The 57,671-nt window shown below is 41.5% G+C and carries 43 protein-coding genes, 3 pseudogenes, 1 riboswitch and 1 other annotated feature (1 of these 48 only partly in view); of the genes and pseudogenes, 31 read left to right on the forward strand and 15 right to left on the reverse strand.

The features are described from left to right. The 7 genes and pseudogenes from OTG27_RS19500 to OTG27_RS19535 all read left to right on the forward strand — a co-directional run. Positions 1-374 carry the 3' portion of a VOC family protein gene (locus OTG27_RS19500; RefSeq protein WP_268937810.1) on the forward strand. Its footprint begins 316 nt before the window's first position, so the window shows 374 of its 690 coding nt (coding positions 317-690); the start codon falls outside the window, past its left edge; its stop codon occupies positions 372-374. A gap of 137 nt (positions 375-511) precedes the next feature. Beyond that, positions 512-1,095 (forward strand): annotated as a pseudogene (gene plsY / locus OTG27_RS19505) (glycerol-3-phosphate 1-O-acyltransferase PlsY). Between the two features lie 258 nt (positions 1,096-1,353). Continuing rightward, positions 1,354-2,456: pseudogene (locus OTG27_RS26765) on the forward strand (family 8 glycosyl hydrolase). A 45-nt stretch (positions 2,457-2,501) separates the two neighbouring features. Then, positions 2,502-2,882, forward strand: a pseudogene (locus OTG27_RS19520) (VOC family protein). 748 nt (positions 2,883-3,630) lie between these two features. Further along, positions 3,631-3,993 (forward strand): thioredoxin family protein, encoded by a 363-nt coding sequence (locus OTG27_RS19525; RefSeq protein ID WP_371748549.1) that lies wholly within the window; start codon positions 3,631-3,633, stop codon positions 3,991-3,993. Positions 3,994-4,161: 168 nt separating this feature from the next. After that, positions 4,162-4,668 carry an Rrf2 family transcriptional regulator gene (locus OTG27_RS19530; RefSeq protein ID WP_063574903.1) on the forward strand — a complete coding sequence of 169 codons (507 nt, stop codon included), beginning with the start codon at positions 4,162-4,164 and terminating at the stop codon, positions 4,666-4,668. Between the two features lie 2 nt (positions 4,669-4,670). Next, positions 4,671-7,520 carry a YhgE/Pip domain-containing protein gene (locus OTG27_RS19535; protein WP_268937846.1) on the forward strand — a complete coding sequence of 950 codons (2,850 nt, stop codon included), beginning with the start codon at positions 4,671-4,673 and terminating at the stop codon, positions 7,518-7,520. 38 nt (positions 7,521-7,558) lie between these two features. Here the strand turns inward: OTG27_RS19535 and OTG27_RS19540 are convergent, their stop codons facing one another. The 4 genes from OTG27_RS19540 to OTG27_RS19555 form a co-directional block, all read right to left on the reverse strand. Then, positions 7,559-7,930, reverse strand: a complete 372-nt coding sequence (locus tag OTG27_RS19540) for an ArsR/SmtB family transcription factor (protein ID WP_063589905.1) — start codon at positions 7,928-7,930, stop codon at positions 7,559-7,561. Then, entirely contained in the window at positions 7,931-8,359 is a 429-nt protein-coding gene (locus OTG27_RS19545; protein WP_106027645.1) for an SRPBCC family protein, read from the reverse strand. It lies immediately after the preceding gene. A 119-nt stretch (positions 8,360-8,478) separates the two neighbouring features. Further along, the gene (locus tag OTG27_RS19550) at positions 8,479-8,922 is read right to left on the reverse strand and encodes a DUF6376 family protein (RefSeq protein ID WP_054399099.1); all 444 of its coding nucleotides are present in this window, start codon (positions 8,920-8,922) and stop codon (positions 8,479-8,481) included. 34 nt (positions 8,923-8,956) lie between these two features. Next, positions 8,957-9,562 carry a protein kinase family protein gene (locus OTG27_RS19555; RefSeq protein WP_063574906.1) on the reverse strand — a complete coding sequence of 202 codons (606 nt, stop codon included), beginning with the start codon at positions 9,560-9,562 and terminating at the stop codon, positions 8,957-8,959. Positions 9,563-10,146: 584 nt separating this feature from the next. Here OTG27_RS19555 and OTG27_RS19560 point away from each other — a divergent pair. Beyond that, the gene (locus tag OTG27_RS19560) at positions 10,147-13,017 is read left to right on the forward strand and encodes an SH3 domain-containing protein (protein WP_268937813.1); all 2,871 of its coding nucleotides are present in this window, start codon (positions 10,147-10,149) and stop codon (positions 13,015-13,017) included. Positions 13,018-13,058: 41 nt separating this feature from the next. Here the strand turns inward: OTG27_RS19560 and OTG27_RS19565 are convergent, their stop codons facing one another. After that, positions 13,059-13,493 (reverse strand): Rrf2 family transcriptional regulator, encoded by a 435-nt coding sequence (locus OTG27_RS19565; protein WP_057279116.1) that lies wholly within the window; start codon positions 13,491-13,493, stop codon positions 13,059-13,061. Positions 13,494-13,806: 313 nt separating this feature from the next. Here OTG27_RS19565 and OTG27_RS19570 point away from each other — a divergent pair, with 313 nt between their 5' ends. From OTG27_RS19570 to galE, 6 genes are all read left to right on the forward strand, one after another. Beyond that, a complete protein-coding gene (locus OTG27_RS19570) occupies positions 13,807-14,499 on the forward strand; it encodes a DsbA family protein (protein WP_268937814.1) in 693 nt (230 codons plus the stop codon). Positions 14,500-14,501: 2 nt separating this feature from the next. Continuing rightward, a complete protein-coding gene (locus tag OTG27_RS19575) occupies positions 14,502-14,912 on the forward strand; it encodes a disulfide oxidoreductase (protein ID WP_063574908.1) in 411 nt (136 codons plus the stop codon). A 659-nt stretch (positions 14,913-15,571) separates the two neighbouring features. After that, positions 15,572-16,213: an NAD(P)-dependent oxidoreductase gene (locus tag OTG27_RS19580; RefSeq protein WP_268937815.1), complete on the forward strand. Its 642-nt coding sequence runs from the start codon at positions 15,572-15,574 to the stop codon at positions 16,211-16,213. 376 nt (positions 16,214-16,589) lie between these two features. Further along, complete coding sequence (galU, locus tag OTG27_RS19585; protein WP_268937816.1) at positions 16,590-17,477, forward strand: UTP--glucose-1-phosphate uridylyltransferase GalU; 888 nt, start codon at positions 16,590-16,592, stop codon at positions 17,475-17,477. Positions 17,478-17,615: 138 nt separating this feature from the next. After that, positions 17,616-21,218, forward strand: coding sequence for a CDP-glycerol glycerophosphotransferase family protein (locus OTG27_RS19590; protein ID WP_268937817.1), 3,603 nt, complete (start codon positions 17,616-17,618; stop codon positions 21,216-21,218). Positions 21,219-21,310: 92 nt separating this feature from the next. Then, positions 21,311-22,282 (forward strand): UDP-glucose 4-epimerase GalE, encoded by a 972-nt coding sequence (gene galE / locus OTG27_RS19595; protein ID WP_098937533.1) that lies wholly within the window; start codon positions 21,311-21,313, stop codon positions 22,280-22,282. A 195-nt stretch (positions 22,283-22,477) separates the two neighbouring features. Here galE and OTG27_RS19600 read toward each other — a convergent pair whose 3' ends face one another. Next, the gene (locus OTG27_RS19600; RefSeq protein WP_268937818.1) at positions 22,478-23,302 is read right to left on the reverse strand and encodes an ATP-grasp domain-containing protein; all 825 of its coding nucleotides are present in this window, start codon (positions 23,300-23,302) and stop codon (positions 22,478-22,480) included. Positions 23,303-23,366: 64 nt separating this feature from the next. Further along, positions 23,367-23,579 (reverse strand) — a binding site (T-box leader). Positions 23,580-23,725: 146 nt separating this feature from the next. Here OTG27_RS19600 and OTG27_RS19605 point away from each other — a divergent pair. Further along, positions 23,726-24,616, forward strand: coding sequence for a PhzF family phenazine biosynthesis protein (locus OTG27_RS19605; RefSeq protein ID WP_268937819.1), 891 nt, complete (start codon positions 23,726-23,728; stop codon positions 24,614-24,616). Between the two features lie 123 nt (positions 24,617-24,739). Here the strand turns inward: OTG27_RS19605 and OTG27_RS19610 are convergent, their stop codons facing one another. Beyond that, the gene (locus OTG27_RS19610; RefSeq protein WP_268937820.1) at positions 24,740-25,459 is read right to left on the reverse strand and encodes a pentapeptide repeat-containing protein; all 720 of its coding nucleotides are present in this window, start codon (positions 25,457-25,459) and stop codon (positions 24,740-24,742) included. A gap of 16 nt (positions 25,460-25,475) precedes the next feature. Next, entirely contained in the window at positions 25,476-25,754 is a 279-nt protein-coding gene (locus OTG27_RS19615; RefSeq protein ID WP_222620182.1) for a PadR family transcriptional regulator, read from the reverse strand. Between the two features lie 267 nt (positions 25,755-26,021). Between OTG27_RS19615 and OTG27_RS19620 the strand changes: the two genes are divergently transcribed. The 3 genes from OTG27_RS19620 (at position 26,022) to OTG27_RS19630 (ending at position 28,856) form a co-directional block, all read left to right on the forward strand. Next, positions 26,022-26,642 carry a class I SAM-dependent methyltransferase gene (locus tag OTG27_RS19620; RefSeq protein WP_268937821.1) on the forward strand — a complete coding sequence of 207 codons (621 nt, stop codon included), beginning with the start codon at positions 26,022-26,024 and terminating at the stop codon, positions 26,640-26,642. Positions 26,643-26,993: 351 nt separating this feature from the next. Then, positions 26,994-27,695 (forward strand): class I SAM-dependent methyltransferase, encoded by a 702-nt coding sequence (locus OTG27_RS19625; RefSeq protein ID WP_063574915.1) that lies wholly within the window; start codon positions 26,994-26,996, stop codon positions 27,693-27,695. 327 nt (positions 27,696-28,022) lie between these two features. Beyond that, positions 28,023-28,856 (forward strand): STAS domain-containing protein, encoded by an 834-nt coding sequence (locus tag OTG27_RS19630; protein ID WP_268937822.1) that lies wholly within the window; start codon positions 28,023-28,025, stop codon positions 28,854-28,856. 120 nt (positions 28,857-28,976) lie between these two features. Here the strand turns inward: OTG27_RS19630 and OTG27_RS19635 are convergent, their stop codons facing one another. Further along, positions 28,977-29,633 carry a potassium channel family protein gene (locus OTG27_RS19635; protein ID WP_268937823.1) on the reverse strand — a complete coding sequence of 219 codons (657 nt, stop codon included), beginning with the start codon at positions 29,631-29,633 and terminating at the stop codon, positions 28,977-28,979. A gap of 23 nt (positions 29,634-29,656) precedes the next feature. Next, positions 29,657-30,982 (reverse strand): TrkH family potassium uptake protein, encoded by a 1,326-nt coding sequence (locus OTG27_RS19640; RefSeq protein WP_268937824.1) that lies wholly within the window; start codon positions 30,980-30,982, stop codon positions 29,657-29,659. Between the two features lie 151 nt (positions 30,983-31,133). Further along, a riboswitch (cyclic di-AMP (ydaO/yuaA leader) is annotated at positions 31,134-31,276 on the reverse strand. 329 nt (positions 31,277-31,605) lie between these two features. Here OTG27_RS19640 and OTG27_RS19645 point away from each other — a divergent pair. Then, positions 31,606-31,797: a hypothetical protein gene (locus OTG27_RS19645; RefSeq protein WP_034310797.1), complete on the forward strand. Its 192-nt coding sequence runs from the start codon at positions 31,606-31,608 to the stop codon at positions 31,795-31,797. A gap of 406 nt (positions 31,798-32,203) precedes the next feature. Here the strand turns inward: OTG27_RS19645 and OTG27_RS19650 are convergent, their stop codons facing one another. Beyond that, entirely contained in the window at positions 32,204-32,803 is a 600-nt protein-coding gene (locus tag OTG27_RS19650; RefSeq protein WP_268937825.1) for a TetR/AcrR family transcriptional regulator, read from the reverse strand. Between the two features lie 118 nt (positions 32,804-32,921). On the opposite strand from OTG27_RS19650, the gene OTG27_RS19655 reads away from it, so the two are divergent. The 5 genes from OTG27_RS19655 to OTG27_RS19675 all read left to right on the forward strand — a co-directional run bounded on the left by OTG27_RS19655 (position 32,922) and on the right by OTG27_RS19675 (position 38,276). Then, positions 32,922-33,647, forward strand: a complete 726-nt coding sequence (locus OTG27_RS19655) for an ABC transporter ATP-binding protein (protein ID WP_057279103.1) — start codon at positions 32,922-32,924, stop codon at positions 33,645-33,647. Next, on the forward strand, positions 33,644-34,660 hold the full coding sequence (locus OTG27_RS19660) for an ABC transporter permease (protein WP_268937826.1): 1,017 nt from the start codon (positions 33,644-33,646) through the stop codon (positions 34,658-34,660). Before OTG27_RS19655 ends, OTG27_RS19660 begins: the two co-directional genes overlap by 4 nt. A 227-nt stretch (positions 34,661-34,887) precedes the next feature. Beyond that, the gene (locus OTG27_RS19665) at positions 34,888-35,496 is read left to right on the forward strand and encodes a VanZ family protein (protein WP_268937827.1); all 609 of its coding nucleotides are present in this window, start codon (positions 34,888-34,890) and stop codon (positions 35,494-35,496) included. Between the two features lie 38 nt (positions 35,497-35,534). Next, entirely contained in the window at positions 35,535-37,001 is a 1,467-nt protein-coding gene (locus OTG27_RS19670) for an aminoacyl-histidine dipeptidase (RefSeq protein ID WP_268937828.1), read from the forward strand. A gap of 576 nt (positions 37,002-37,577) precedes the next feature. Then, positions 37,578-38,276, forward strand: coding sequence for a GntR family transcriptional regulator (locus OTG27_RS19675; protein WP_268937829.1), 699 nt, complete (start codon positions 37,578-37,580; stop codon positions 38,274-38,276). A gap of 76 nt (positions 38,277-38,352) precedes the next feature. Here the strand turns inward: OTG27_RS19675 and OTG27_RS19680 are convergent, their stop codons facing one another. Continuing rightward, a complete protein-coding gene (locus OTG27_RS19680; protein ID WP_063574923.1) occupies positions 38,353-38,940 on the reverse strand; it encodes a TetR/AcrR family transcriptional regulator in 588 nt (195 codons plus the stop codon). Positions 38,941-39,092: 152 nt separating this feature from the next. Between OTG27_RS19680 and OTG27_RS19685 the strand changes: the two genes are divergently transcribed. Both OTG27_RS19685 and OTG27_RS19690 read left to right on the forward strand, forming a co-directional pair. After that, on the forward strand, positions 39,093-40,010 hold the full coding sequence (locus tag OTG27_RS19685; RefSeq protein ID WP_268937830.1) for an ABC transporter ATP-binding protein: 918 nt from the start codon (positions 39,093-39,095) through the stop codon (positions 40,008-40,010). Next, positions 40,010-41,614, forward strand: coding sequence for an ABC transporter permease (locus tag OTG27_RS19690; protein WP_268937831.1), 1,605 nt, complete (start codon positions 40,010-40,012; stop codon positions 41,612-41,614). Before OTG27_RS19685 ends, OTG27_RS19690 begins: the two co-directional genes overlap by 1 nt. A gap of 81 nt (positions 41,615-41,695) precedes the next feature. Here OTG27_RS19690 and OTG27_RS19695 read toward each other — a convergent pair whose 3' ends face one another. Beyond that, on the reverse strand, positions 41,696-42,445 hold the full coding sequence (locus OTG27_RS19695; RefSeq protein WP_268937832.1) for a sulfite exporter TauE/SafE family protein: 750 nt from the start codon (positions 42,443-42,445) through the stop codon (positions 41,696-41,698). Between the two features lie 1,525 nt (positions 42,446-43,970). Continuing rightward, a complete protein-coding gene (locus tag OTG27_RS19700) occupies positions 43,971-44,348 on the reverse strand; it encodes a hypothetical protein (protein WP_268937833.1) in 378 nt (125 codons plus the stop codon). Between the two features lie 636 nt (positions 44,349-44,984). Between OTG27_RS19700 and OTG27_RS19705 the strand changes: the two genes are divergently transcribed. After that, positions 44,985-46,397 (forward strand): glycoside hydrolase family 18 protein, encoded by a 1,413-nt coding sequence (locus OTG27_RS19705; protein WP_268937834.1) that lies wholly within the window; start codon positions 44,985-44,987, stop codon positions 46,395-46,397. A 301-nt stretch (positions 46,398-46,698) separates the two neighbouring features. After that, positions 46,699-47,484, forward strand: coding sequence for a PhzF family phenazine biosynthesis protein (locus tag OTG27_RS19710; RefSeq protein ID WP_268937835.1), 786 nt, complete (start codon positions 46,699-46,701; stop codon positions 47,482-47,484). A gap of 225 nt (positions 47,485-47,709) precedes the next feature. Here OTG27_RS19710 and OTG27_RS19715 read toward each other — a convergent pair whose 3' ends face one another. Beyond that, positions 47,710-48,294 (reverse strand): LysE family transporter, encoded by a 585-nt coding sequence (locus OTG27_RS19715; protein ID WP_268937836.1) that lies wholly within the window; start codon positions 48,292-48,294, stop codon positions 47,710-47,712. Positions 48,295-48,397: 103 nt separating this feature from the next. Between OTG27_RS19715 and OTG27_RS19720 the strand changes: the two genes are divergently transcribed. From OTG27_RS19720 to OTG27_RS19730, 3 genes are all read left to right on the forward strand, one after another. Continuing rightward, positions 48,398-48,952, forward strand: a complete 555-nt coding sequence (locus OTG27_RS19720) for a helix-turn-helix domain-containing protein (RefSeq protein WP_034310827.1) — start codon at positions 48,398-48,400, stop codon at positions 48,950-48,952. 1,336 nt (positions 48,953-50,288) lie between these two features. Next, the gene (locus tag OTG27_RS19725; protein ID WP_268937837.1) at positions 50,289-53,099 is read left to right on the forward strand and encodes a bifunctional metallophosphatase/5'-nucleotidase; all 2,811 of its coding nucleotides are present in this window, start codon (positions 50,289-50,291) and stop codon (positions 53,097-53,099) included. A gap of 56 nt (positions 53,100-53,155) precedes the next feature. Then, on the forward strand, positions 53,156-57,487 hold the full coding sequence (locus OTG27_RS19730; RefSeq protein WP_268937838.1) for an endonuclease: 4,332 nt from the start codon (positions 53,156-53,158) through the stop codon (positions 57,485-57,487). Positions 57,488-57,671: the final 184 nt, after the last annotated feature.

Genomic DNA, 57,671 nt, shown 5'->3' on the forward strand with positions numbered 1-57,671 from the left:
ACCCTTCAGGCAACATTGTCGAGTTCATAGCGAGATATTCCGTATCACCCGAATCAGCGGCTGATTCTTTTTCGGCTCACAACGTCCTGTGCATCAGTGAAATAAACATTACGACAGATGAAGTCAGGGCTTTGGGAAATCAGTTGATCAGCAATGGTGTGCCTGTATGGAATGGTGAAGCGATAAGAGAAGATGGATTGAATTTCATGGGTGAACATGAAGCAGGTTCGTTTTTACTTTTAGGTCCAAGGAAACGGCGTTGGATTTTCTCGGATAAAGAGTCGGAAACCTTTCCGCTTTCACTAGTCATAAATCAGCATCTGGAAATTTCATTGGATGGCGAAGGATTTATGGAAATGAAAAAGGGGGAATGATGTCGATTTATATTTTGGAAATAAAGCAGAAGCAGGGCTGCCTGTCATTGGTGTATATCCTTTGATGGTTTTGTCTTTGGGATTGTAAAAGAATGAATAAAGAATAATCTCCAATTATAACGAGAAGAAGGTAATTTATGCTTAACATGATAATTTTCCTATTAAGTTACTTAATAGGTTCCATCCCATTTGCTTTGGTCATCGGGAAATCGTTTTACAATACCGATATCCGCGGATATGGGAGTGGAAATCTTGGCGCAACTAATAGTTTTAGGATATTGGGCAAAACAGCAGGGACGATTGTAGCATTTGCTGATTTATTGAAAGGCATCATAGCCTGCATACTCCCGGTGGCGTGCATTCGAACGTTTCCCCTGCACTATGCGGCTTACTTGCGATAATTGGCCATGCCTTTCCTGTTTTCGCGGGATTTAAAGGGGGAAAGGCCGTGGCAACATCGGCGGGAGTGTTTTTATTTTTAGCTCCATTAGGTACATTCATTGCTTGCACGGTATTTCTCATTAGTTTGCTATCTTCAAAATATGTATCTCTCAGTTCGATACTGGGGATCATTTCCATATTGATATACAGCTTATTTTTTGAAGGCAGGCTTATCATTGCACTCTCATCATTTATTTGTTTATTCGTCGTCATTTTGCATCGAGAAAATATAAAGAGAATATGGAAGGGCACGGAAGCAAAAGTGGGCAGGACCTTTTGATAGCAGAAATGAATTACATACAAATTTTTATGGTTCGCTCAATATTCTAAGTGAATACTGCACCATAACCCAAGGAGCAAAGCCATGAAAAAAAGAAGTTTATTGATAGCGGTGGGCGTGATCGTTTTTGGGATCATTGCCTCGATAGCATGGGATTCTCAAACCAAAAAGAAAGAGGTCGCCGGTAAGCGGGCATTTCCCCAGCATACAGTCTATCAAGCGGGGACGATAAAACCCGACAATCTGTCCCAGGAGGAAATGGATGCTGCCGTGACGACTTTTTATGAAACCTGGAAAGATGACTATCTTAAGCAGCCTGCCGGTAAAAATGATGAATATTATATTTTTTACAATGATAAAGGATATGCAGAGCCCAAGAATGCAGTGACCGTTTCTGAAGCGCATGGTTATGGGATGATGATAACGGCAATCATGGCAGGCAGCGAGGACAAGAGGTACTTTGATGGGCTTTATCGTTTTTATAAGGCGCATGGAAGTGATCATGACCCTTCATTGATGGCGTGGCAGCAAGTAAAGGATAAATCGGGTAAAATCATCAATACGCCAGGGGATGCCGATTCAGCAACTGATGGCGATATGGATATCGCCTATTCATTATTATTGGCTCACGGCAGTGGGGAAGTGAAGGGGAGATCGACTATCTTGCAAGTGCAAAGGACATCTTGGATGCGATCATGTCGAATGAAATAAATCGGCCGCAGTCCCTTGTTAAACTAGGGGACTGGGCGGAAGATGAAGATGACGTATACGGACAATCGACTCGTTCCTCTGACCTTCTTCTCAATCATTTTAAGACATTTGAGGCGGCGACTGGGAATGAAGAATGGAAAGATGTAAGAGATAAGGCCTATAAGGTCATTCTATCTATTTATAAGGAGAAAAGCGGCAATACTGGCCTCATCCCGGACTTCATTGTACAATCCCAGGGAGAATATCAGCCGGCAGAAGCGGACTTTTTAGAAGGGGAGAATGACGGCAAGTATAGCTGGAACAGCAGCAGGACCCCATGGCGCTATACGCTCGATTACTTACTGACTGGTGATGAAAGAGCGCTGCCGCAATTAAAGAAGATGAATGATTGGATTAAAGCGGAAACGGATGGCAACCCTGAAAATATCCAATCCGGTTATACGCTAAGCGGAAAAGCCGTGGAAGAAGGGAATAGTACAAGCTTCGTCGCTCCATTCATGGTGAGTGCCATGGTGGATTCCTCCAATCAGCAATGGATTAATCGCCTATGGAACCGGACGATACAGGAAAAAGATGATGATGATTATTTTGCCAATACGATAAAATTACAGACAATGATCGTGGCTTCCGGTAACTGGTGGGCGCCATGATTCAATGGAAGAAACCAATTAAAGATGAAAAGGAGTTCGATGAGGATGATGAAGGTCACACCTTTCTTGATGTTCGAAGGTAATGCGGAGGAAGCGATGAATTATTACACATCTTTAATCGAAGGATCAAAAATAAACAGCATTGTCCGGTATGGTGCAAATGAATCAGGTACAGAGGGAGTAGCATGCAGGCTACCTTTAACTTGAAGGATCAGGAATTCATGTGCATCGATAGCAATGTTAAACATCAATTTACATTTACACCATCGTTTTCAATTTTCCTTACATGTGATAGTGAAGAGGAAATTGACAGGCTTTATTCGAGCTTAACTGATGATGCCATTGGGTGACCATTTCTTTAGTAAGAAGTTCGGCTGGGTATCCGATAAGTTTGGTGTTTCCTGGCAGCTTATTCTCCCAATATGAATGAAATGAAAAGGCCACTGGATAGTGGCTTTTTTCAGTTTATTGACCAAAGGGTGTCCGTAAGTGACACCCCGAACCATGAGGAGCGGACGGATCGAAAAAAGTGCGTTAACAACGAAAAAACATAAACAAGACCTGGTTGTAACTATATGATTTCCACTCCAGGCACTCGCTTTCCGCGGGCGGTCCGGGAGCCTCCTCGACGCTCTTTGCGCCTGCGGGGTCTCCCTTGGACACGTTTTTCCCGCAGGAGTCTCGCACCTTCCGTTCCAATCAACTGGAATGTTTTTTTAAGAAAGAACTGTAGGCTGGCCTCATCCTGAACCTTGATTATGTTTTTTTAGTGTTTTATGAATCCACCCGCTAGATTGAAGAAATTTGCGACACTCCTACCGAATAACTGGCTAGCCAAGGCCCCACAGCCGCTTGCGGTGAGGAGGCTTGGCAGACAGTCGGCGGAAAGGGGGCGGATTTCTGAAATCAACTGAATATTTTTTCAGACTGTAGAGGCATCGATTCACATCGTCGAAAAGATTCCTGACAGTGAATTGATCATTTTTGAAAAAAGCTCCCACTATCTTTTCATGATGAAAATAGGGAATTCATTTCGAGGATTTCTTCTTTCATTAAAGAGAGATTTGGACACAAAGAAAACGAGGCATCATATCCGGGCAAGAGTTAGATACTTTTAGGATAAACCGTTTGTGCTGTGAAGGAATTAATTATATATTAATCCTTGAGTACATTAATTCATGGATTAAAGTATGATGATAAGAAAAGCCCGGAGGAGACAATCATGAAAAATATCAATACAGAACAAGAATATCGTGAACAAATCAACCAAGAGGGACTGACGGTCGGGATTTTTACGACTACATGGTGCCCGGACTGCAAACGTTTAGACATGTTCATCGATGAGATCACTCAAGAACATCAAGACAAACAGTGGTTTACGATCGATCGTGACGAGTTCCCTGAGATTTCCGAAGAGCAAACGGTAATGGGAATTCCATCACTTTTAGTATTTAAAAATGGGGAAAAGGTTGCGCACCTGCACAGTGCAAATGCTAAAACTCCAGAAGCGGTCAATGAATTTTTAAAAGACCTATAAAAGAAAAGGTGAACCCCATGGTGCTGTAATGAGGGGTTCATCTTTTTTTTTAGAAATTTTTTCTGGAAATGACTTGATTTCTAAGGTGAAACGGGGTTTAATTATAGATACCAAATATCCATTATGGATATATGATATCCACATACATGCTAAAAGAGGTGAAATGATTTGCAATTAACAAAAGGGGTCGAGCAAGCTATATGCATCATCGTTATACTCTCTACCCAGGATAAAAATGTCCCGCTTTCGTCAAATGAGATCAGCAGGCGATTAGAGGTGTCTCCTTCTTATTTGAAAAAAATCATAAGGAAATTGGTCGTAAAGCAGTTAATCACTTCCGTTCCTGGTAATAACGGCGGCCTTACTCTTGCCAAAAGTGTAGATAAGATTAAAAACCTTGAAATTATTGAGGCGATGGAAGGTCCTATTTCGATGTTTCCGGATACAGGACTTATAGAAAAAGCGTTTAAAGATGGAGAGTATGCAGAGAAGGGAATGGACGTCCTTCGTCGGATGTTTTCTCGGGCGGATCAACTTTTAATAGAGTTCTTTTCCAGCCAAACAGTGGCGGATTTGCTTAAAGAAAGCTTTGGCACCACGGACATACCGACTCTTAATTGGAATACCGCGTCATTGAGTGATGTACTGCGTGAAAAGAAAGGTGAAAAGAAGTGAATATGCTTAAACAAGAATGGAAGCTTTTCCTTACGAATCGAAAATTGGTCGGTGTCGCAATCGTTTTACTGTTCGTCCCGATTATTTATGGGGGGTTATTCCTTAGTTCCGCTTGGAATCCATACGGAAAAACAGGCAAATTGCCCGTTGCAGTCGTGAATAAGGATGTAAAGGCGGAATATGAGGGGAAAACCTTAACAGTCGGTAATGAGCTAGTCGAGCAATTAAAGGACAATGATGATTTGGAATGGCATTTCGTAACGGAAAAAGCGGCGAAAAAAGGGTTCGATGATGGTACATATTATATGGTCGTCACCATTCCGGAGGACTTTTCAAAAAATGCTTCTACCGTCATGGATGATGAGCCTAAAAAAATGAATCTGACGTATGATGTGAATCCTGGACGCAGTTTCGTTTCTGAAACGGTCGGGAAACAGGCAACGAATAATTTGAAAACGGAAATTGCCGAAAGTGTCACAAAAGAATATGCGGAAGCGATCTTCTCCCAACTGGATGAAATCGGAGAAGGATTCGGCGATGCGGCAGATGGGGCATCCAAGCTGGATGACGGTGCAAAAAAACTGCATGATGGAAACAAAGAAGTGACGGAAAATCTGAATAAGTTAGCTTCGAGCACATTAACTTTTAAAGATGGAGCGAATAAACTCCAAGTGGGCGTTGGCGAGTTTTTGGAAGGAGCCAACAAGCTTGAAAGTGGCGCGTCGGAATTGAATAAGGGTATTTCACAATATACCTCCGGTGTCGGTCAGTTGCAAAAGGGTGCGAACGAACTCGCATCAGGCACAGGGGAATTAACTAATAATAGTGAAGCACTTATAGAAGGTTCTTCCCAGCTTTCCACTGGGCTGGCCAAAGTGGTTCCAGGAGCGCAAACTTTGAATACTGGATTGGCACAAGCGCAAACAGGCAGTGCGAATTTGAATGATGGGTTGAATCAATTATCACAAAATGCAAGCCAGCTGACGGATCAATCGACAGGAATTCCAAAATTGGCAGCAGGTCAGCAGAGTTTAAATGATGGAATCAATAAACTGGCAGGAGGAAGCCAGGCGCTAAATGACGGGCTGAAAAAAATGGATGGTCAATTGCCCGGAGAAGAACAGCTGGATCAGCTTAAGCAAGGACTGACAAGCATTCAAAGCGGTGTAAATCAATTGCAAGAAGCGGTTCCAGCAGGAAGCAGTGCGTCCGGTACCGTATCCGGCATTACCGAAGACCTCAATAACAGTCAAGCGGCGTTAACGGAACTTCAATCAACGATTGCGAATAATGGTCAGAGCACGATCAGTGCCGTTCAAAACACGGAAGCCTTCAAAAGCATGACCAGTGAACAGCAATCAGAAGTAATCGGAGCCATTCAAAATGAACTTCAAAGCCAAGCGGAGGCACAAAAACGAATTGCATCGGCTCTTGCGGCAAGTGTATCAGACTTATCAACGCAATTAACGGATAAGGTAATGCCTGTATTGAATGGATTAGGGCAGCTTCCGGAACAAGTGGCCCATTTAAATAATGCGGTGAATAAAGTCAATCCAAACGCCGTTTCAGCGTTAAACGGATATACGTCAATAAGGAACGCACTGGAAGAACAATTGATTCCTGGTGCGACCCAATTAAATGGCGGCTTGAATGAAGCTGTAGAAGGCAGCAATCAATTAACGGCGGCAACGCAAAGTTTAAATGAACGGACACCGGAATTAGTGAAGGGGATCAACCAGTTAGCACAAGGCGGTTCCTCGTTGAATAATGGCCTTTCGAAACTAACTGAGGGATCTGGTCAATTGGTTGATGGAGTTTCACAACTGCAAGCAGGTTCATCCTCCTTTGGGAGTGGTCTTGAGAAGTACGCATTTGGTGTTAGCCAAGTTGGAGAAGGGGCAAGCAAACTGGCTAATGGGGCCAATCAACTGGATGCCAACTCAGCGGCCTTGAACGAGGGCTCATCAGCACTTGTTAAAGGAACTGAACAATTGGCAGGCAATCTGCCTACTTTGAGCAATGGGGTCATCCAGCTTGCTGATGGCGCGGGTAAGATCGATGAAGGTTCATCAGCACTTGCTGAAGGTTCCGGTAAATTGGGTGAGGGAATCTCCTCACTTCAAGATGGAACGGTCGAGCTTTCGGAAAAACTCAGTGATGGTGCAAAAGAAATTAGTGAAAATAAAACAACCGATGATAACTACAGCATGATTGCTGAACCGACACAGGTTAAAGAACAAAAAAGCAGTGACGTGCCGAATTATGGTCATGCACTGGCTCCTTATGTCTTGTCTCTAGGGTTATTTGTTGGAGCCATTGCCTTCAATATGGGATTCCCGACAGGCTTGCCTTCTACTAGGCCAACATCAGGAGTGGCATGGTGGTTCAGTAAATTTACGGTCCTATTCATCCAAGCGACGCTTTCTGCATTAGTGTTGGATGCGATCATGATTTGGGGAATGGATTTACAGGTAGAGAACATGGGGCAATTCATTGGGGTTTCCATACTGACTTCCCTAACGTTCATGTTCATCGTTACCTTCTTGACCGTAGGATTTGGAAATCCAGGTCGTTTATTGGCGATGGTATTCCTTGTATTACAGCTAGGTGCAAGCGGAGGAATGTTCCCTGTGGAACTGACAAATAACTTCTTCAGTCATGTTCACCCGTTCATTCCGATGACATACTCTGTCATGGGCTTCCGCCAGGCGATGAGTACGAGCCTTGGGGCGGATGCATTGACAGCAAGTATAGTGTTCCTTACTGGATGCATCATTGTCTTTAATCTGCTGCTATTGCTAACGATGGTCATCAAGAAGCGCAAAGCACATAATATTGAGATGAATGCATAAACAAAAACCCCCGGTGCAATGCGCCGGGGGTTTTCTCATTATGATGGTTCAGTCGTGTCCTTTTCTTTTTCGATGACTTTCAATCCATTTTCCCCTGAATTTTCAATCACATGTTTAAGAATGGATAATTTGTTATCCCAGAATTGATCGTAAAAAGAAAGCCACTGTTTCAATTCCGCTAAAGGTTCCGGCTGAAGCCGAAAGCGTTTCTCTCTTCCTACCTTCCGGCCACTGACCAATTCAGCTTCAGAAAGGATATGAAGATGCTTGGCAATTGCCGTACGGCTCATGGAAAAGTGAGAAGTGATTTCTGAAATGGGTAAATCCCCTTCAGCAAGCAATTGCAGGACCTTTCGGCGGGTTGGGTCGGCGATAGCCTGAAATACATCATGTTTTTCTGATGCAGACACTTAGCCCTCAACAGCCTTTTTAAGACCTTGATTAACGATCTGTTCCCAGCCATGATTCATTCTATCGCGAATCACTGAGCTTTTTTCGTTCGGTTTCGGAAGAATCGTATCAGGCTCTTTCCAGCCGCCATGAATAAGGGTGAACTCCGTTTTGCCATCCACTTCTTTTAAAAGGAAGGAAATGAACCAACCGTCCGTATCCCAACTGAATGAAAGGCGATGAGGAGCATCTAACTCCGTTACCTTACATGGAGATGGGCCGAAGGGTGATTGCACATGGAACTCATGTCCCACTTTCGGTTGAAAATCATTTGGCATGAACCATGAAGCTATGCCCTCTGCAGTAGAAACTGTATCCCAAACTTTTTGGATAGGTGCTTCAAGAATAACCGTCTTCTTGATATCCTGTAATGTATTTTCCATACTGATTCTCCTTTGTAAGTGAAAATATGAAACCAATTGGTTTTGCTTTGTTGATTATATAAAACCTTTTGGTTTCATGTCAATAATTTGTTTCAAGCGATTCCTTTTTATTCATTGCAGGAGGCTTAATTTCCCAACTCTTCGATTTGTTTTGCCAATCCCGTTATATTATCGATTGATTTCATTATCTCTGAATCTTCCAATGCCTTAGGATCAATTTGGCCCTTTTCAATATTATTCAGATATAATTCAATTCCATCTGACAGCTGTTGATTTGAGCTGACGATCTTCTCATGGATGCCTTCAGCGATTTGGGGTGGTTCAGTTGCATTGAATTCTTCAATCTCCGTTTTCATCAATTCCAGTTCTTTTTCAAGATTTGCTCTTGTTTCGGCATTCGTGATGGCATCCTGTGACATGGCGGGAACCTCATTGGCAAAATCCTGAACGGTATTTACATACTCCGTCGCATCATCTGCATACTCCAATGATGAATTGACTTCTTCTAATGCTGAGCATCCGCTTAATGTAAGGATGGACAGCAGAGCAATGGTCATTATTTTTTTCATATATGCCTCCAATGTGATTTTTTTATAGTAAGGATCAGATGGGCAGAAATCTTTTTTTATAAATTGCTGCAATGGAATTGAGTATGAAGCTGGGAATCTTCTTCGGGAAAAACGACTTCGAATAGAATAGGTGAAAAGCACTTTTCAAGTCGTGCCACTGATTACAGGATTTCACTTGCTTAAACCTTGCAACGTCAATGATCTTCACCTTTTTTTCAGAAGTGATGAAGATGTTTCGTAAGTGGATATCCGAAGGGTTCAATCCCTCTTTCCTTGCCAATTGCAGCGCATGGTCAATCTCCGCAATGTTTTCTTCCGTTATCGGGATTCCCAATGTTAAACATTCAAAAAGAGTGTTGCCTTCAATGTGATCTATAACCAGGTAATTTACCCCCGCATCATATAGGGTTGGATAGTATTCGATGGATTGGACGGTTTTGTATATATCAGCTTCAACTTTAGCTGTATGAGTATGATCCGGGAAAAAGACTTTTAATGCTTTATTGGTGGAATGTATTCGGAAAACATATGCGCTTCGGCCTTTTCCGATCAGTGATAAAGATGGGTCGGCATCGAGCAATACATGCTTTTTATCATCGGAAATCTTAACGCTTTGAGCTAATTCGTTATAGTTCTGCATACTTTTCACCTCTATTGTGCAATTTTTCGAATCAAAAAAGACGGTATAACCGATTATTGGTTATACCGTCTTAAATTAAAAGACCTCACCAAATAATCGGCAAGGTCTTGCAAACAACTAAAATCAGTTGCCAATAAAGCCGAGGATTCAATCCTGTACTGACGACTTTATTGTATAGCTACTCCCCTTAACAGAAGGATTCTTATTAGTTATATACAGTAATTATATAGGTCATTGCCTCGATCCGTCAAATATAAGGATCGTGTGCCTACCCTTTATATATATTCGATTTAGGCAGAAAGATGCTCGTATCATTAGCATTAATTTGAGCGGCAAGTAATTATATCAATATACTTAATAGTCATCATGTGCCTGTCGCATAAGTTTCATTGCAAATGTTTCTATATAATTACTTAAATTTCTAGTAGATTACCATTGTGTTACAATCACTTTTATTTCCCTATAGATCTAAAGGAATATGTTATATTTTAGACAAATAAGCATATTTACCTATATTATCATACTGATTTTAACCGATATTTAAATAAATGTTAAAAATATAATTCTTTAGTAGGGAGAATGGGATGAAGAAATTAATTATACCAACTTTCTGTTTTGCAGTGTTGTCCACAGTTGCTTTCGAAGAAAAAATATCTGCAGCTCCACTACATGCCGAACAGGCCAATATTGAGGACGTCATGTTTGTGCAGGTGAATTCCGGATCGCTCAATATGAGAAAAACCGGGGCGGAAGGTGCCAGCATAGTCGCAAAGCTGGCAAATGGCACACAGGTGACGGTGTATTCGGAATCCAAAGGCTGGGCGAAGGTCAAGTTCAATGGAAAAGAAGGATATGTCAGTACCAAGTATTTATCGGCAACGAAGCCAGGGACTTTAACGAAAACAGCAGTAACCATTAAAACGGCAACTAAATATGTGAATGTGAGCACAGGTTCACTTAATATGCGAAAAAGCGGGAGTGATAGTGCCAGCATAGTCGCAAAGCTGACAAGGGGTATACAGGTGACGGTGTATTCGGAATCCAAAGGCTGGGCGAAGGTCAAGGCCAATGGAAAAGAAGGATATGTCAGTACCAAGTATCTATCGGCAACGAAGCCTGGAGCGGTAAAAAAGGCTGCAACGACCGTTAAAACGACAGCGAAATATGTGAATGTGAGCACGGGATCACTCAATATGCGAAAAAGTGGAAAGGCTACCGCAAGCATAGTTGCCATCCTTTCAAAAGGGACGAAAGTGACGGTGTACTCGGAATCCAATGGGTGGGCGAAAATCAAAGCCAATGGAAAGGATGGATATGTCAACACCAAATATCTGTCTGCTTCTAAGCCGGGATCGGGATCAACGGCAGCCACCACTGTAAAACCGACAACGAAATATGTAAACGTGAGCTCTGGGACGCTCAATATGAGAAAAAGCGGATCGGAAAGCGCTAGCATAGTCGCAAAGCTGTCAAAAGGAACGAAAGTGACGGTGTATTCGGAATCCAAAGGCTGGGCGAAGATCAAAGCCAATGGAAAAGAGGGCCATGTCAGTACCAAATATCTATCTGCTACAAAGCCGGGATCGGGATCAACGGCAGTCACGCCAGAAAAAACGACGACGAAATATGTAAACGTAAGCTCTGGAACGCTCAATATGAGAAAAAGCGGGTCGGAAAGTGCGAGCATAGTCGCAAAGCTGTCAAAAGGAACGAAAGTGACGGTGTATTCGGAATCTAAAGGCTGGGCGAAGATCAAAGCCAATGGAAAAGACGGCCATGTCAGTACCAAATATCTATCGATAACAAAACCAGGAACGGGATCAACGGCAATCACGCCTGAAAAAACGACGAAAAAATATGTAAACGTAAGCTCTGGAACGCTCAATATGAGAAAAAGCGGGTCGGAAAGTGCGAGCATAGTCGCAAAGCTGTCAAAAGGAACGGAAGTGACGGTGTATTCGGAATCCAAAGGCTGGGCGAAAATCAAGGCAAATGGGAAGGATGGGTATGTCAGTACTGACTACCTATCAACAGCAAAGCCTGGAACGGACTCCAAACCATCCATACCTGAAATAACGACAACCAAATATGTAAATGTCAGCTCGGGTTCACTGAATATGCGGAATAAGCCTTCGGATAGTGCTTCCGTCATTGTGAAATTGGCAAGGGGTGTAGAGGTAGAAGTCATCTCGGAATCAAATGGCTGGTCAAAAATTAAAGCGTATGGCGGAGAAGGTTATGTCAGTACGAAATATCTATCAGCAACGAAGCCAGGTTCTGTACCGGGACTGAATCCAGATGGAGAAGCAAACACATTAGTTAAATATGTAAATGTAAGTGATGGCTCGAGTCTGAATATGCGTTCAGCAGCATCGGCTTCCGCTTCAATTATAGCCAAGCTTGTAAATAATACGACCGTAACGGTGTATTCAGAGTCTAATGGATGGTCAAGAGTCACGGCCAATGGAAAAACCGGATATGTCAGTACGCAATATTTAACGGCCAAAGCACCGGAAGGTCCGGGAAACTCGAATGGATCGATAATCAGGATCGATAAAGAGTATAATCTTACGATGGAAAAGATGGTTGAAATTCAAATGGCCGTAAACGGTCAGACGGATAAGAAGTATAAAACCTACATACGCGAAGATGGATTAACTTTAATCAATTCAACAAAAGGTACCGTTAAAGGAACCGGATGGCGTGTCAGGGGCGGAGCTGGATCGAATTATTGGGCAGTCGGACCTGTAAGCAATTATCAATCATTGAACATTAAATCAAAAGTAAGGGGCTCTGACGGATATTATTGGTATGAAGTGGACTATAACAAGACATGGGTAAATGCCAGTCCGGAAGATATAGAATATAATCTTAACCCAAATAATTTCGTGAATGATCCAGTCCATTCATTCCAATTCGTCAAGCTCTCCCAAGTCACCAACATGAACGTTTCTGAAGTAAATGATAGAATCCTTTCAGGGAAAGGGATACTACAAGGCAAAGCGGCAACCTTCACTGCGGCAGGGGAAAAATACGGGGTCAATGAAATCTACCTGATTTCACATGCTTTGCTGGAGACCGGGAATGGCACTTCACCATTAGCGACTGGCGTAAAGGTGAACGGGAAAACGGTCTATAATATGTATGGAGTCGGGGCGTTTGACGGAACGGCGCTAAGCAGCGGCGCTCAATACGCCTATAATGCGGGCTGGTTCACTCCCGAAGCGGCCATCATAGGCGGTGCTGAATTCATCGCCAAAGGATATATCTCTGCTGGACAGGACACGCTTTATAAAATGAGGTGGAATCCTACAGCTGCAGAGAAATATGGATATGCATCACACCAGTATGCAACTGATATTGGCTGGGCAACAAAACAAGTGAAACAGATTTATAATTTATATAGTTTATTAGATTCATATAAATTGACGATTGAGGTTCCTAAGTATAAATAACAGGAAAAAACACATGAGTCCGGCTCATGTGTTTTTTTTTGCTACTCAGTTTTATCCTTTTCCAGAATCCCCTTGACGACATCCTCGATCGTCACCGCTCCCAACGCCTTTTCCAAGGCAAGTTCTGCAACGGAAAAGATGGGTTCTATTGTATCTTGTATATTTCTTCCAACAGTGCATGCCGGATTAGGATTTTCATGAATTCCAAATAATTCTTTATCGGAGACAATGTTGACAGCGTGATAAACATCGAGCAAAGTGATATCAGACAATTCCTTGGCCAATGTCGCTCCGGCGATACCCGGCCGAACATTCACTAAACCTGCATTCTTCAGCATGCCAGTGATTTTTCTGATTAAGGCTGGGTTGGTGTTTACACTTTTTGCAATAAAATCGGAAGTGTTAACGCCTTCTTTGTTTATTTCTAAAAGAGATAATATATGGATTCCTACGGAAAAGCGGGTACTGATGGACATCTCTTTTTTCTCTCCTTTAAAATCTCTATTCCTATATAGTATAAATTATTTAACATGTAATTCAAGTGGTTACAAGTTATAATGGCCTGCAAGAATAATATTTATCCATTAACCGTTTCCTTGTCAAGTCACGCCGTTGCTGCAAAGGCAAAAATAAAAAGTATGTGTAATTGACAAACAAGCATGGTGAAACTTATATTATAACGTGTAAATGAATCAGTTACAGGTGAAATGTGCAGGAAGGGGGAATTGAAATCGGCCGCCATGGCTGGGTAAGGAATATCGACACAACTACAAGTGATGGAGGTATATGATGGCTAATAAAAAAAAGGGTAATCAAAAACAATCTTCTGCATTCACGTTTTGGATCATCGGGTTAATCGCTATAATCATTATTGGCTTTATATTTTTAGCAAATGGGAAAAAAGACGAAGATACAGCCGTTAATGAAATCGATTATAAATCACAACCATATTTGGGAGAAAAATCGGCTCCTGTCCAAATAGTGGAATTTGGGGACTATAAATGTCCGGTCTGTAAGACATTCGAGAAGCAATTCTTCCCTTCTATACAAAGTGAATTGATTGATACAGGAAAAGCGCAATTTTATTTCATGAATTATTCGTTCATTAACGTCGATTCAACCAGATCCGCTAAATTCGCGGAAAGTGTTTATCAGGAATTAGGCAATGAGACCTTTTGGGAATTTCATGAGCTTTTGTTCGATAAGCAGCCAGCTGACTTGAAATATGAAAAGGAAGATGTCTTTACGGACAAATTCTTAGAAGAAACATTGAAAGAAATCGCAAATGACAAAGATGTGAAAAAAGTCGTTACCTCGTTTAAAGCCAAAAAGTCCGAGGACCAATGGAACAAGGATATGGAGTTGGCCGACGAATTGGGCGTTACTGGAACACCTTCCTTATTTGTCAATGGCAAGAAGTTTGAAGGAAATACAATCGATGATTTAGTGAAAATGGTTGATGATGCAGCGAAGGAGAAATAGTGATGAACAAGCCTCTATTATTTTCTTGGATCCTGTCCATCATTGCCACTGCCGGAAGTCTCTACTTTAGTGAGGTTCTCCATTATGTACCCTGCACCTTTTGTTGGTATCAAAGGATTCTGATGTACCCGCTCGTCATCTTATTGGGCCGGGCATTTTATGAACAGGACCTGAAAATCTATCGATACATCCTCCCATTATCGATTTTGGGCATGGCGGTGTCAGGGTATCATTATAGTCTGCAAAAAATTCCAGCACTACAGCATTTCGAAATGTGCCAAAGCGGTGTTCCCTGCTCAGGTGAGTATATAAATTGGCTAGGATTCATCACGATCCCGTTTTTGTCCTTCATCGCCTTTACGCTCATCACAATCTGTATGGCACTGCTAATGAAAAAGAAAATCAGCATGTAATAAAGCGCACCATTCTAAAAGGAATGGTGCGTTTTTATTTATATCGGATGAAAATATCGACGAAAATCAGGATATTTCATCAAAACTCGGACTATATCTCCGAAAATTGCAATATATCAGCGAAAATCGGATTATATCGACGAAAAACAGCAACATATCAGCGAAACCTGGATTATATCAGCGAAACTGCGGATATATCTCCAAAATTGCAATATATCAGCGAAAATCGGATTATATCGACGAAAATTAGCAACATATCAGCGGAACCTGGATTATATCAGCGAAACTGCGGATATATCTCCGAAAATTGCAATATATCAGCGAAAATCGGATTATATCCACGAAAAACAGCAACATATCAGCGAAACCTGGATTATATCCACGAAACTGCGGATATATCTCCGAAAATTGCAATATATCCACGAAACTGCGGATATATCTCCGAAAATTGCAATATATCAGCGAAAATCAGATTATATCGACGAAAAACAGCAATATATCTTCGAAACCTGGATTATATCCACGAAACTGCGGATATATCTCCGAAACATCTCTAAATAATAAAGTTGACAAATTGGTAACCTGTAACTTATATTATTACATGTAAGTAATTTAGTTACAATTGATATTTCAAAAACAATATATAGGAGGAATGTAAAATGAAAATCGGTATTATTGGTGCGAGCGGCAAAGCTGGAAGTCTGATTTTAAAGGAAGCATTGACTAGGGGACATGAAGTTACGGCCATTGTCAGGGATGAAGCTAGAGTCCAAATTCAAGGAGCTTCCGTATTGGAAAAAGACGTATTCGATCTGAAAGCAGAGGATATTAAAGTATTCGATGTTGTAGTGAATGCATTTGGCGCTGCTCCGGGGAAAGAACATCTGCATGTGGACGCAGGAAAAATCTTGATTGAAGCAATGAAAGGCGCTCCACAAACGAAACTGATTGTTGTTGGCGGAGCTGGAAGCCTTTTTGTTGACGAAGCAAAAACGATTCGTGTCCTGGATACGCCTGAGTTTCCTAAAGAATACTTTGCAACAGCGTTTAATCAATCCAAAAACCTTGGAGATCTGCAAAACGCCACTGACATACAATGGACGTTCATCAGCCCTTCCGCCTTCTTTGATCCGCAAGGAAATAGAACAGGCGGGTATAAACTGGGTAAAGACAACCTTCTTGTAAACTCAAAGGGCGAAAGCTATGTAAGTTATGCCGATTTTGCCCTTGCAGTACTTGATGAAATTGAAAATCCGCAGCACATCAACCAGCGCTTTACCGTTGTTGCCGAAGCTGAATAATTTAGTGACGTCTCTCTTCTGGGGTGACGTCTTTTTTTTTCGCTAGTAACTTCTGAAATTGGCGCATACTCGTCAAGGAAGCCGATCAAAGAGCTGACGGTGGGCACCGATAGGGAAGAAGCCAAGCGGAAATTTGAAATGGGTGAGATGATCAATAATTGATAAGTCTTTAGATCTATGAGCTTTAAGTAAGAAAATAAGGCCTTTTCCTTAAAATTGGGGAAAGGCCTTAAATATTTTGGTTGCGTTTACAAATGAAGGAATTTTTTCTGTTAATATATTTACAAAAAGAGAGTCTATGTTACTATAAAAAGGATGATTCAGAAAAAATTGGGGAATTTTGTTGATTTATCCTAATGTGAAGGAGTTACAAAGAATGAAAAAAGTTAAAAAGGCCATTATACCTGCAGCGGGATTGGGAACCAGATTCTTGCCCGCAACGAAGGCTATGCCTAAAGAAATGCTGCCAATAGTCGATAAACCAACTATACAATATATTATAGAAGAAGCCGTGAAAGCGGGAATTGAAGATATAATCATTGTCACAGGAAAGAATAAACGAGCGATAGAGGATCATTTTGATAATGCGTACGAACTAGAGAATAACTTAAGTGAAAAAGGGAAATTCGATTTATTGGAGAAGGTGCGATACCCATCCAATTTGGCTAATATCCATTACATTAGGCAAAAAGAACCGAGAGGCCTCGGACATGCTGTTTGGTGTGCACGTAACTTTATTGGTGATGAGCCATTTGCCGTCCTTTTAGGCGATGATATCGTGGAAAGCGATGTGCCCTCCCTGCGTCAATTGATCAACGAATATGATGCGACAGGTTCGTCCATCATTGGTGTGCAGCCGGTGAATGAGAACGAAACACATAGATATGGCATCATCGACCCGCTTACACAAGATGGCAGGAGATACGAAGTGAAACGTTTCGTCGAAAAACCAAAACAAGGAACGGCACCATCCAACTTAGCCATAATGGGAAGATACATACTGACTCCGGAAATATTCGATTTCCTGGCCAAGCAGGAAACAGGGGCTGGCGGTGAAATCCAGTTAACGGATGCCATCCAAAAACTGAATGAAATCCAAAGTGTCTTCGCTTATGATTTTGAAGGGAAACGCTATGATGTCGGAGTTGTCGATGGCTTTGTGAAAACGACAATTGAATTTGCCCTGCAACGTCCCGATTTAAGAGACGACATTTTAAAAGTAATGGAAAATATCCTCGAAATGCACAAGGCAGTGGATAAGTGATCTTTTTAATTTAATAGAGTAATTAGATTAGAAAAAATCTCCAACTATTGATCATTCATAGTTGTTATTTTTGGTTACTGAAATGCAAACATAATTTTGAATGGTGAATATAAATCCATAAAAGGGGATGCCTATTTAGTGAATAAGAAGGTAATAAAAAGAAAAGTCGATTTCCTTAAACAGCCTATTGTTAATTTCCTATTAAAGGAAAATCATCAGCGTGTAAATAGATATGCAAAGTATTATGAGAAATTAAGCATTCAAAAAAACACCATTCTATATGAGAGCCGTGATGGAAACAGTATGACCGACAGTCCATACGCGATGTTTAAATATATGCTGGAAAATCAGGACTATCAAGATTTTGTGCACATTTGGTCCATCCAGGATTTCAGTGTCCTCTCAGGTGTAATGGCGAAGTATAAGGATATGCCGAATGTTCAATTCGTTCAGCGTAATTCAAAGGAATATTTAAAGTGGTTGGCGACAAGTGAGTATTTAATCAATAATTCCACATTCCAGTCTTTCTTCATCCCTAAAAGCGATCAAATTTACATCAATACCTGGCATGGAACGCCCCTTAAGAATATGGGCTTTGATATACCCGGTAACCCTTCGGTCTCTCAAAACGTGGTCAGGAACTTCTTGAGTGCAGATTTCATTTTGAGCCCTAATGCCCATACTACCAACATATTTACACATAGCTATAAGTTAAATGGATTGTATAAAGGTGAAATAATAGAAGAAGGATATCCGAGGATCGATTTGACGCTGAATACGAATCCGGGGGAGTATAAGGATTATTTAAGGACCCTGGGTTTGAAAATCAGTGATGCCAAGGAAAACATTTTATATGCCCCGACTTGGAAGGGGACGAACCTGGCCAAGGTGGATAATGATCTTCTTCAAATCATTGCTGATATTCATTATTTACAAAGTCAAATCGGTGAACAATATAACTTATTAATTAAGGTGCATCCATTTCTATATAAAGAAGCGGCCAAGCATTCGGAAATCAAGGATCGGCTAATACCAGACCATGTGGATACAAATGAATTGCTTGCTGCAGTCGATTTGCTTATCACGGATTATTCCAGCATTTTCTTTGATTACCTTGTTACCGATAAGCCCATTCTATTTTACACTTGGGATACGGACGTTTATGCAGAGCAAAGGGGACAATATCTCCAAAATGACGAACTTCCGGGACCCATGCTGTTTAACTCAAAAGAATTGGCGCTAGCCATTAAAGATATTAAAGATGTGAAATTGAGATATTCCGATAAATATAAAAAAATGCAGGAAAAGTTCACGAACCATGAAGATGGAAAAGTAACAGAGAGAATAGTCAAAAATATATTCAATAAGTCTACGAAACAACTAAACACAATTACCGGGCTGGATTCTGCAAAGGAAAAGATATTAATTTATCCGGGCGGTTTGAGGGATAACGGGATTACATCCTCTTTCCTTAACTTAATGAATAATATTGATTATGATAAATATGATGTCAGCTGTTTTACGGGCACTCCTCACTCATACGAGGTTTTGAAAAATATGGGCAAGGTTAATAAGAATGTGCGTTTTCTATTCAAACCTGGCTTGCCTGTTTATAACATATTGGAAGTCTATAAAGATAAATTCATCCATAACAGAGGGGAAAGAGGTTTCTTAGGGAAGAAGCTTTACCCGGAAAATGCCTATATTAGAGAGCATGCACGTTTATTCGGCAAAACAAAGTTTGATTTTGTTATCGATTTTAGCGGTTATAGCCATTATTGGGCTAAATATCTGCTTGCGGCGGATGCAAAAAAGAAAGTTTGTTATATGCATAATGATTTGCTTTCTGATAGTGAACGCATCATTAACGGAAAAAGACCGCACCGGATTAATCTAAGGGGGATTTTTTCGGTATACAATCGATTTGATAAACTGGTAAGCGTGTCTGAGGGAACGATGGAATTAAACCGAAAGAATCTATTGGAGTATGCAGACTTCGATAAATTTGATTATGTAATGAATTCCATCAACCCGGATAAAATCCTTCAAATCGAGTCAAATGAGCCTGAAGGTAGCGAAAATGATGAAAAGGCGATGATCACAGAAAACTTCAAAGCGAGGGCGATATTAAAGGATGTCAAGGATCATCCTGTTTGGAATACCCTTCCGGGAATTTCGAATGCCGCTCAATTTCCATTGGAAGAACGATTTGAAGGTGCTGAAATCGTGATTTCGAGGAAAACCCATGCTGATCAAAAGACCTTTTATAAATTCAGTCATGACAATCAAATAATAGGCTGGATTAGTGAAGAAGCTGTGGAGCTTCTGCCAGACAGCATCATTTATGAAAAAGAAGTGGATAAAATAGCAAGGTTAGTAAGACCTCGATCGAACTATATTTGGTCCTTGCCGTATAAAGTTGAAGGAACGTACAAAGTTTCCGGCAGTCATGATTTTAAAGGGATCATTGTAAAAGTCGATAGGGAAGCAAAAACCCAGCATTCGATTTATAGCAGAATATCAGTAAAAGACAAGATCATAGGCTGGATAGATAATTCGGCTTTATCCGTGCTTGAACATTGTACAATCAATGAAGACATGAGCTATAATGACAAGCTGCAAATCATGATGAAAAGAAAATATATAATATCGAGAAACTATAAAAACAATAAAAAGTTCATCGATAAGATCGAGAATAGAACGCTGAAGGAAATAAACACCGGTAATCAGAAGTACGGTAAAATAACCAACCCGGAAGATCATACAATCTGGACGAAGGCATATCCGAACTACAAGGCTAAAAGAGTGAGCAAGGCAATCGATTTTGAAGGGCAAATCGTCAGAATCATCAAGTATAATAGAACCAACAAAGGCGGCTATTACCTTTTCGAGATAGACAATAAGATAATAGGCTGGCTAAATACTGGAGCATTTGAAATGATAGAAGAGCCAATGGTGTTAAAGGAACGGGAAGTGCGCGGCACTGCCGAAATTAAATTAGGCGATTATCATATATGGGATAAGCCTTATGGGCTGCAAGATGCCATGGTCTTGGAGAATGGGCCAACCTTTAATGGCCGGATCGTTGAATTCGATAAAGAAGCGGTTACTCAACTTGGTACGTATGCCCATATATCATTGGATGGGGTATCTATAGGCTGGATCGATAGACAGGCGTTAATCGTACAAGAGGTCCATGGGCTGGAAGTGAATGATCAATTCGTTCCATATCCTGATAAAAATGATTTTAACTTTGTCAATATGGGAAGGTTATCCCCTGAAAAAGGGCAAGATAATTTGATTCGTGCATTCGCAGGCTTTCATGGGAAACACAAAAATAGTAAACTGTATATTTTAGGACAAGGACCTTTAAAGGAAGATTTGCAGGCAATCATTGATGAGCTGGACTTAAATCATTCCATTCATCTTTTGGGTCAGCTTGAAAATCCATTTTCGTTCATGGAAAAATGTGACTGCTTCGTTCTTTCCTCACATTATGAAGGCCAGCCTATGGTATTATTGGAGGCAATGACCTTAGGAATGAAAATCATGGCTACTGATATAGTGGCTAACCGGACCGTTTTGGAAAACGGTAAATATGGTTTGCTTGTCGAAAATAGCATAGATGGACTGGAAAAGGGCTTATCTACCATGGTTAGTGATGATAATCCTGAACTAGCGAAGTTTGATTACACCCAATATAATGGACTGGCCATGGAAACCTTCAATAAATGCTTATAAAACGGGAGAGGTCCTTTAATTAGACCTCCCACTAATGACATATGCGAGATTTAAAGATTCATTCAAGCTTAAAGTAAAAGGGGTAATACTATATGATTTTGGTCGTTGGCGGTGCAGGATATATTGGAAGCCATCTTGTAAAAGAGTTAGTGAAAACTGAAGAGGTTGTCATTCTGGATAATCTCTCAACTGGATTTCGTTCGCTGGTTGATTCGAAGGCCACCTTGGTGGAAGGGAATTTAGGGGACGAAGCGGTCTTGAATGAAATTTTCCTTAAGTATCCGATTAAAGCGGTCATGCACTTTGCCGCTAATAGCTTGGTCGGGGAGTCTGTTCAAGATCCTTATAAATACTATGATAATAATGTAGGTGCAACTCTTACATTATTGAATACCATGCTTAAGCATGATGTTAAGAATTTCATTTTTTCATCAACGGCAGCTACATACGGGATACCAAATGCGGATATGATTGATGAAGGTCAGCCAACGAATCCGATTAACCCATATGGCCGCTCTAAATTGATGGTGGAACAGATCTTAGGGGACTTTGCAAAGGCATATGGACTTCATTATGTCGTCTTGCGTTACTTCAATGCGGCCGGAGCACATGCGTCAGCAGAAATCGGTGAAAGCCATGATCCGGAAACACACCTGATTCCAATCATTTTACAGCATTTATTAGGTCAACGTGAGAAGATTTCCGTGTTTGGTACGGACTATGACACAGAAGATGGCACATGCATTCGTGATTATATCCATGTAACGGATCTAGCCCAAGCTCATATAATCGCGCTTCAAGCCCTATTAACCGGGAAGAAGGATACGGCCATCTACAACCTTGGGAATGGAAAAGGATTTTCGGTTAAGGATGTAATCGACACTTGCGAAAAAGTCACAGGAGTTAAACCGACAGTTGAGTATGCAGACCGTCGCCCTGGAGATCCAGCCCGCCTGGTTGCTTCGGCCGACAAGATATATGAAGAACTCGGTTGGAAGGCATCGATAAATTTGGAAGAAATCATTGAAAGTGCGTGGAAATGGCATAAATCTCAAATGAATTAATGGTCACTTAGGGCTCGGTATTCATTTCGGACTGTAGACAAACTCGAAGAAAAAAACGAGTTTGCCTGCAGTTTTTTTATTTGAAGAATGTTCCAGCTGTTTTCAGAAATCCGCCCCCTTTCCGCCAACTGTCTGAAAGCCCCAAGCGCCTGCTGTGTCGGGTCTTGGCTAGCCAGTAATACGGCAGTTTTCATTCTAAGCTTGAAGAGCTTTCCGGATTGATTTTTTCAGGGCTTTTACAAAATTTTGACGTGTTTCTTCGGTTAATTCCAATAGGGAAAGGTACGGATTTAAATCTTCCAGCTCTACTAATAAAAGTTCACCTTGCTCATTCCGACAGGCATCTACTCGTTGGATGCCCCAATCAAGATTGTTCCAATCAATAAATCGTTTAGCAAAAGCCAGGTCTGCTTCAGTAGGGACATATTCTTTTAATTCCCATCTTTTCTCTTTATCAGGCGCATAGAGGCCGTATTGAAATTCCTTATCGATAAAATAAAAAGAGACTTCATACTCAAAGTTGATAAATGGCTGTACCAATGTGTTCTTTGATTTTGCATCCATTTTATCTCCCAATTCTTCTTTCGCGGCAAATTCCAAACCGATGGAATCCGCGCCATCTTTAGGCTTCACTATATACGCTTCCACATTGGGAAGTTTATGTAAAGATTCAAGTGTATCGATGGTCGGAATGACAGGGAATTGGGCATTCGTCAGTTCAATTAAGTATTCCTTCCCGTTCATATCAGCCTTTCCAACAAATGAGTTGTATGTTTTCAAATGGCCAGAAGCCACTCTATTACGGAATGCTAGATATTTGTCTTTAAAATTGGCTACTGGACCGGCATTTCGAAAGACGATCAAGTCAAAATCCTTTTCAAACGTTTCAATGTCTTCAGGATGGCAAAGCACTAACTGAAAATCCTCCCTAAGCTTCGAGGTAAGAAACAAATCCTCCTCATAATAATTTCTTCCTTTTGCCTCATAGTATAAATCCGTTACGAATAATAGTGTCTGCATGACTCCTGCACCCGCTTTCCCGATATTTTCATTGATTGGTTTACATACAAAAAATCCCGTCTCATTAAGAGACGAGATTTGAACTCGCGGCACCACTCTTGTTTAATAATTAAACACACGTCCCATTTAACGGGGGGAAACCGGTAAAGCTTACTGAAGCTTCGGCTTTACTTCTCGGGGATGATATTCGGTCAGATTCTGGACACTGGCTTTCAGCAAAGCACCAGCTCTCTTTGGAACAGAATGATAACGTACTCCTTCCCTTCATGGAATTTTACATTTGATGAATTTGAGTAATTGTATAATAGTCAGAAAATAAAATCAATGGTTGTTTCACTTACTATAGGACGAAAAGGGAATATGGATAGAGATATAGAATTACTATTCAAGTGAAGCACCATCATTTAATAGGAGATGTTAGATTTGAAAACGGTAAGGGTTTTTCATTACGATGCGTTCAGCAGTAAACCGAATAAAGGAAATCCGGCAGGTGTGGTTTTAGATGCGGATGGACTGACCGAAAAGGAAATGCAGGATATAGCGATGAAGGTGGGGTTCAATGAAACCTCTTTTCCGATGGAATCCGATATTGCCGATCTTAGGATCCGTTTTTTTACACCGGGACACGAAATGAATCTTTGCGGACACGCGACAATGGCAACTATCCATGCACTGAAGACCAGGGGATTATTGGATAAAGATGAGCTGATGATTGAAACAGGAGCGGGAATATTGCCAATCAAGATCCATGCGACGGCGGGGCCTGATATATATATTACGATGAAACAGGCCGCGCCGCAGTTTGAAGCGTTTAACGGAGATAAAGCAGGCTTAGCCAGTTCTCTCGGCCTTGATATAGAAGATCTGGAAAGTGAATTACCTATTGTTTATGGAAGTACAGGTTTATGGACTTTACTGGTTCCGGTAAAGGAAAGAAGTTCATTTAAAAGGATGAAGGCCAACAATAGCCTGTTTCCGCAAATATTAAAGAAAATGCCAAGAGCTTCCGTTCATCCCTTTTGCCTGGAAACGTACGATAATGATGCCCATATGCATGCCCGGCATTTTTCCTCGCCCTTTTCAGGTACGCTTGAAGACCCGGTTACAGGAACGGCTTCAGGTGTAATGGGCGCTTATTATGCAAAATACATAAAGGGTGATCTTGAAGATGAGGTGCATCTGTTAATCGAACAGGGGCATGAAATCGGAAAGGATGGCAGAGTTCGCGTTACAGCTACCAAGAACGATGGCACATATGATATTGAAATCACCGGGAATGCTGTCTACGTTAAAGAATTTGAAGTGGAAGTCTAAAGACATAATGAGATACAAGCCTGAAAAAGTATATTGAAAAAACCCTGTGCCAGGACGTTACGTGTCTTAGCGCAGGGTTCTTGTAAATCAGAAACACGGGGTGGAAGTGCCAATCGCTGTCCTTTAGATGAGGGTCACGCCGCTAAGATCAACCTTTGCTCCATGTAAAAAGTTGTAAGTGAGTTTATCCATCGAAGCTCCAGTAAAGTCGATTTTCTTTAAATCGGACATCCGAAATTGAACATTGATGAGGGTGGCATCGCGGAATGATGCCTTTCTCAATGAAGAGCCTTCGAAAATGGTTTGTTTGAAAGTTTCCCCATCGAATATAAGTCCAGATAAATTACAGCTTTTAAAATGGGTTTTATTATAAATGCTGTTCTTGAAAGTTACGCCTTTTAAATTGGCACTTTTAAATAAGGTGCCAGTTAAATTGGCGTTTTCAAAGATGCAATGATCTAAGTTACTGTTTTTAAATGTGCTGTTCGTCAGGTCGGAATGGCTGAAGTCAGAACGGCTTAAATCGCAGGAATTGAACTTCCCATCATGGACCGAAACCGAGCGGAAGTCGGAATCCAATAAGCGATGCCTGGAATAGTCCATGCTTATCGCCTGCTCAAGGACATTGTATTGCAGATTGAGTGATTCCATGAGCTCTGATACCTCCCCAATCGAATCAACAGTCAGCTTAAACGCTTCCTGTTCACTGGCACCATTCCTTCTATGGTCATCGTATTTTTCCAGTAAGTTTTGCAGCAGTTCTTCTTCCAATTCCGTTGCTGTTTTTGCACTTTTGTACGGGGCAAAAATGCTATGAACATGTGCATTCAGTTTTTCAATCACCTTTCATCTTCCCTTCTTAGAGAAGGCGCTCAAGTATTCGCTTGGCCTGCTCCCAGTCATTTTTATTTTGGATATATGTGTTTTCCCCGATTGGGGTGATTTTGTAATATTTCCTTCTTCCGCCTTGTGTGGCATCTCCCCAATAAGAGATGATGCATCCATCCTTTTCCAGTCGTTTTAGGCTGGAGTACATCGTCGCTTCCTTAATTTCATATTGCTCGTTGGAATTCGTATATATCAGTTTGCTGATTTCATAACCATATTTATCGCCACTTTGCAGGAGTTTCAGAATCATCGTATCTACATGTCCGCGAAGCAAGTCAGAGGATAGTTGTCGTTGAACCAAATCCTCACCTCCTTTGGTATATCTTATAGTATATTACTATGACAGTCAAGGTAGTTTGGTTACTATGGATCATACAGATTTGGAGGGTTTATGAAAAGAAACATGCCAATTTTCGTGAATCACTGCATCGCATACTTTTTAATTGTACTAATTTTCCATCCGCTTGGAAGGGATTTATGATGTTTCATGGAAGAAGTAAGTAAGGGGGTGGGCATGTTGAATAATTCGTGGAATAAAGTGATTTATAAATTTTGGTCGCCCGTTTATGACAAAATCTTCAACTCTCATCTCTTTTTAGATGCCAGGAAAAGAATGTTTGAAGAGCTGGATTTTCATGATCATGCAAAGGTCCTGTTTGTGGGCGTAGGTACGGGGGCCGATTTGGAGTTAATCAAAAACCTTGACCTTGAGATAACGGCAATAGACCTGTCAGCGGATATGTTAAAAAAAGCGATGGGGAAATTTGATGATGCATCGATCAAGTTCCTCGAGATGGATGCACAGCATATGGAATTCACTAATGAATCGTTTGACTATGTAGTGGGAAGTTTGGTTCTTTCCGTCGTACCTGATGCCAATGAATGTCTTCGGGAAATGATCAGGGTTGTAAAAGGCGAGGGGAAAATAATACTATTCGATAAGTTTATTTCTAAAGATGAAATTCTTTCAGTGCCCAAAAAGCTTCTGAGGCCGATCATTCAATTTTTAGGAACGGATATTGGCTTGAGGTTTGAAGACTTGTTCAGTGGACATGGGGATATTATGGAAATTGAAGAAGATCGGCCGATCATGCTGAATGGAATGTATAGAAAGATAATCATCAGTAAACGGTTATGAGGAGGGGTGTTCAAGGTCGATACCACATAGAGCTGAGTGTTGTTTTTGAAAGCTAAACCGGATTCGCTGTAAAGAGCATGTAATATTTGACATGCATGTATAAAACCCATGTCTTCACTAACATGGTTAATGAGCTGATCATCGGGTTATGGAGTAAGAACGGATCGTACCATCAGAAGGCAGTTTACATGCATAATTGATACCTTTAAATTCCAGTGAACATTATATAAACAACAAGGTCCAATGGTGTCTGAACGTCATATGTAACGAATTTTTTATGCGGCTGTTACAGAGGCAACGGGCGAAATCAGTATAATTAAATCGTGGGATAAAATGGAAGAGGTGATGGTTTTGTCGGAGACGATTACAACCTATGAAGATCTATTGAACATGCTGGACTCATTATTGCGTGAACCAACTGGATTCTGGAATGGTTTTTATGAAGACCGCTCAAAAGGGGTTCCCTTTTTCGAAAATTACCCTGATGAGAATTTGGTTTCATATTTTGATGGTGGGTTAATTGGGCCAGGGAAGGTTCTTGAGCTTGGATGCGGACCTGGCAGAAATGCCATTTACCTTGCTCAAAAGGGCTGTTCTGTTGATGCGGTGGACCTTTCGAAGGAAGCCGTTGAATGGGGAAAAGAACGGGCAGGAGATAAAAATGTCCAAGTGAACTTCATTCAAAGGAATATATTTGATTTGGATATTGCAAAAGGACAATATGACTTCGTATATGATTCAGGTTGTTTTCACCATATTGCCCCACATCGAAGGATGAATTATTTGGAGATGGTGAAAAACGCGTTAAGGCCTAAGGGATTGTATTCGATCACTTGTTTTGTCGAAGGCGGCATTTTGGGTGGTGCCGATATTTCAGATTGGGAAGTATATAGGCAAAGAAGCCTTAAAGGCGGTTTAGGCTTTACTGAAGAAAAACTCAGAATGATCTTCAAGGAATTCGAAGTGGTGGAAATACGGAAAATGAGGAAAATGGAACAATCGGATGAAACCTTTGGGGTGCAAGGTTTATGGACGGCTTTATTTATGAAATGAGAAGGAGAAATGGTTTTAAACCGAAGGATCTGGGATCAGGTCCTTTTTTGCGTGGAAATTGTTAACAAAAAACAAAAATGGTAAACTATAACAACACTATAAAGTTTTGGGAACAGGTATTTACCAGAATGATAGATGAAGGCGTTTGCTGATCTTTTTTTTAAAACATGGTTTCAAAAACAGCTGGGAAGGTATATGGAAAGAGGGAGCCATCAGGAATCAGAGAGCTTAAGGTTTTAAGTATGGAAGAGGTTGTCTTTGATGCTTGCTGTTTTGATAAATTAGATTTATCGATTGCTTTTTATAAAAACTAAATAGGAGGAGTTTATGCACGTAAATAAAGAATTATATGCCTTTTTATTGGGTGTGGCAGCACAATTGACTGAGGATTGGTACGCATCCTTGAATAAAAGTGATAGTACTGGTGTATATTGCTCAACCGATCCCAAAGTGATTAAAAAACTTAAGCAGCAAAATAATGAATTCCATTTACGTTTCTTTCAGGTCTTTGATAAAGAGGAGAGGGAATTCTTTAAGCAGCTTGGTGATTGGATTGAAGCGATCGGTCAGGATGAGCAGCATTTAAACACACCCATCTATTTTATATTGAGGGAGTTTTTCCGTACGCAAGAGCAATACCTGGGTTATATTGACCGGTTTGTGAAATTGCATGGAGATCAATATACACAGGAGGAAATAAACTCCTGGTACCGGATAGTGGTGAAGGTGATCAGTGAAGTGATGGAGAGGTTTACGGAAGCGAATCATAGGTATGCCAATAAAATCATGAAAGCCCAACAGGCAACGATCGATGAATTGAGCACACCCATCATTTCCCTTAAAGATAACACGGCATTGCTTCCCCTGATAGGCGATATTGACACGACGAGGGGCATGTCCTTGCTTGAAAACACCTTACAAAAGTGCGCTGAAAAAAATGTCACCAGACTTTTCATTGACCTATCCGGCGTTCATTCAATAGATAGCGGATCCGCACACCAGCTGTCTCAATTGATTGAATCCTTGCATTTGATCGGAATTCAAACGACCCTTTCAGGACTTCGGCCGGAAATAGCCATGACTGCCGTTAAGCTTCAACTGCCTTTTGATAAAGTGACGATAAAATCCACTCTTGCCCAAGCGATCAGTACGATAAAATAATACATACTTACCCTGGGCTCGGGATGTTCGTTATACATTTGCATCGAGAAGGCCTCCATATGGCGGTCTTCTCGTATGTATTAGCCTTCAAAAGGAGCAAGAGCCGGAACCTGCCGGATTTTATTCAATATTGGCAAAGACGGCCAGATCTTCTTTATTGCCAACCACTAAAAGCATATCTTTTTCATGGATATCCTGATCCGGTGACGGTGCTATGATAATTTCTCCATTACTCACGATGGCAATGACGCTGATATTATATTTTGCCCGTAAATCAAGCTCCCTGAGGCTTTTTCCCTTCATGCTCATGGGGAGGATGATTTCCTCGATATTGTATTCTTTAGAAAGCTCTATGTAGTTCAGCATGTTAGGGGAAAGGAGCTGGTTCGCGACCCGTTCCCCCATATCCCTCTCAGGGTAGATGACCCAGTCGGCACCGACTTTTGTCAGCACCTGACCGTGATTTTTATTAAGTGCCTTGGCAATCACCTTTTTGATCCCAAGCTCTTTTAAAAGCAAGGTAGTTAAAATGCTCGATTGCATGTCATTTCCGATGGCTACGATGACACAATCGAAATTACGGATTCCGATTGCTTTCAATGTCTCTGCTTCGGTCGTATCCGCCATGACGGCATGGGTAACGTTCAGTTCCGCATTCTCGAGTCTTTCCTCGTTCACATCAATACCCAAAACCTCTTGGCCTGCCGTATATAATCTATGGGCCACACTGGTTCCGAATCTGCCTAAACCTATCACGGCGTATTGTCGTTTTCCCATCTTTTACACTCCTTCATTCATTATTAACCAATCATGATTTTCCCTTTTGGACGTCGGAACGGATCTGGCTTGCGCCTCATGGCGATAGCAAAGGCCAAAGTCAAAGGACCAACACGGCCTGCAAACATCGTGAAAATGATGAGCATCCGGCCGGCCGGTGATAATTCCGGGGTCAAACCCATTGAAAGTCCCACGGTGGCGAAAGCTGAAGTGGCTTCGAACAAAATCATCAAGAAATCAGTTCCGCTTTCAGTGATGGTCAGCAGAATGGAGATGATGGAAACCATGAATACACCAATGAATGTGACGGATAATGCTTTAAAGATCGTTTCACTCACGATGCGGTGACGGAACAAGACCACATCACCCTTACCTTTGATCTGCGACCAAACCGTTCCTACAAGCGTGGCCAATGTAGTCGTTTTAATCCCGCCGCCAGTCGATCCGGGTGAAGCCCCAACGAACATCAAGAAAATGATGAGCAGTAATGCAGGCTGGGTCAAATCAGGGATATTCAGCGTGTTGGAGCCTGCCGTCCTTGGTGATACCGATTGAAATAAGGACGACAGCATTTTACCCATGAAAGATAAAGGCTGCAATGTCTTGGCATTGCCGTACTCGAATAAAAAGATTAAAATCGCGCCGGCAATCGTAAGGGTCACGCTAGTCGTCAGAACGATCTTCGTATGTACGGATAAACGATGGGTGTCACGATATTCGTATAGTTCATTCATCACGATAAAGCCTATCCCGCCAAACGTGATGAGGAAGGCAACGGTAAGGGTTACGAATGGATCCGATACATAAGGGGTCAAACTCCTGAATTCCCCCATTAAATCAAAACCGGCATTATTGAAATTCGAGACGGAATGAAAAACACCGTAATAGATCGCCTTGCCGGTTGGCATGTCAAAAGAAAAGCGAATCGATAAGATAAGTGCACCCACACCTTCAATGATGGCTGTGAAAATCAACAGCCGTTTCACTAATCTGACTACACCCGCCATGGATAGATTATTTAACGACTCCTGCAAGAGTAACCTGCCTTTTAAGGAAATCCTTTTGCCTAGAAGGAAAAAGAAAAACGTCGCAAATGACATGAACCCTAAGCCGCCTACCTGAATCAGTGTTAAGATGACCAACTCACCAAAAGTGGTGAAGGTCGATCCCGTATCCACAACGACCAGTCCTGTTACACATGTAGCGGAAGTCGAGGTGAATAAAGCATCCAGAAAAGAAAGACCATGGCCATTTTCAGTGGAAACCGGCAGGGTCAATAAATAGGCTCCGATAAGTATCAGGATGGCAAAGCCGAGTACAAGTATTTTTGGCGGATCCAATTTTGTCATTCTCAAATGATCATCCCTAATGTATGACTTTTAATCAACAATCTCTTTTCTAATCTGTTTAAAGGCATAATAAAAAGACCTGCGAAAACATCGAATAGCTCTATTGCCACAAAAAGCGTGCAAAAAAGGCTCCCGAAATAGGCGGTCTTATGACCTCCTTCGCTTTAGCCGACGAAGTTAGCTGACGGGTAGGATGGCGAAAGAGCTGATCTCATCCCTTCTGCAAGGCAGAATTAACCCCAAATGATTGGGTCCTCCGTACTCATTTTCCATGAGTTTTGGCCGAAATGCATTAAATTGATAAACGTATTCTACTCCCATCATTTAGCAGTTGTAAACCCCTAAATCGTAAAAAAATATTTCTTTAATAAAACTGAAAATTTACGTTTTATTTACATTAAAAAAACGTATTGACAAATATTAGTTGGCACATTATGATAGGTTCGATTAATCCAATTATGATAACCGGCATCGATATACTTTATTCAATAATTTCAAGCAGAACATGCTATTGCCAATCGAAATTTGTAATAGATATATTATGTTTCTTTTGTAAAAGATAAAGGAAAAAGCAGTACATTATTAGTTAAATTCAATACATTTTAATAAAAAGGCGGGCAATTATGGAGAAGACGTTCAATAGATATGTTATCAATGCTACAGGCAAGGGTGGCCAAACATATTTAACACAATGCCAGGATAAAGATGCACTAAGGAAATGGATAGCCGATCATGAGGATCAAATCATCATGAATGAATTAAGGATAACGGATAAGAAAAAGAATCCGTTTTTAAAACTGTTTTCCCCAAGGTAAATCAACTGATTCCAACATTCATAGCGGTATTCAATTATTGTAATCCCTGTGTTGTATCCAGGAACGGTGAGCGAAAAATCCATATCTTGTTTTGCTTTTAAACTCATTATATTTAATGAGTTTTTTTTGCGTTATTTACAGAATCGAACCATTAATGTTTAAATTTGGTAACTACTAATGTGGACGTAAAGCAGAGAAAAGTAAAATGAAATGACCACTTCCCGAGAGCAGCCGACGATTGTTGGGTATGTATGGGGGGCATTGCAAATTGGTCTCGTTCCTTGGGGACGGGGGTTTAAATTGTACGATCAAAGGGGGAGAAGCGATGACATTAAGAAATGCATTGGTATCCTGGAAATACCCTTCCATTCTTTTGTGCGGAATAGGTATCTCCAACTAAAATCGTTCATTGGATGAATGTGCGCAATTGGCTGATGAAGTTCAAGATTTTAAAATGAATTTTCGCCATTTCTTCCGCCGTTTGTTCCTCACAATTCTCCAGCCACTCAGTAATCACTCCTAAAATCGCCGATGTCAGGAAGGCGTGCATATACATGCGGAAAGCTTCATCTTTAGCTTCTGGATGCAGGCTGATCAAACGCTCCAACAGTACTTCACCGAAAACCCGTTTTATTTTTTTCGCAAAAGAAGGGTCGCCCTGATCACCAAGAATGGCCCTTAATGCGTGAGCATGTTCACTGATGAATTGAAAAATCGCTATGAAAGGCGGATAAAGTTGCTGTTGATTAAGAGCCAAAAAAGCCTCTTTAGGCAAAATGGCAGTAATGCGGGTTTGAAGTTCATGTAACAATTCCTGTTGTAAGTGATCCATCAATTCATATTTATCTGTGTAGTGCAAATAGAATGTGCCCCGATTAATATTGGCACGCTCTGCGATTTTCTTCACGGATACATGTGAGAACCCCTCTGCTTCAATAAGTGCAATAAAATGATGTTGTATCTGCTTTTTCGTCTTTTGTACCATATCCTCATGAATCGATGCCATGGAATGTCTCCTTCACTGAACATTTTTCCAAATGTGTTGATTGTATTAGACCGAATGCTACCTTAGAATGATGATACACTCAACACCGTGTCAATTAAAGAGGGAGGATGTGTGTGCAATGAAAAATGCGATTTCCATTGATGGAATTGCTAAGGGTTTTCAGCAGAAGAAGGTCATTCAGCCAATGAGCCTGAATATTGAAAAAAGCGGAATTTTTGGTTTGCTAGGTCCATCCGGATGCGGAAAGACGACCTTGATTAAAATGATTGTCGGATTGATTAAACCCGATGCGGGTAAAGTCACGGTTCTGGATCATGAAGTGCCAAATGAATCCCTGTTAATGGATGTAGGCTATATGGCACAGTCCGATGCTTTATATACAGAATTGACGGGAGCTGAAAACCTCGAATTTTTTGCGAAGCTATACCGGTTTTCGAAAAAGGAACGAAGGGAACGCATTCAATATGCAGCTGAAATCGTACAGCTGACGAATGATTTGAACGTTCGGGTTGCCCATTATTCAGGGGGAATGAAACGCCGTCTTTCACTTGCGGTTGCACTCATCCAAAATCCGGAGATTCTCATATTGGATGAACCGACAGTAGGAATAGACCCTTTGCTGAAACAATCGATTTGGGAGGAACTTGAACGTTTAAGGAATGAAGATGATAAGACGATCATCATCACGACGCATGTGATGGATGAAGCGGAACGATGCGATAAACTGGCGATGCTGCGTGAAGGTGAAATCATCGCGGCAGGAACCCCTGCAGCTTTAAAAACTCAATTTGCCGCGGAAACGCTTGATGATGTTTTTTTAAGGATTGGAGGCGGCCTAAAATGAGAATTGCCTCTCTTGTTACTCGTATTACCCAGCAGATGCGCCGGGATCGAAGGACGCTCGCTTTATTTTTCCTGGCTCCATTGCTCATTTTAACGCTCATGTATTTTATTTTCGATACAGAGGCAAGTGATTTGAAAATCGTTGTTACAGGCAGTGATGAAACGATCGTTAAAGCATTGAAAAAAGCGGATTTTCAAGTGACGGCTGCTGAGGAATTCTCACAGGAAAAGATGATTGAAAAGGATACGGATGGCTGGCTTCATGTTGAAAATGGAAAAATGAAACTCACACTTTTGAACGACGAACCTACCCGGGCAAAGGCCGTTCAAATGCAAATGATGCAAGGCTTGCAAGGGAATGAAAAAAACACTCCTTCAATTGAGGAGAAATATGTTTACGGAGACGCCAACACAAAGGGTTTTGATACATTCAGTCCGATGCTCGTAAGCTTTTTCGTTTTCTTCTTTGTATTTTTAATAGCGGGGATTGCGCTTTTGAAGGAGCGTACAAGTGGTACGTTGGAACGGCTGCTTGCCACACCGATCAAAAGAAACGAAATCGTAGCGGGCTATGTGATCGGATATGGCTTATTTGCTCTAATTCAAACCATAATTGTCGTGCTATATGCTGTCAATGTATTGGATATCGTCCTTGTTGGCTCCATTTGGCTCGTTTTACTGACGAATATACTGGTCGCGCTCGTTGCATTATCCCTTGGTACATTACTATCGAGTTTCGCGACATCCGAATTCCAAATGGTACAATTCATTCCGCTGGTCATCGTGCCGCAAGTCTTCTTTACAGGGATTTTCCCATTGGATGGCATGTCAGACTGGCTCCAAAAAATCGGCAAGGTCATGCCTCTCTATTACGCATCGGATGCCATGAATGGCATTATGTACAAAGGTTTCACGTTCAATGAGGTCTTACTGGATCTGCTCATTCTCCTGGCCTTTGCCATCGTTTTCATCACCATCAATATCATTAGCTTAAAAAAATACCGTGCACTATGAAATCAACAACAACTTAACAAAAGAAGCCGGATTCCTGGAAAGTGAGGAAGCGGCTTTTTTGTTTTACCGGAAAAAGGCCGAATTATCCTTCCTATCGGTTGATTTATTCGAAAAAGCCTCCCCCTCGACGGTTTTCTACTGACTGCAGTTTGTTGACGGGTTCTTAAAGTTGTCCTAGGATATAAGCATATGCAATGATTTGGAAAGAAATAGAAGGGGGGAGTTATATGTCTCTAAAATCGGTCATGCTTTCCCTTTTGCTGTCGCAAGCATTGTTTTTGTGCGGTTTGCCTTTTTTCCTTCAGCTCCGATTATATTTGAATCCTTTGGTAATCATTGTTGTCTGGTTTTGTATACTTCTTTTCGTTTCATTTGCGGTACTTTTTTTTCGAGGTGAAACGGTCCGAATTCCGCGCCCTTTGTGGCAGGCTGTATTGTTTGGCTACAGTTTATCATTATTGGTTTTGCTGTTCTTTCGACCAGAAGGGCAGGTATATTCGTATAATTTAGTTCCTTTTTCTACGATTCTTTCATATTTATCGAACGATATGAACGGGCTTGTGTCATTTTATAACCTTAGTGCCAATGTGGGGCTGTTCATTCCATTCGGGCTGTATTTGTTTCCCAGGGAAGGGAAAGAGCCCTCCGATAAAAGGAAATTTCTTTATCCATTACTTTCGATTTCGGGCATCGAAATCTGTCAGTTTGTTTTTCGGCGCGGAAGTTTGGATGTCGATGACCTTATTTTGAATATGATTGGTGTTTATCTAGGGTACGTTCTGTATCCATTGTTCACGAGAGTGGCAGTGTTCCGTTCTGGAAAAGTAAAGGGATGAGAGGCAGTACAAACATTTTATATGAAAGGGTGTTTTTCATGTATAACACTTTAGAAGAATTATCGAGCCATCCGGTATTTCATTATTTTGCAGCGATTTCCGAAATCCCGAGAGGATCGGCTAATGAAAAAGCGATCAGTGACTATCTGGTTCACTTCGCTAAGGATAGGGACCTGGAGGTGATCCAGGATGAGGCGCTGAATGTCATCATCAAAAAGCCTGCCACAATTGGATATGAAAGTGCACCTACCGTCATTATCCAGGGGCATATGGATATGGTTTGCGAAAAGAACAAGGGAACGCTTCATGATTTTGAGAAGGATCCGCTTCAATTAAGGATTGTGGGAGACATGTTGTATGCAACGGATACAACATTGGGGGCGGATAATGGAATTGCTGTTGCTTATGCTTTGGCATTATTGGATGCGAATGATATTCCGCATCCCTCTCTTGAAATAGTCATAACGACTGAAGAAGAAACGACAATGAACGGAGCACTTGCCGTGGATCCGGCTCACTTCAAGGGAAAAATGATGATCAATATCGATTCGGAGGAAGATGGGAAGCTGCTGGTCAGCTCTGCTGGAGGAATACGCGTGCGGCAGATCCTGTCAATCGGATGGGAATCAGCTTCCATTGTTGATGCTGTATCTTATAGCATCAGGATTAAAGGGTTGAAGGGCGGACACTCCGGTATGTCCATTCATAAGGAAAGAGGGAACTCCAATAAACTTTTGGGCAGAGTATTACATGAATTAACGACAGACTTCCCTTGCTTCATACAGCAAATGAACGGGGGCTTGAAAGGGAATGCGATTCCTCGTGAAGCAGAGGCGACTGTACTGATTTCTGTAGAAGATGTTCAGAAGATAACGGAGAGACTCCAGAAATGGGAGGATACTTTTAAAAATGAACTGCAATCTTCTGACCCTGAGGTATCGATTAGATTTGAAAAGATCGAAACGATTTCTTCAAACGTTTTTTCCAAAGAGACGGTGACTAAAGCCATTACCTCCTTACTGGTAATCCCGCATGGCGTTCAAGGTATGAGTATGGGAATAGAAGGATTAGTCGAAAGTTCGACGAATCTAGGGGTCGTTACAACAAATGAAGCGGAAATGATATTCGAAAGTGAAATCAGGAGTTCGGTCAAAAGCATCAAATATAATATGGTCACGCAGGCAAAGGTGATTGCCGACATGCTTGGGTGCAAGCTATTGATTGATGCGGATTATCCGGAATGGCCCTATAATCCTGATTCGAAACTCAAGAAATTATTTGAAGAGACATACAAAGAAAAATATCATGAGGAAATTGAAATCATCGCTGTGCATGCAGGGATCGAGTGTGGGGTATTCATAGATAAGATACCAGGGCTGGATACTGTTTCAATCGGACCGGATATGTTTTCCGTACATACACCTGAAGAACACTTAAGCATCCCTTCGACCATAAACAACTGGGAATATTTTGTTTACACATTAAAGAGGATGAAGGATCTTTGAACAACTGCATGTTTGGGGCAAGGGCAAAATGATATTCAATAGATTTGGAGACATCCTATCGTTAATCGATGGGATGTCTCTTTTTTTAGATTTCCACTCCAGGCACTCGGTTTCCGAGGGCTGTCCGCCCTCGGCATCGCCTGCGGGGTCTCCCTTGGCCACGCTTTTCCCGCAGGAGTCTCGTACCTCAACTGGAATGTTTTCTTGAAAAAACTGTAGGCTGGTCTATTCGGAACCAAGTTCTAGACTGTTTATCCTTTAAGTTTTTTTCCTGTAATCCTCATTGGATGGAAGAAAATTGCGACACTCCTGCCGAAAAACTGGCTAGCCGAGACCCCACAGGCGCTCGCTTTGATGCGGCTTGGCAGACAGTCGGCGGAAAGGGAGCGAATTTCTGAAATCAGCTGGAATGTTTTCTCGAAAAAACTTTAGGCTTCTCTTCGGATTTGTCAGAAGTCTGAAAGTAACAGAGGTTTCTTTACAATCGTTATAAAATAAACTATTGTAAAGAAAACCTATCATTCAGTCTAAATTATTGTTCTAAATCATTATGTATAGAGGAAGGTATATGGAAATATGGTTGTAAAGTATAGAATGGTCGTAGAACAAATGGAGAAAGAAATATTAGATGGAAAATATACATTAAATACTAAGTTACCCACTGAAGAAGAGTTGATGAAGAAGTTCGATGTCAGTAGGAACACCATTAGAAAAGCAATCAACATATTGGTTGAACAGGGGTATATCTATCAAGTTCAAGGAAGCGGCATATTCCTTAGGGAATTTACCAGACCGGGCTGCATTTCGATGAGGGATATGGGTGGCTTAACCAAAGTGTTTCCAAATGATGAAATGAAAAGTAAAGTGTTGAAGTTAGAATTAATTGAAGCCGATGAAAAATTGGCCAAGCAAATGAAATGCAATGTGAAAACCAAAATCTATAACCTCAAACGGGTTAGATATTTAAATGGTGAACCCATTGTAATAGAAGAGTCCTTTTTCAATAAAGATATCATTCCAATCATAAATAAAGAAATAGCAAATGGTTCCATTTATGAATATATAGTCGAGGATTTGAAATTGAATATCGGGTTTGCAGATAAAATCATTTCATGTGAAAAACTAAATGACGATGATGCCAAGCTTTTGGACTTGAAGCCAGGTGATCCTACTTTAATCGTTGAAAGTACGGTCTTTTTAAAAGCGGGAGCCGTTTTTGATTTATCAATCGAGAAATATAATTACACTTCAGCGAAATTATTAACATTGACTTAAAAAGTGCAGGAAAATTCTTGAATAAGATTTTACGGTGTGAATGGGAGATATCGATTCACACCGTTTTTTCTTAAATTCATTTCTCTTTTTCCCCAACGATCCCATAAAACAAAATCCTCATAATATCCTCAGTCAAAGGCAGGATGCTTTGATAAACCTCTTTCCGTTGGATATATTCATTCATTGCTTTTATATAAAATAAAATCGCTTCATTAGATAAGTTCGGATCAACATATCCTTGTTCCTTCCCCTGGTTAAACAGATCGATAAAGCGGGGCAGGGCCTTTTCTGTATATATTTTTTCCATATAATTGACTCCGGAAGTATATTCCTTCATTAAATATTGATAAAAATCTTCATGAATTTGTTTGGCCGTTTCATTCTTCGTGAACATGAGCTGCTTTATTTTTTCAGGGAAGGCGATGTTGCTGGCCAGTATTTGTTCAAATTCATCCAATGCCTTATCTGTATAATAAACAAAAACCTCATGAATTAGATTATGTTTGCTTTCGAAATAATTATATATCGTTACTTGAGATACATTTGCTTTTTTTGCTATTTCCCCAATCGAAATCTTTTGGACACCATACTCCATGAATAAAGCCAAGGCAGCCTCTAATATATTCAATTTTTTTTGTTCCCTGCGTCGTTGAAATCCGTCCATTTTTTTCACCTCAACCTTAGTTTAATTAAAAATATGTAATAGAACAATTAAATTAGTTCATAAACTATTGTCAGGAATTCTTCTTTTGTATATTATGAACTAAATCAGTTAAAATATTTCATTTTTTTCAATGAGGAAGAGGTGGATGAGGAATGTCAGTATTGAAAACAACGGATTTAACGAAAAAGTTTGGAAAGTTCACCGCTTTAAATGGTGTGAACATTGAAGTGAATAAAGGGGAGATATTTGGATTCATCGGTCCCAATGGTGCTGGAAAATCAACAACGATCCGTGTGCTGCTCGGGATTTTAAAAGCGACGGATGGAGAAGCGAAGATTTTTGGCAAGGATGCATGGAAAGATGCCGTTGAAATTCATAAGCGAATCGCGTATGTTCCGGGAGATGTGAACCTATGGCCCAACTTAACAGGCGGGGAAGTCATTGATCTATTTGTTGAATTACGCGGGACGAACAATAAAAGCAGGCGCGAAGAACTAATAAAAAAATTCGATTTGGATCCTTCCAAGAAGTGTGGAACATATTCAAAGGGAAACAGGCAAAAGGTTGCTTTGATTGCTGCATTCTCATCTGATGCCGACCTTTATATATTGGATGAACCAACATCAGGTCTAGATCCATTGATGGAAAGGGTTTTCCAGGAATGTGTGATGGACGCAAAAAATGAAGGAAAAAGCATATTGCTTTCCAGTCACATTCTTTCTGAAGTGGAAAGGTTATGCGATAAAGTGGGCATCATTCGGCAAGGGCAAATCATTGAAACGGGAACATTGGATCAGTTACGCCATTTAACGAGAACGAGCTTGCTTGTCGAAACGAAGCAGCCTATTCCTGCTTTAGGGAATGTAAACGGTGTTCGGGATATCGTGATGAAAGACCAGGCACTTTCATTCCAAGTGGATACAGATGAGTTGGATAATGTCATGAAGTATATAAGCCAGTTTGGAATTGTGAAATTGGAAAGCGCGCCGCCTACATTGGAAGATTTATTCATGAGCCATTATGAAGGTGTAAGGAAGACTTCTGATTCTGGGGCGGGAGGTGCGTTATAATGGCGAACCAGTCCTATCATAATACAGGAAGACTTTCACGATTCATCATACGGCAAGATCGGATTCGGATCCCTGTTTGGATCATTTCCTTAGCGGTCCTTTCCTTTATGGTTGCGATGGCATTCACCGATCTGTACCCGACTGGGCTAGAAAGGAAAACCATTGCAGAAACGATGAAGAACCCTGCAATGACAGCGATGGTGGGGAAAGGTTACGGCCTGGATGACTATACAAACGGAGCGATGATGGCGCATCAAATGTTACTGTTAACCGCTATGGCCGTGGGGATAATGAGTATTTTACTTGTTACACGCCATACACGCGCAGATGAAGAGGACGGCCGTATCGAAATGATCCGTTCTTTACCGGCTGGAAGATTGGCAAATTTATATGCAACCATTTCCGTATCGTTTGGAACAAATGCGTTGATCGCGATAATAATGGGTTTCGGGTTGTATGCTCTGGGAATAGAAAGCATGGATTTCGAAGGTTCCCTTATGTATGGAGCTGCGTTAGGGGCAACCGGTATTTTCTTCTCGGCAATAACGGCATTATTTGCCCAGCTTACCGAGAGTGCTCGAGGTACGATTGGTTACTCCATCACTGTATTGCTTCTCTCCTATCTTATTCGGGCGATAGGGGATGTCAGCAATGAAACACTTTCCTGGTTTTCACCATTGGGTTGGGTTTTAAGTTCAGAAGTATATGTGAATAATTATTGGTGGCCAATCATCCTTACGATCGGTGCGGCAATCATTTTGGTTGCCTTATCTCTATATTTGAATGCCATCCGTGATTTGGAAGCTGGATTCATTCCGGCTAAGCCAGGCCGGAAATATGCTTCATCGTTTTTAAAAAGTCCGCTTGGTCTCGCGCTGAGGCTTCAGCGTACAGGATTGATCGCCTGGGCAGCCGGGATGTTCATTTTGGGAGCATCTTATGGTTCCGTTTTAGGTGATTTGGAATCCTTTTTTACAAAAAATGAAATGATGGCCGAACTATTGACGCCAGTTGAAGGCTATTCACTGACAGAACAATTCTTGACAATGTTGATGTCAGTCATCGCCATGATATGCACCATCCCGCCTTTAATGGCGATGTTAAAGCTAAAAGGGGAAGAAAAAAAGAATCATACTGAACATTTACTGAGCCGCGCTGTATCCCGTACAAGGCTTATGGGCAGCTATCTTATCATCTCCGTTATTGGCGGTTTTCTCATGCTTGCGCTTGCTGACATCGGTCTTTGGGCAGTCGGGAATTCCGTGATGGATGAAGGGGTTGATTTCGGCACTATATTTAGTGCAGCGATGGTCTACCTGCCTGCAATGTGGATCATGATTGGTATCGCCGTGCTGTTAACTGGATTTGCACCAAAATTATCCGGCTTGACTTGGCTTTACTTGACCTACTCAATCTTAGTCGTTTATTTAGGGGGAATGCTTCAATTCCCGGAATGGATGGGAAAACTAACACCGTTCGGCCATATTCCGAAGCTTCCTGTTGAAGGTATGGACTTCATGGAAGTATCCATGCTTACAATCATAGCTATCTTATTACTGGCTGCAGGCTTCTTCGGATATAACAAACGGGATATCCGCGGTTGACGATTCAACTATGATTCTATTATTCCTGAAAGAAGCCTGATTCCTCGTTGTTTTAATGAGAAATCAGGCTTTTATTGGTTATCAGTCATGGGGAATCAATAATAGTACACCTAGCGCAATGATGATGAAGAATAAATAACTTTCGAATTTCTTCGCGGGAATTCGCTTATTCATGAATATTCCGAGACCTGTCGCAAGTAATATAGCTGGAATGGAATAAGCGTAAAGAATAAGTGAATCGGCTGTCCAAAGTCCGCCTAGCGCATGACCTGTCACGACCAGGATACCGGATATCAGGAAATGGGCTTGCAATGTTCCGCGGAATCGATCTGGATTCCATCTTCGCAAAGTTCCATAGACGACGACCGGCACCCCGTTAAAGTTATAGGCGCTGCCAAGGGCTCCCGACGCAAAACCGAACGGCCATACCCAGCCCTTCGAGTTAAGTAATGGTTTATCCACAGCCTGAAAAAGTCTTTGCTTTAGAAGAGAATATCCCCCATATGCAATCAAAAAAACACCCAGTGCAGAAGTAATGACCAGAGAAGGTGCGTAATGGAGCAAAGCCAGGCCGGCTGGTATGCCGATCACCGTTGAAGCCGCCAGCCTGAGTAATACCGAGCGTTCGATATGCCGCCATCCGCTTACGACGGTTAGTGAAGCGACGGTAAGACCGGCCAATCCAATCAAGGAAACCGAAGTATTAAGCGGAATATGAAGTAAGGCAAGCAAAGGCATGCTGACAATCGCTTCACCGAACCCGAACATCGTCCGCATCAAGGCGCCGATAAAGACTGCCGCCACCACCAATATGATGCTGCTGATCGTCATTCGTTCACCTCCTAAAAGCACAGTACCCCTTCTATAATTATACCATATCAATCCAGTTTTAGACCGAGGTAACCGCACTTAAAAACGGGTTATTTAAGACCCTTTGCACTCTTTTTAAAGCGTTTGATTAACTATTTAATGGAGAGGTACACACCCTTTGTTTTTGTTGTCTATGAGTCGAAAATGAGGCTGGGAAGGAGGGGGTATATCTTGAGGTGTTAATTCAGATGAAACTCCATTAATTTCTACTTTCGCATCAACTAAAACTAAAACAATTAGTCATACTGGAACTTTAGGAGTTTTAGGAGTCCCTATTACAAAATATAAAATCACAGGAAAATATAATTATACTTCTAGTGGTGCTACATCAGCCCTTTCAACTAAAGGAGAAGTAGTCTATCATTATAATCCAACTATCGCTACAGATTTAACTTATTATGGTGGTTATATTAATAATAAAAAATATTACGGAGAGGTAACTTTTTATTATAAAGTTGGAGTAGGATCGCTTGGTATTGTACAAATAGGAAATGTTTATCTTAAAGTATCAGGAAATCATCTAGGAAAACTCTCAGGTAGTATAAAAACTTCTGTAAAAAAATAAATTTTACATATAGTAGGTGATTATATGAAAACTTGGATGAAAATACTTATTGGTGTAGTATCAATTCTAATAATCGCTATGATAATTGGAATTATAAGCTTTTATTCAATTTAAAGTTTAATCTGCTAACCAAAACAAAGACCATCATTATAAGATGGTCTTTGTTTAATGTGTGCCCAGCAGGGGTACACATTAAACGCCAAATCCTTTGATAGAGGTGAGTCCTTAAATAACAGAAGAGAAAAAAAGGTAAAAGTGAAAGACTATATACCTCTTGGCTACAAGTGGTTTATTTTGGTGTAACTGCGTGCAATATCGCTAAGTTTCATCGAAAAAAACAATAAAAAAGTAGGCTCTTTTCGTAAATATTGTTGTTTTTAAAACGAAACTATTTTAGGTTGATTGGAGCGGAAGTGCGAGACTCCTGCGGGAGCTGCGGGACAGGTGAGACCCCACAGGCGTTTACGCCGAGGAGGCTCAACGCCCGCCCGCGGAAAGCGAGCACCTGGAGGGGAAATCAACCACACTGCACTACTTCGTAAATAGCAACAAAGTATGCGAAAACAGCCAAAAAGTAAAATTAATAAAATAGTGGACATGAAAGGGACAGTAATGGTTTTATTAGGGGAGTTTTCATGTACCCACAAAAACACTAGGCTTTGCCTTTTTCAACAACTTAGTTGGGGACAGTTCTTCCTTATGCTCTTTCTTCTACCAACCTTTAAGTTATGACACTTTCCATTTAGATAAATGAAGTAGTTATTTTCCTGCATAAGAAAAGGCTGAAGTGGAATACATCAGCCTAAAAAACCCTATATATATTAGCAGTCATATTAAGGTATTTACGCACTCATTCTAGAAGAATATCCTTTAGCGCATTTACGAATCAATCTCAGGTCTTTTTTTCATTCAGTTAGTGAATTAATCATAAAAGATTAAATGCATATCACTGTTAGTCCTTGATTTCGCAAAAAATTCTGCTTCATTTCCTCCATCAACAAAGCTACCAATACCCCGGAAAATGCCACATTGGCCTCGATCTAAATATCTTACCCCTACATAATCATTATAACTGTCAGGATCATACTCCCATAATTCAACTTTTAACTTACCAGCCGGACCCACATAAGAATCCCGACAAATCTTATAATCACCACCAGTAGAGGCAAACACATCACTTTCAGCACCATTAGAAAAAAGAGATTGTTCTCCTAAGTAATCCCAGCCACTTGCAAATGTAGAAGAAGGGAACAACAACGCAGCGACCAATGCCACAGCACTTATTTTAAACATTTTCATGCTCATTCCTCCTCACCCGTTTTGACTTATTATTCTCCATATAATTCTAATCAATATTTTTTATATTATCATCTATCCAAAGATTCACTTTTTCATGAAGCGTTATTGTAGTATCCACTACTTCATGCCCAACATATGGAATTAGAGAAAAAGTGAAATGTGCTCGTCATTCAATTTTGAAATGTATTTATGAGTCATCTTTAAACTTTTAAGCCTTCCCGGATCAGGTAAACGAATTGCCTCTGAATCCACCATTTGTGTAGAGACGTCTCGATTTCTAATACCAGCAATCAGCAGCATTGTTGCTGCTAAACTAACACTGCAATCCATGGAATAGGCCAATGCTGAAATTCTTTCATTCTCATAAGCTTTGAAACTTAAATGAATCCTTTCCTTCTGAATAATAATTCTCTTCTGGATTACTTCGGCTTCAAAATCCCCTCTAAAAATCGTATTATCATGCCTGTAGTCTCATTTAGAACATGGACGCCCTCCATATATTCCCTGGAATTGATAGCTGCCATTATTATTTTTTTCCCCTATATCCTTTACAGGCTTATGAACACAAAAAACATATTAGGGCTATCCAGGGAATAAAATGAAAGGGATATTTTAAAGGAAAGCGGGGCTGTGCATGTGAAAATCCATGTGGTGAATAGGGGGGATTCTTTGTGGGGAATTTCCCAGCAGTATGGTGTCAGTATCAACCGGATTGTTCGGATCAATGGCCTTGAAAATCCAGATAAGCTGGTGATTGGCCTAGCTCTTTTGATTCCTGAACCTTATCTTCAGTACAGGGTTCAGCAAGGGGATACTCTAAATAATATCGCAAATCAGTTTGGAATTACGGTACAGGAAATCATGCAATCGAATCGCATCACAAATCCTTCCGCTATCTATCCAGGGCAGAGACTAACCATCCCGGTTATTTATCATACCGTAAGGGAACGAGATACCCTTTATGATATAGCGAGACGTTATGGAACGACAGTTCAGGCCATTATGCAGATGAACAGGATTACAGATCCGGCCAATATCCATATCGGACGGATAATAAGGATTCCCCAGAAACCAAAACCCATCATTGAAGTAAATGGTTTTACAAACGTTTACGGGCAAGCCGGTGCGGAGCAGGTACGTGAAGTAGCCCACGATTTGACCTACGTAAGTCCATTTGGTTATAGAATGAGGCAAGATGGCAGCTTAGAAGTCATAGATGACATCCCGACGATCCGGGCGGCACAGTCGACTGGCGTCATACCCATGATGTGCATAACGAATTTTTCCGCGACGGAAGCGGGAACTCAGCTTGCCCATACGATACTTTCCGATTTAAGTTTAGTGGAAACATTATTAACCAACGTCATAAAAACGATGAAAGATAAAGGATACCGTGGATTGAATATCGATTTTGAAAGTGTAAGACCAGAGGACCGTGATTTCTATAATCGCTTTCTCCAAAGAGCAGTGGATCGATTGCATCCTGAGGGTTACTTTGTGTCATCCTCCCTAGCCCCAAAAACTAGTGCCAATCAAAAGGGGCCATTAGTTGAGGCACATGATTATCCAGTTCACGGACGGCTGCTCGACTTCGTGGTGCTGATGACATATGAATGGGGTTACAGAAAGGGGCCGCCGCAGGCAATCTCTCCCATTAATGAAATAAAGCGTGTCCTTGACTATGCCGTAACGGTGATACCTACAAATAAAATCTTCATAGGGTTTCAAATTTATGCACGGGATTGGCTTATTCCTCATGAAGAGGGACAGGAAGCAGAGACTTTCGATATGCAGGAAGCCATCAGACGCGCCGTCCAATATAATGCAGAAATAAAATATGACGAGACAGCCCAATCCCCTTATTATAGGTACAAAGATGATCAGGGACGCACACATGAAGTTTGGTTCGAGGACGCACGCAGTGCCAAAGCCAAATTTGATCTGGTGAAGATTTACAGGTCAAGGGGTCTCAGTTATTGGGTACTTGGTTATCCGTTCCCCCAGAATTGGGAACTGCTTGGGGATACATTCATTGTACGGAAACTGTAGGGTGTTTTGTTACGGCAAGGTAGATCATATAATTGATATAGTGATGGGCAGCTTTTTTATAAAGCTGTCTATTTTAGTGATTTCGAAATGCACTACAAGAATTACCGGTTTTTTATGACAACGTTTAAAATCGTCTGGAACCTGAGTAGATAAAGGACTTAATCGAGGACGCCATATGGTGGTCCTTTTCATATTAATGAGAACTCTTTAAAAAACCAAGGGAATGGTCATTCAAAAAAGGAAAAGGGCTCCTCATTGTGGAATTAGGAGACTAGAATATCACTAACCGGAGGCACATTTTATGGAACTAACCATCATAAATACGTTTACAGATCAACCTTTTAACGGAAACCCTGCTGCAGTCTGCCTTCTTACCGGGGAAAGTGACAGCGAGTGGATGCAGAGAATAGCCAAAGAGATTAATATGCCTGTTACCGCTTTTATTCAACCTCATAATGGTGAATGGAAGTTGCGATGGTTCACACCTTCTATTGAAATCCCGATTTGTGGACATGGGACGCTGGCAAGCTCTTTCTTTTTATGGGATAAAGGATACGTGCCAAGGAATCAGCCGATTGCCTATCAGACGAAAAGCGGGCTTCTTATTGCAAAATTCGTTGAAGGAATGGTTCAGCTGGAATTTCCGTCATTAAGGGAGAAGGAGACCGCTGCCCCTGATTTACTGATAAAAGCTTTAGGTGTTGTGCCTGCGTATGTTGGGCAAAACAAATGGGATCTTCTAGTCGAAGTTCAATCAGAGGAAATCGTAAGGAATTTAAAGCCGGATATAGACTCCATTGCCCAATTGCCGGTTCGGGGCGTCATCGTGACGAGTCAATCCGATAACAGTGAATATGATTTCGTTTCACGTTTCTTTTCCCCTGCCCAAGGCCTTGACGAAGATCAAGTAACGGGCTCGGCCCATTGCTGTCTGGGACCCTATTGGAAAAGCAAGCTGGACAAAAGTATTTTTATAGCCTATCAAGCATCGGAAAGAGGCGGACTGTTGAAAGTTGAAGTAACGAAAAACACAGTTAAACTTTCCGGACATGCCGTCACAATATTCGAAGGGAACTTAACCCTTTAATGCAGGGGGAAGATTTGAGTGGGTTCCATCAAAATTTTTAAAAAAGTTGATTGGAGCTGGTTTTCGAGACTCCTGCGGGAAAGGCGCTTCCAAGGGGGTTCCCACAGGCACAAAGGCGCCGAGGGCGGACCGCCCGCGGAAAGCGAGTGCCTGGAGGGAAATGAACGTTCGAAATTTACAAATCAGCAATCCTTCTTAATGAAGGTTTGTGCCCTTTACCTTTTTTTAGTGTGTAAGAATCGAAATGGCACTAGACACTAATAACAAAGCCATGATTACATTAAATTGACTCCTATACTTTGATAAAAACGTTTGAAAAACAGAACCGAACATACTCCAGCAGAACGTACTCATAAAACCAACGAAAGCCAGAAATAATGAAAAGAATAGTAAACTGAAATTTGAAGAGTGATAAGGTAGGATGAAGGTCGATATTGCCGTGATGCCATATAAGATTCCTTTTGGATTTATGAATTGTAAAAGCATGCCTGCTATAAAACTGTTGTTCTTGTCATCATTATCGTCCTTCGCTTTATTTGAACTGGAAATGATTTTTATGGCCAGATACAGCATGTAAATTGCACCAAGGATCGTCATGATAAATTCAACCTTTGGTATGAAATTTTCAAGCAAAACATTAAAATAACTGCACAATAACATGATTACAAAAAAACCGGCACCTACTCCGAAACAAAATTTAATCGTCTTTTTTAACCCGTACTTGTTCGCAAATAACATGGCCATGATGTTATTTGGACCCGGAGTGAAACTTGTAACAAAAACAAATAGCAAAAAAGATAGTAATGGCATGGTTGACTCCCCTTTGTATGCTATAATGACCAAAAATGACACTATAACGATTTCCTTTTTATTGTACAATGCCGACGTTATATTGTAAATAAGGAGCATTTATATGGAAGAAATAAATTTTATTATTGCTAACAATTTAAAAGCCATCAGGGAAAGTAAGAAATTAAGTCTTGAAAAGGTTGCAGAATTGACTGGAGTAAGCAAAACGATGATCGGACAAATAGAAAGGGGAGGATCGAGCCCTACTATTACAACGATTTGGAAAATAGCTAATGGATTAAAGATTTCATTTTCTTCACTGATAAATAGCCCGCAGCCGGATACAAAAATTGTTTTAAAAAGTGAAATTCAATCATTATCTGAAGATAACGGCAAATATCGAGTTTATCCCCACTTTCCCTTTGAGGATGAGAAGCGCTTTGAAGTATATTCAGTCGAGATAGAAAAAGGTGGATTCCTAAGTTCCGATTCGCATAGGGAAGGAACCGAAGAGTACATAACTGTTTTTGAAGGGGAAGTGACAGTACGTGTAAATAACGAAGAATATACGGTCGGGAATGGTGATTCTATCAGGTTCAAGGCTGACAGACCGCATGCCTACCATAATTCAGGGGATACAATCACTCGATTAAGCATGATCTTATATTATCCAACTTAAAAAGTAATGTAGTTCTGTTAATATATCTTAGCAAAGTGAATATCCCCAATGGATTGACTGTTGTATGGTCTGCCTGTTGGGGATACTGCTTCAAGCCGATTTTCTGGTTTTCTTACAGAATCGGCTCTTTTTATTTAGTCTTCTTCAAGCCCAATTACTTGAAATACAATATTTTACAATGTCTATAAACTATATTTAACCTTCCCCTACTAATATAGAAATGTACCTACTTATCCTCTGTAAGAAACCCTTGGAGGATTCGTCCATCCTGCAGCAAGGCGCCTCTTGATTCTCGCAATACGCCAATTTCCTATAACCCACATTGATAGAAGAAATTTGCGACACTCCTGCCGAATAACTGGCTAGCCGAGACCCCGGGGACGCTTGCTTTGATATGGATTGGCAGCCAGTCGGCGGAAAGGGAGCGGATTTCTGAAATCAACTGGAACGTTCCTTGAAAAAACTGTAAGCAAACTGGCTTTCTTAGAATTTGTCTACTATTAGAGGTTCGGAATAGTCTCGCCCCGAACCATGAATTTAAAAGAAGACCTAGAATATCCATAATGTTTTTTTATTATAACCCTCATTGGATGGAAGAAATTTGCGAGACTCCTGCCGAAATACTGGCTAGTCAAGACCCCGGAGACGCCTGAGTCGAGGAGGCTTGGCAGCCAGTCGGCGGAAAGGGAGCGGATTTCAGAAATCAAGCTGGAACGTCTTTTTTAAAAAAACTGCAGGTAAACTAGTTCTATATGGTTTTTTATTGTTTTATGAACTCTTGTTGGATGGAAGAAAGCTATGATACTCCTACCGAATATCTGGCTAGCCGAGACCCCAGAGACGCTTGAGTCGAGGAGGCTTGGCGGCCAGTCGGCGGAAAGGGAGCGGGTTTCTGAAATCAGCTGAAATGAAAAAACCGCAGGCAAACTCGCTTTTCTTCGAATTTATGTACAGTCTGAGAGAGAGCAAAATCTCTCTCTTTTTTATTTTTAGTTAATTTAGGCATAAAGACCAAGGGTGATACCGACTGAAACTGATGCTTTTTTACTAGTGAAACGTTTTTTTGATATATCATCTAGCTGTTACTAGGTATTTTAGGGTGATTATAATGAAAATATTCTGTTAATATTCGGTGTGGTATTGTAAATTTGTTTTAAAACTGGATTATTTTGTTGTAATATAGGAGATACACGAATCTTTAGAGGAAAAAAGTAGGGTGGATTTGTGTATGGGTAAGTAAATTTGTCGGAATTCAGTTTTTGGAAAAGCGTATCAATTATATGTATAAGTTAGCAGAATGTTATGCCAGTATAGAACTAATGGGGGGATTACGATAATGGGGAAAAAGAAAATCGTAAAAATTGCTTCAGCTACCATAATGGCTGCGACAACGATCGTAGCAGTAGCACCGGCACCATCGGATGCTGCCACTAGCCTGAATAGTAAAATCAAAACGGCCAAGGCCGCCATCAAAAAACCATTCGATACCTATTTCTACACTTCTAAACTCGCTTCAGTGTCCACTATTGAAAAACAAATCAAGTCTGCAAAACAAGCAAAAAAAGACATCAACTCTACCATTAAAAAATCAATGTTAAGCAAAAAAGAAAAAGATGCCAAATACAAAGAAATCGAAGCTTATGATAAGTACATCACTCGTTCGGAAGGTTATGTAAAAGGATATAAAGCGGCTGAGAAAGCAAAAGCTGTACATGGCAAATCGATTGGCAACCTTACGAATTCAATACTTGCCAAGAAATCCATTGATATCAGGAATCAATATGAGGCACTGGATAAAGCCGTGAAAAAGGCAGATAAGGATATTAAAGATACGGTTTACGGTGCGAAAATCGAAAAGCTCCTATACGAAAAATTCACTAAAGCGACCAAAACAGCTTTGAACGGTGACCTGAAAGTGCCATACTACTATGAAAAAGCTGCTTACTGGGTGAATAAAGGTGATTTGAAGACCGCGGAAAAGCGCATGCAAACCGTTTCTGCGCAATTGAAGAAGGTCAGCAAAACATCCAAGCTCGGAAAAGGCATACACGCCTATGTTAAAGAAGTGAAAGGTAAGTATGATGATGCGGTATATGCAGAAAAGAAAAAAGAAGTGGCAAAGCGGGTCAATGCCTATGTAGCTCTTGCCAATGGGGAACTTAAAACGAAAGAACAGATAAACGCGGCTAAAAAAGCCAAAGCAGCGATTCATTTAAATGGAATCAAGGAGTCGGACCGAAAGGAATTCCTTTCGAAAATGGCATTGGCGGATAAGAAAGTCGCTGCCGCTGAAGAAGCTTTGAAAAATCCTGCGAAAGCGATCACGCTTTCCTTGATGCATACGAATGACACGCATGCCCACTTGGATAATGTGGCCAAAAGGGTGACGGCTGTTAAGGAAGTGCGTAAGAATAAGCCGCAAGCTCTTTTAGTTGATGCAGGTGATGTATTCTCGGGAACTCTCTATTTTAATGAATTCAAAGGGCAAGCGGATCTTCGCTTCATGAATTTAATGAAATATGACGTCATGACATTCGGGAATCATGAGTTTGATTTGGGTTCCAGCGCCGAAGGTCATCAAGCTTTGGCTGACTTCATCAAAGGGGCAAAGTTCCCGTTTGTCAGTTCCAATGTGGACTTCTCCAAAGATGATAAGTTCAAGGGACTTTTCTCGGACCTGATTTCAAGTAAGCCGGAGCAAGGGAAGATATACAATGGCATCATAAAACAAGTGGATGGCCAAAAGGTAGGGTTCTTCGGGCTTACAACTGAAGAGACGAAAGATATTTCAAGCCCAGGAAGTATAGAATTCGAAAACTATCTTGAAGAAGCCGAAAAGGCGGTCAAGGCGTTCAAAGGCATGGGGGTCAATAAGATCGTTGCCGTATCCCATATCGGTTACGATGACAATGCAGCCTATGACAATGATTTAACATTAGCTGCCAAGGTCAAGGGCATCGATGTGATCGTGGGCGGACATAGCCATACGCAGTTGGACGCCCCCGTTGTTGTCGACAAAGATGATAAAGGCAAAACGAAAGAGCCGACTGTCATCGTCCAAGGGTATCAATATAGCGACTATTTAGGAACGATCGATGTGGAATTTGATAAGCAAGGCAAGATTGTCGGACAAGCCGGTCAGCTGATTAAGCTTTCTGAAAAACAGGATGATGCCGAAGCGGCAAAAGTGCTCGAAACCTATTCCTCGAAGATTAAGGAACTGAAGGAAACGAAGACAGGTGCAACAGCTGTGAAGGCCTTGGAAACACCGCGTGATGCAGGGGATGCAACCAAGCCGAGCGTCCGCAAAAATGAAACGGAACTGGGTAATTTAATTACGGATGGAATGCTTAGTAAAGCGAAGGAATTCAATAAGGATACGGCAATCGCATTCCAAAATGGCGGGGGAATCCGCGCTGGCATCGATCAAGGTGAAATCACTTTAGGGGAAATCCTCACCGTTTTGCCGTTTGGGAATACGTTAGCGACGATGAAGCTTACGGGTGCAGAAATCAATGAAGCATTAGAGCATAGTGTAAGCCTCGCCCCTAAGGAAAATGGCGGATTCCTGCATGTTTCCGGAATGAAATTCACCTACGACAGCTCGAAGGAAGCAGGCAATCGTGTGACAAAGGCAGAAGTCCTTGGACAAGATGGAACATATTCCGAATTGGATCCAGCGAAGGAATATACCGTGGCGACCAATGCTTTTACAGCCAAGGGCGGAGATGGATTCACCGTTTTCAAGAAGGCTTATGAAGAAGGAAGAGTGACGGATATCGGACTCGCTGATTGGGAGAATTTACGTGATTATGTAAGCGGGCTGAAAACTGTCGATCCAAGCATCGAAGGACGCATCAAGGATGTGGCGGGAAGCCATACAGACCCGACCGTGGTATTGGCTAAAGACTTTGGCGGAACGGCTGATGCGCCAAAAGCACATGAAGGCAATGTAGTTGTGGATATCACGGATATTGCTTCATTGGAACATGCAGTGGTTAAAGGGAATCTTACATTAACGGGAACTCCTGCGGATGATTTTACTTTTTCTGAGGTTACAGTAGAGGGTGATTTGGATTTATCGGGACTTAACGGTAAGACCGTAAGCCTGAGCGGTGTCACGGTGAATGGCGAAACCATTCTTTAAGCGCGGTTTTCAAATGATTGCTGAGCCTATGGAAAAAAGTTGGAGGGGTTGAGATCTTGAAGAAGAACGGGATAAGCAAGCTTTTCTTTGCCATACTGATCGTACTGTCAACGGTTCTGCCAAATGCAGCCGCAGCAAATGCCGAGGGGACAATATCGGTCGTGGAAGCGATTAATAATAACAGCGGAACGGCGACGGTGAAGGGATATATCGTCGGTACAGCTAAAAGCGGTACAAGCTATCAACAAACATCGCCTTTTACTGAAAGTACGAACATAGGCATTGCCGATAGTCCGGATGAAACGGATGTTAAGAAAATCATGCCTGTTCAGCTTCCGGCCGGAAGTATCCGAACGGCCTTGAATTTGGTCGAACATCCGGAATTACTTAAAGCGCAGGTGACAATTACGGGGAATTTGGAAAAGTACTTTTCAGTACCCGGCCTGAAATCCGCAACGGATTTCACGATCATCACTGATGGGGGAACAACTCCTGAACAGCCTGATGTGAAGGTTCTTGATTCCATTGCCGAGGCGCGCACGAATACGGAAGATGTCGTGCAGGTCGATGGGGTGGTCACGACAGGACTTGGTTATTGGGGAGGAAAAGGTTTTTATATCCAAGATGAAACGGCAGGGCTATATGTTTATGGTTCTTCGTGGCCTGCGGAAGTAAAGCAAGGGGATAAGGTTAGATTAATCGGACAAGTATCCGCTTATAATAAGGAATTACAAATCCAACCAACTTCCCTTGAAGTCGTATCTTCTGATAATGAACTTCCTGAAATCCAAACGATTGATGCCTCAGGGGTCAATGAGGATACACAAGGTGAGCTGGTCACTATCGATAAGGCGACCATTACAGAATTGGCCCCATCGGGCACATACGGAACATTCGAATTCAAAGCGGAAGATATTGAAGGGAAATCCGTCATCGTTCGCCATGATAACCGGACCGGTTCGAGCTATGAAGATTTCGTGAAAAGCTTTAAAGCAGGGGATGTCATTTCCGTAACCGGAATCGGATCGAGGTTCAATGACACGTACCAGTTGAAGCCGCGTGGTATTGAAGATTATGAACTGGTGAACAAACCGGCCGTTTACACGGATATTTTCCCTGGTACGGTTAGTGAAAATACAAAGGTATCACTTGAATCTGGTTGGGAAGGAGCGAAAATCCATTATACGCTGGATGGATCCGCACCAACGTCTTCAAGTGCTGTGTACACAGAACCTATCATTTTAACGAAAGATACGGTCATCAAGGCAATCGCTGTCAACGACAAGACATCGGAAGTTTTCACATTTGCCTATACCGTTAACAAAACCACTGAAGTGAAGATTCGTGACATTCAGGGGATGAATCATTTTTCATCTTATGAAACTCAACTCGTCTCAGGTGTGGAAGGTGTCGTCACTTATGTAAAAGATGCGAATAACTTTTACATGCAAGATCCCAACCCGGATAAGGACTTAACGACTTCCGAGGGAATACTTGTGTATAACAAAGCGCATGGCCTAAAAGCGGGCGATCATGTCAAAGTGGCAGGTAAAGTTGCCGAATGGTATATCGAAGGATACGCTGAAATGAAAACGACGGATCTGCCAACAACTGAATTGACCAATACGACGATTGAAAAGCTTGGCACTGCATCGATGCCAGAACCGGTCGTCATCGGAAAGGATGTCATTCCGCCGTCTGAGAACATCGATGATGATAGATTGACAGATTTTAATCCGGGTGAAGACGGCATTGATTTCTACGAGAGTCTGGAAGGAATGCTTGTAGAAGTATATAACCCGAAAGTGGTTGCTCCCCAAGACTATGGTGAATTGGTCGTGATCCCAGGGAATATGGAAACGACGACTGCAGTTGGAGGCGTCAAAATAACGGAAATGGATTTCAACCCTGAAAGAATTACCCTGGATATAAATGATGAATCATTTGCAGCCAAAACGGGTGATTTCTTTGAAAGCCCGGTTACCGGTGTAATCAGCTATGGATATAGCAACTATAGGGTAGTGACGGATAAAGCTAAGCTGCCTGAGTTAAAGGATGGCGGTGCGGTCAGGGAAGTGACATCTTTAGAGAAGGATGCTGATGAGCTATCGATCGCTTCCTATAATATAGAGAATTTCTCCACTCAAACCGCTAATTCGAAAGTTGAAACGATCGCAACATCCATCATTGCCAATCTTAAACAACCCGATATCATCGGCGTAACGGAAATGCAGGATAACGATGGGGCAACAGATAGCGGGACAACGGATTCTGCCCAAAGTGCCAAGAAGTTGACCGACAAAATAAAAGAGCTGGGCGGACCGCAATATCAATACATCGATATCGCTCCGGAAGATAAACTTGATGGCGGTGCACCCGGCGGGAATATCCGAGTAGGCTTTTTATATAATGTCGACCGTGTCAAATTGACTGAAGGAACGAAAGGGACGGCAACACAGTCCGTGGCTTTCAAAGATGGGAAACTCACCTTGAACCCTGGACGAATCGAGCCTGCCGATCCCGCCTTCAAATCAAGCAGAAAGCCTTTAGCGGCTCAATTCGAATTTAAAGGCGAAAGCGTAGTGGTGGTGGCCAATCATTTCAATTCCAAGGGCGGTGACCAGCCGTTATTCGGCAAAAACCAGCCACCTGTCCTTTCAAGTGAAACGCAAAGGCTTCAAATTGCCTCGATCGTCAATCGGTTTGTCAGTGATATCAAGTCACAGGATGCCGAAGCGAATATCGTCTTGCTTGGAGACTTTAATGATTTTGAATTTTCGGCTCCGCTTAAAACATTGAAGGGCAAGGATTTAACCAATATGATTGAGAAAGTCCCTTTTGATAAACGTTATTCTTACACATACCAAGGCAACTCACAAGTACTGGACCATATCCTGGTATCGAATAATATGGCCGCGGCCACAAAAGTCGATATTGTCCATATTAATTCATCCTTCATGGAAGTTCACGGAAGGGCTAGTGATCATGACCCTGTACTGATTTCAACCATTTTATCTGAATCAGGCGGAGTTGAAACTCCCGCTCCAGAAAAAACATATAATCTGACAAACGTTATAACAAAAAAACTTACGATTGCTTCACCTAGTGCTTTGATCAATATTGACGAAACATCCAGCATCGAAGAAGGTATCTGGTTAAAAGGTTCATATGCTGTACTCAAAGGCCTCGGGCTGAAGAATGCTGCTGTGACGATTAAACCGGATAAGGATGGTGCAATCATTGATTTTGGCGGCATGGCGGTGAAGGAAGTCATCATTGATAATGCCAATGTAAAAGAAATCAGAGGCGCTGAAAATGTTCAGAAATGGTCGGTAACAGAAGGTGTCGACACATCGAATATCAAATTTGTCGATTCCAAGGGGGAAGCAATTGCTTCCCCTTTCGACCCTAAAGAAAATCATGCGCCCGTCTTAACGAAAACACTGGAAAATCTCGAAGTGAAAGCCGGTTCAAAGGTCACCATCGATTTAAGTGAGCACTTCTCAGATCCTGATGGGGATAAGCTGACCTTTTCATCCACTATCGGTACAGTCACCGGCCAGACATTAACGCTTCCTGCAGATGAAGCTGGAACATACCTTGTCGCAGTCAAGGCCGAGGACAAGCTATCGGAAACGGTTGCCCGTTTCACGTTGACCGTATCGAATGATAAGCCGCTTGAAGCTTATTACGAAACGGCGGCAGGAAAAACGGGAACGGAATTGAAAGCGGTTCTGCACTCGATAATTAAGGGCCATACGATGCTATCTTATGATCAAGTGTGGAATGCCCTTAAAGAAACGGATGAAGATCCGGTGAACAAACAGAATGTCATCTTGCTTTACTCTGGAAAATCGATCTCGGAGAACGCGAATGGGGGCAATGCCGGACAATGGAACCGCGAACATGTTTGGGCAAAGTCCCACGGTGATTTTGGGACAAGCAAAGGTCCCGGGACAGACCTTCATCACCTCCGTCCCGCTGATGTGACAGTCAATGGAAAACGGGGCCACCTTGATTTCGACGAGGGGGGTCAAACATATAGTGGATGTGAATGTAAGTTTGATTCAGATTCATGGGAGCCGCCAGACCATGTTAAAGGCGATATAGCACGGATGCTATTTTACATGGCCGTCCGATATGAAGGAAACGGCGAGTTGGATCTTGAATTATCAGATACGGTCAATACGTATCCGAAGCCGCTTCATGGAAAGCTATCGACACTCTTGAAATGGAATGAGCTCGATCCAGTCGACGATTTCGAGAGCCATCGCAATGATGTCATTCAGGATTGGCAAAATAACCGCAATCCATTCATCGACCATCCTGAATGGGCATCCGAAATTTGGGGTGCCGCTGAATCCAGAGATGAAAAAAAGGCGAGTTAAATCGGAGATCGAAGGGAAAAGCAGCCTGATGGCTGCTTTCAGACTGTAGACAAACTCGATGAAATCGAGTTTGTCTATTTTTATGGCTTGTACAATTGAAACGTTGATTTCCACTCCAGGCACTCGCTTTCCGCGGGCGGTCCGGGAAGCCTCTTCGGCGCCTTGCGCCTGCGGGGGCTCCCCT

Origin of the sequence: Peribacillus sp. AS_2 (assembly GCF_026891895.1) — a bacterium.
Lineage (GTDB): Bacteria > Bacillota > Bacilli > Bacillales > DSM-1321 > Peribacillus > Peribacillus frigoritolerans.

Bases quoted from the DNA above. Each gene is read 5' to 3' on its own strand.
- OTG27_RS19690 (WP_268937831.1), top strand. From the start codon at position 40,010: ATGGCGAACCAGTCCTATCATAATACAGGAAGACTTTCACGATTCATC.
- OTG27_RS19575 (WP_063574908.1), top strand. From the start codon at position 14,502: ATGAACAAGCCTCTATTATTTTCTTGGATCCTGTCCATCATTGCCACT.
- OTG27_RS19570 (WP_268937814.1), top strand. From the start codon at position 13,807: ATGGCTAATAAAAAAAAGGGTAATCAAAAACAATCTTCTGCATTCACG.
- OTG27_RS19665 (WP_268937827.1), top strand. From the start codon at position 34,888: ATGTCTCTAAAATCGGTCATGCTTTCCCTTTTGCTGTCGCAAGCATTG.
- OTG27_RS19720 (WP_034310827.1), top strand. From the start codon at position 48,398: ATGGAAGAAATAAATTTTATTATTGCTAACAATTTAAAAGCCATCAGG.
- OTG27_RS19675 (WP_268937829.1), top strand. From the start codon at position 37,578: ATGGTTGTAAAGTATAGAATGGTCGTAGAACAAATGGAGAAAGAAATA.
- OTG27_RS19555 (WP_063574906.1), bottom strand. From the start codon at position 9,562: ATGCAGAACTATAACGAATTAGCTCAAAGCGTTAAGATTTCCGATGAT.
- OTG27_RS19700 (WP_268937833.1), bottom strand. From the start codon at position 44,348: ATGAAAATGTTTAAAATAAGTGCTGTGGCATTGGTCGCTGCGTTGTTG.
- OTG27_RS19715 (WP_268937836.1), bottom strand. From the start codon at position 48,294: ATGCCATTACTATCTTTTTTGCTATTTGTTTTTGTTACAAGTTTCACT.
- OTG27_RS19655 (WP_057279103.1), top strand. From the start codon at position 32,922: ATGAAAAATGCGATTTCCATTGATGGAATTGCTAAGGGTTTTCAGCAG.
- OTG27_RS19580 (WP_268937815.1), top strand. From the start codon at position 15,572: ATGAAAATCGGTATTATTGGTGCGAGCGGCAAAGCTGGAAGTCTGATT.
- OTG27_RS19725 (WP_268937837.1), top strand. From the start codon at position 50,289: ATGGGGAAAAAGAAAATCGTAAAAATTGCTTCAGCTACCATAATGGCT.
- OTG27_RS19670 (WP_268937828.1), top strand. From the start codon at position 35,535: ATGTATAACACTTTAGAAGAATTATCGAGCCATCCGGTATTTCATTAT.
- OTG27_RS19635 (WP_268937823.1), bottom strand. From the start codon at position 29,633: ATGGGAAAACGACAATACGCCGTGATAGGTTTAGGCAGATTCGGAACC.
- OTG27_RS19565 (WP_057279116.1), bottom strand. From the start codon at position 13,493: ATGTCCATCAGTACCCGCTTTTCCGTAGGAATCCATATATTATCTCTT.
- OTG27_RS19560 (WP_268937813.1), top strand. From the start codon at position 10,147: ATGAAGAAATTAATTATACCAACTTTCTGTTTTGCAGTGTTGTCCACA.
- galE (WP_098937533.1), top strand. From the start codon at position 21,311: ATGATTTTGGTCGTTGGCGGTGCAGGATATATTGGAAGCCATCTTGTA.
- OTG27_RS19630 (WP_268937822.1), top strand. From the start codon at position 28,023: ATGCACGTAAATAAAGAATTATATGCCTTTTTATTGGGTGTGGCAGCA.
- OTG27_RS19650 (WP_268937825.1), bottom strand. From the start codon at position 32,803: ATGGCATCGATTCATGAGGATATGGTACAAAAGACGAAAAAGCAGATA.
- OTG27_RS19710 (WP_268937835.1), top strand. From the start codon at position 46,699: ATGGAACTAACCATCATAAATACGTTTACAGATCAACCTTTTAACGGA.
- OTG27_RS19695 (WP_268937832.1), bottom strand. From the start codon at position 42,445: ATGACGATCAGCAGCATCATATTGGTGGTGGCGGCAGTCTTTATCGGC.
- OTG27_RS19535 (WP_268937846.1), top strand. From the start codon at position 4,671: ATGCTTAAACAAGAATGGAAGCTTTTCCTTACGAATCGAAAATTGGTC.
- galU (WP_268937816.1), top strand. From the start codon at position 16,590: ATGAAAAAAGTTAAAAAGGCCATTATACCTGCAGCGGGATTGGGAACC.
- OTG27_RS19615 (WP_222620182.1), bottom strand. From the start codon at position 25,754: ATGATTCTGAAACTCCTGCAAAGTGGCGATAAATATGGTTATGAAATC.
- OTG27_RS19645 (WP_034310797.1), top strand. From the start codon at position 31,606: ATGGAGAAGACGTTCAATAGATATGTTATCAATGCTACAGGCAAGGGT.
- OTG27_RS19685 (WP_268937830.1), top strand. From the start codon at position 39,093: ATGTCAGTATTGAAAACAACGGATTTAACGAAAAAGTTTGGAAAGTTC.
- OTG27_RS19640 (WP_268937824.1), bottom strand. From the start codon at position 30,982: ATGACAAAATTGGATCCGCCAAAAATACTTGTACTCGGCTTTGCCATC.
- OTG27_RS19660 (WP_268937826.1), top strand. From the start codon at position 33,644: ATGAGAATTGCCTCTCTTGTTACTCGTATTACCCAGCAGATGCGCCGG.
- OTG27_RS19680 (WP_063574923.1), bottom strand. From the start codon at position 38,940: ATGGACGGATTTCAACGACGCAGGGAACAAAAAAAATTGAATATATTA.
- OTG27_RS19600 (WP_268937818.1), bottom strand. From the start codon at position 23,302: ATGCAGACACTATTATTCGTAACGGATTTATACTATGAGGCAAAAGGA.
- OTG27_RS19550 (WP_054399099.1), bottom strand. From the start codon at position 8,922: ATGAAAAAAATAATGACCATTGCTCTGCTGTCCATCCTTACATTAAGC.